Annotated in this window: 36 protein-coding genes and 2 pseudogenes (1 of these 38 cut by a window edge); 20 read left to right on the top strand and 18 right to left on the bottom strand. The window is 73.0% G+C overall.

The features are described from left to right. The 4 genes and pseudogenes from ACFYOV_RS31580 to ACFYOV_RS31565 all read right to left on the bottom strand — a co-directional run. Positions 1-311, bottom strand: a pseudogene (locus tag ACFYOV_RS31580) (glucose-6-phosphate isomerase); the annotation flags it as partial. Then, positions 304-1,239 (bottom strand): glucose-6-phosphate dehydrogenase assembly protein OpcA, encoded by a 936-nt coding sequence (gene opcA / locus ACFYOV_RS31575; protein WP_389093651.1) that lies wholly within the window; start codon positions 1,237-1,239, stop codon positions 304-306. The pseudogene ACFYOV_RS31580 and the gene opcA, both read right to left, overlap by 8 nt. Next, positions 1,236-2,915: a glucose-6-phosphate dehydrogenase gene (zwf, locus tag ACFYOV_RS31570; RefSeq protein ID WP_389093648.1), complete on the bottom strand. Its 1,680-nt coding sequence runs from the start codon at positions 2,913-2,915 to the stop codon at positions 1,236-1,238. The genes opcA and zwf overlap by 4 nt, the downstream gene beginning before the upstream one ends. Positions 2,916-3,744: 829 nt before the next feature. Continuing rightward, positions 3,745-5,160, bottom strand: a complete 1,416-nt coding sequence (locus ACFYOV_RS31565) for a glycoside hydrolase family 16 protein (protein WP_389093645.1) — start codon at positions 5,158-5,160, stop codon at positions 3,745-3,747. A gap of 818 nt (positions 5,161-5,978) precedes the next feature. Between ACFYOV_RS31565 and ACFYOV_RS31560 the strand changes: the two are divergent. Both ACFYOV_RS31560 and ACFYOV_RS31555 read left to right on the top strand, forming a co-directional pair. Continuing rightward, positions 5,979-6,113 (top strand): annotated as a pseudogene (locus ACFYOV_RS31560) (ABC transporter ATP-binding protein); the annotation flags it as partial. A gap of 346 nt (positions 6,114-6,459) precedes the next feature. Beyond that, on the top strand, positions 6,460-7,797 hold the full coding sequence (locus tag ACFYOV_RS31555; RefSeq protein ID WP_389093643.1) for a 6-phospho-beta-glucosidase: 1,338 nt from the start codon (positions 6,460-6,462) through the stop codon (positions 7,795-7,797). 430 nt (positions 7,798-8,227) lie between these two features. Here the strand turns inward: ACFYOV_RS31555 and ACFYOV_RS31550 are convergent, their stop codons facing one another. From ACFYOV_RS31550 to ACFYOV_RS31540, 3 genes are all read right to left on the bottom strand, one after another. Next, positions 8,228-8,353, bottom strand: a complete 126-nt coding sequence (locus ACFYOV_RS31550; RefSeq protein WP_389093640.1) for a hypothetical protein — start codon at positions 8,351-8,353, stop codon at positions 8,228-8,230. 232 nt (positions 8,354-8,585) lie between these two features. Then, complete coding sequence (locus tag ACFYOV_RS31545) at positions 8,586-9,104, bottom strand: hypothetical protein (RefSeq protein WP_389093638.1); 519 nt, start codon at positions 9,102-9,104, stop codon at positions 8,586-8,588. A 183-nt stretch (positions 9,105-9,287) separates the two neighbouring features. Further along, entirely contained in the window at positions 9,288-10,529 is a 1,242-nt protein-coding gene (locus ACFYOV_RS31540) for an ATP-grasp domain-containing protein (protein ID WP_389093636.1), read from the bottom strand. Positions 10,530-10,808: 279 nt separating this feature from the next. Between ACFYOV_RS31540 and ACFYOV_RS31535 the strand changes: the two genes are divergently transcribed. Both ACFYOV_RS31535 and ACFYOV_RS31530 read left to right on the top strand, forming a co-directional pair. Next, positions 10,809-11,672 (top strand): metallophosphoesterase family protein, encoded by an 864-nt coding sequence (locus ACFYOV_RS31535; protein ID WP_389093633.1) that lies wholly within the window; start codon positions 10,809-10,811, stop codon positions 11,670-11,672. Beyond that, entirely contained in the window at positions 11,669-12,346 is a 678-nt protein-coding gene (locus ACFYOV_RS31530; RefSeq protein WP_389093631.1) for a 4'-phosphopantetheinyl transferase, read from the top strand. Before ACFYOV_RS31535 ends, ACFYOV_RS31530 begins: the two co-directional genes overlap by 4 nt. 190 nt (positions 12,347-12,536) lie before the next feature. Here ACFYOV_RS31530 and ACFYOV_RS31525 read toward each other — a convergent pair whose 3' ends face one another. From ACFYOV_RS31525 to ACFYOV_RS31515, 3 genes are all read right to left on the bottom strand, one after another. Beyond that, positions 12,537-12,773 carry a hypothetical protein gene (locus ACFYOV_RS31525; RefSeq protein WP_389093629.1) on the bottom strand — a complete coding sequence of 79 codons (237 nt, stop codon included), beginning with the start codon at positions 12,771-12,773 and terminating at the stop codon, positions 12,537-12,539. Between the two features lie 207 nt (positions 12,774-12,980). Further along, positions 12,981-13,520 (bottom strand): toxin-antitoxin system, toxin component, encoded by a 540-nt coding sequence (locus tag ACFYOV_RS31520; RefSeq protein ID WP_389093668.1) that lies wholly within the window; start codon positions 13,518-13,520, stop codon positions 12,981-12,983. A 31-nt stretch (positions 13,521-13,551) separates the two neighbouring features. After that, a complete protein-coding gene (locus tag ACFYOV_RS31515) occupies positions 13,552-14,208 on the bottom strand; it encodes a helix-turn-helix domain-containing protein (protein WP_389093626.1) in 657 nt (218 codons plus the stop codon). A gap of 222 nt (positions 14,209-14,430) precedes the next feature. Between ACFYOV_RS31515 and ACFYOV_RS31510 the strand changes: the two genes are divergently transcribed. The 9 genes from ACFYOV_RS31510 to ACFYOV_RS31470 all read left to right on the top strand — a co-directional run bounded on the left by ACFYOV_RS31510 (position 14,431) and on the right by ACFYOV_RS31470 (position 23,379). After that, complete coding sequence (locus ACFYOV_RS31510; protein ID WP_389093624.1) at positions 14,431-15,090, top strand: hypothetical protein; 660 nt, start codon at positions 14,431-14,433, stop codon at positions 15,088-15,090. 73 nt (positions 15,091-15,163) lie between these two features. Next, entirely contained in the window at positions 15,164-16,318 is a 1,155-nt protein-coding gene (locus ACFYOV_RS31505; RefSeq protein ID WP_389093621.1) for an NAD(P)/FAD-dependent oxidoreductase, read from the top strand. Between the two features lie 26 nt (positions 16,319-16,344). Further along, the gene (locus ACFYOV_RS31500) at positions 16,345-16,644 is read left to right on the top strand and encodes a (2Fe-2S)-binding protein (protein ID WP_389093619.1); all 300 of its coding nucleotides are present in this window, start codon (positions 16,345-16,347) and stop codon (positions 16,642-16,644) included. Next, on the top strand, positions 16,634-18,163 hold the full coding sequence (locus ACFYOV_RS31495) for an FAD-dependent oxidoreductase (protein WP_389093616.1): 1,530 nt from the start codon (positions 16,634-16,636) through the stop codon (positions 18,161-18,163). The genes ACFYOV_RS31500 and ACFYOV_RS31495 overlap by 11 nt, the downstream gene beginning before the upstream one ends. Then, the gene (locus ACFYOV_RS31490; RefSeq protein WP_389093614.1) at positions 18,160-19,050 is read left to right on the top strand and encodes a dihydrodipicolinate synthase family protein; all 891 of its coding nucleotides are present in this window, start codon (positions 18,160-18,162) and stop codon (positions 19,048-19,050) included. Before ACFYOV_RS31495 ends, ACFYOV_RS31490 begins: the two co-directional genes overlap by 4 nt. Positions 19,051-19,060: 10 nt before the next feature. Further along, positions 19,061-20,062 (top strand): proline racemase family protein, encoded by a 1,002-nt coding sequence (locus ACFYOV_RS31485; protein ID WP_389093611.1) that lies wholly within the window; start codon positions 19,061-19,063, stop codon positions 20,060-20,062. A 46-nt stretch (positions 20,063-20,108) separates the two neighbouring features. Then, positions 20,109-20,780, top strand: a complete 672-nt coding sequence (locus tag ACFYOV_RS31480) for a GntR family transcriptional regulator (RefSeq protein ID WP_389093666.1) — start codon at positions 20,109-20,111, stop codon at positions 20,778-20,780. 193 nt (positions 20,781-20,973) lie between these two features. Beyond that, entirely contained in the window at positions 20,974-23,043 is a 2,070-nt protein-coding gene (locus ACFYOV_RS31475) for a phosphocholine-specific phospholipase C (protein ID WP_389093609.1), read from the top strand. Between the two features lie 192 nt (positions 23,044-23,235). Next, entirely contained in the window at positions 23,236-23,379 is a 144-nt protein-coding gene (locus ACFYOV_RS31470; protein ID WP_389093606.1) for a hypothetical protein, read from the top strand. A gap of 200 nt (positions 23,380-23,579) precedes the next feature. On the opposite strand, the gene ACFYOV_RS31465 is transcribed toward ACFYOV_RS31470, so the two are convergent. Beyond that, positions 23,580-24,647, bottom strand: a complete 1,068-nt coding sequence (locus tag ACFYOV_RS31465) for a DUF2510 domain-containing protein (protein ID WP_389093603.1) — start codon at positions 24,645-24,647, stop codon at positions 23,580-23,582. Between the two features lie 388 nt (positions 24,648-25,035). On the opposite strand from ACFYOV_RS31465, the gene ACFYOV_RS31460 reads away from it, so the two are divergent. After that, on the top strand, positions 25,036-27,720 hold the full coding sequence (locus ACFYOV_RS31460) for an ATP-binding protein (RefSeq protein ID WP_389093601.1): 2,685 nt from the start codon (positions 25,036-25,038) through the stop codon (positions 27,718-27,720). Positions 27,721-27,731: 11 nt separating this feature from the next. Here the strand turns inward: ACFYOV_RS31460 and ACFYOV_RS31455 are convergent, their stop codons facing one another. Continuing rightward, complete coding sequence (locus tag ACFYOV_RS31455; protein ID WP_389093599.1) at positions 27,732-28,703, bottom strand: DUF3048 domain-containing protein; 972 nt, start codon at positions 28,701-28,703, stop codon at positions 27,732-27,734. A 213-nt stretch (positions 28,704-28,916) separates the two neighbouring features. Here ACFYOV_RS31455 and ACFYOV_RS31450 point away from each other — a divergent pair, with 213 nt between their 5' ends. Beyond that, on the top strand, positions 28,917-30,107 hold the full coding sequence (locus ACFYOV_RS31450; RefSeq protein ID WP_389093596.1) for a zinc-dependent alcohol dehydrogenase: 1,191 nt from the start codon (positions 28,917-28,919) through the stop codon (positions 30,105-30,107). 38 nt (positions 30,108-30,145) lie between these two features. On the opposite strand, the gene ACFYOV_RS31445 is transcribed toward ACFYOV_RS31450, so the two are convergent. Continuing rightward, complete coding sequence (locus tag ACFYOV_RS31445) at positions 30,146-31,213, bottom strand: ATP-dependent DNA ligase (protein ID WP_389093594.1); 1,068 nt, start codon at positions 31,211-31,213, stop codon at positions 30,146-30,148. Positions 31,214-31,287: 74 nt separating this feature from the next. On the opposite strand from ACFYOV_RS31445, the gene ligD reads away from it, so the two are divergent. Next, the gene (gene ligD, locus ACFYOV_RS31440; RefSeq protein ID WP_389093591.1) at positions 31,288-32,310 is read left to right on the top strand and encodes a non-homologous end-joining DNA ligase; all 1,023 of its coding nucleotides are present in this window, start codon (positions 31,288-31,290) and stop codon (positions 32,308-32,310) included. A 93-nt stretch (positions 32,311-32,403) separates the two neighbouring features. Here ligD and ACFYOV_RS31435 read toward each other — a convergent pair whose 3' ends face one another. Both ACFYOV_RS31435 and ACFYOV_RS31430 read right to left on the bottom strand, forming a co-directional pair. Beyond that, the gene (locus tag ACFYOV_RS31435) at positions 32,404-34,554 is read right to left on the bottom strand and encodes an OmpL47-type beta-barrel domain-containing protein (protein WP_389093663.1); all 2,151 of its coding nucleotides are present in this window, start codon (positions 34,552-34,554) and stop codon (positions 32,404-32,406) included. Positions 34,555-34,610: 56 nt separating this feature from the next. Then, positions 34,611-37,154 (bottom strand): ThuA domain-containing protein, encoded by a 2,544-nt coding sequence (locus ACFYOV_RS31430; RefSeq protein WP_389093661.1) that lies wholly within the window; start codon positions 37,152-37,154, stop codon positions 34,611-34,613. 237 nt (positions 37,155-37,391) lie between these two features. Between ACFYOV_RS31430 and ACFYOV_RS31425 the strand changes: the two genes are divergently transcribed. The 4 genes from ACFYOV_RS31425 (at position 37,392) to ACFYOV_RS31410 (ending at position 40,940) form a co-directional block, all read left to right on the top strand. Further along, the gene (locus ACFYOV_RS31425; protein WP_389093588.1) at positions 37,392-38,384 is read left to right on the top strand and encodes a multicopper oxidase domain-containing protein; all 993 of its coding nucleotides are present in this window, start codon (positions 37,392-37,394) and stop codon (positions 38,382-38,384) included. Positions 38,385-38,539: 155 nt separating this feature from the next. Beyond that, entirely contained in the window at positions 38,540-39,580 is a 1,041-nt protein-coding gene (locus tag ACFYOV_RS31420) for a LacI family DNA-binding transcriptional regulator (protein WP_389093586.1), read from the top strand. Between the two features lie 141 nt (positions 39,581-39,721). Continuing rightward, on the top strand, positions 39,722-40,516 hold the full coding sequence (locus ACFYOV_RS31415) for a VOC family protein (RefSeq protein ID WP_389093583.1): 795 nt from the start codon (positions 39,722-39,724) through the stop codon (positions 40,514-40,516). A gap of 178 nt (positions 40,517-40,694) precedes the next feature. After that, complete coding sequence (locus tag ACFYOV_RS31410) at positions 40,695-40,940, top strand: WhiB family transcriptional regulator (protein ID WP_389093581.1); 246 nt, start codon at positions 40,695-40,697, stop codon at positions 40,938-40,940. Positions 40,941-41,075: 135 nt separating this feature from the next. On the opposite strand, the gene ACFYOV_RS31405 is transcribed toward ACFYOV_RS31410, so the two are convergent. The 3 genes from ACFYOV_RS31405 to ACFYOV_RS31395 form a co-directional block, all read right to left on the bottom strand. Continuing rightward, positions 41,076-42,050, bottom strand: a complete 975-nt coding sequence (locus tag ACFYOV_RS31405) for an acyl-ACP desaturase (RefSeq protein ID WP_389093579.1) — start codon at positions 42,048-42,050, stop codon at positions 41,076-41,078. 229 nt (positions 42,051-42,279) lie between these two features. Beyond that, entirely contained in the window at positions 42,280-43,056 is a 777-nt protein-coding gene (gene ddaH, locus ACFYOV_RS31400; RefSeq protein WP_389093658.1) for a dimethylargininase, read from the bottom strand. 475 nt (positions 43,057-43,531) lie between these two features. Next, a protein-coding gene (locus tag ACFYOV_RS31395) for an ATP-binding cassette domain-containing protein (RefSeq protein ID WP_389093577.1) crosses the window boundary here: on the bottom strand, positions 43,532-45,531 show its 3' portion. The gene runs 298 nt beyond the window's last position; 2,000 of the gene's 2,298 nt are visible here — the last part of the coding sequence; the start codon falls outside the window, past its right edge; the stop codon is at positions 43,532-43,534.

Genomic DNA, 45,531 nt, shown 5'->3' with positions numbered 1-45,531 from the left:
GCCCTGAGCGCGGTGTGCAGCACCGCACGGTTCTCGGTGGTGTTGATCCGCTCGCCGCGGAACATGGCGTCGCGCAGCCCGAACACGTCGGTCGCTGCGGCCAGTTCCCGCAGCAGGGCCAGCGTCTCGTCGGTGACCAGGTGCTTGGAGTAGTCGATGCGCAGGTCACCCACCCGCACTACGTACCGTTCCGCGCGGGAGGGGTCCTCGGCGAACAGCTCCCGCAGGTCCGGCCGGGCCAGTGTGTCCGTGCGGTGGTTCTCCAGTTCCGCCCACTCGGGGCGGCGGGTCGGCTCGGGAGTGTCAGGCATGAGCGGGTACCTCCTCGGCGGCCTCGCCCCGCAGGGCGATCTCGTACATCTCGTCGGCGTCGAGGCGCCTGAGCTCCTCGGCGATCAGTTCCGACGTGGGCCGGACCTTCAGCGCCAGCCGGCGCGAGGGCTGGCCCGGCAGGTGCAGCGTGGCCAGCGGCCCCTCGGGACGGTCGATGACGATCTCACCGTCAGCGGTGCCCAGCCGTACGCCCGTGACGACCGGCCCGGCGGTCTCCACCCGCTCGACCTGCACCCTCAGCCGCGCTTCCAGCCAGCGCGCCAGCAGCTCGGCGCTGGGATTGTCGGCCTCGCTCTCCACCGCCGCCGAGGTCACCGTCAGCCGCGCCTGGTCCAGGGCCGCCGCCAGCATCGAGCGCCACGGGGTCAGCCGGGTCCAGGCCAGGTCGGTGTCGCCGGGGGCGTAGGAACGCATCCGGGTCTCGAGGACCTCCAGCGGGTTCTCCACCGCGTACAGGTCGGTGATCCGGCGCTGGGCCAGCGCCCCGAGCGGGTCCTTCGACGGGTTGCCGGGCGCGTCCGCGGGCCACCACACCACCACAGGCGCGTCCGGCAGCAGCAGCGGCAGCACCACCGAGTCGGCGTGCTCGGAGACCTCGCCGTAGGTGCGCAGCACGACCGTCTCGCCGGTGCCGGCCTCCGAGCCGACGCGCACCTCCGCGTCCAACCGGGGATGGGTGCGCTCGCGCGGGGTACGGGCGTGCCGCTTGATGACGACGAGGGTGCGCGAGGGATGCTCGTGCGACGCCTCCTCGGCCGCCTTGATGGAGTCGTAGGCGTTCTCCTCGTCCGTGACGATCACCATCGTCAGGACCATGCCCACGGCCGGGGTGCCGATGGCGCGGCGTCCCTGCACCAGCGCCTTGTTGACCTTGCTTGCCGTGGTGTCGGTCAGGTCGATCTTCATGGCCTGCGCCAGCTCCGTCCGTCTCGTGCGAGCATCTCGTCGGCTTCCGCGGGTCCCCAGCTGCCCGAGGCGTACTGGGCGGGCCTGCCGTGCGAGGCCCAGTACTCCTCGATCGGGTCGAGGATCTTCCACGACTCTTCCACTTCCTGGTGACGGGGGAACAGGTTGGCGTCCCCCAGCAGGACGTCCAGAATGAGCCGTTCGTAGGCCTCCGGACTGGACTCGGTGAACGACTCGCCGTACGCAAAGTCCATCGTCACGTCCCGGATCTCCATCGAGGTCCCCGGCACCTTGGAGCCGAAGCGGACCGTCATGCCCTCGTCCGGCTGGACCCGGATGACGACCGCGTTCTGGCCGAGTTCCTCGGTGGCCGTCGTGTCGAAGGGGGAGTGCGGCGCCCGCTGGAAGACCACCGCGATCTCGGTGACCCGGCGGCCGAGCCGCTTGCCGGTGCGCAGGTAGAAGGGGACGCCCGCCCAGCGGCGGTTGTCGATGCCCAGCTTGATCGCAGCGTAGGTGTCGGTGGTGGAGGACGGGTCGATGCCGTCCTCCTCCAGGTAACCGCACACCTTCGCGCCGCCCTGCCAGGCCGCCGCGTACTGCCCGCGCACGGTGTGCCGCCCCAGGTCCTCGGGCAGCCGCACCGCGCGCAGCACCTTGAGCTTCTCGGTGAGCAGCGAGGTGGCGTCGAAGGAGGCGGGCTCCTCCATCGCGGTGAGCGCCAGCAGCTGGAGCAGGTGGTTCTGGATGACGTCCCGGGCTGCGCCGATCCCGTCGTAGTAACCCGCGCGGCCGCCGATGCCGATGTCCTCGGCCATCGTGATCTGCACGTGGTCCACGAAGGACCGGTTCCAGATCGGCTCGAACATCTGGTTCGCGAAGCGCAGCGCCAGGATGTTCTGGACCGTCTCCTTGCCCAGGTAGTGGTCGATGCGGAAGACCTGCTCCGGGTCGAACACCTCGTGCACGATCGCGTTCAGTTCTTCGGCCGACGTCAGATCGTGCCCGAACGGCTTCTCGATCACCGCGCGCCGCCAGGATCCCCCGGGGGAGTCGGCCAGTCCGTGCTTCTTCAGCTGCTGGACGACCTTCGGGAAGAACTTCGGCGGTACGGAGAGATAGAAGGCGTAGTTGCAGCTGGTGCCCCGAGCGGTGTCCAACTCGTCGACAGCCGAGCGTAGTTGCTTGAACGCCGAATCGTCGTCGAAGTCGCCCGGCACGAACCGCATGCCCTCGGTGAGCTGCTGCCAGACCTCCTCGCGGAAGGGGGTGCGGGCGTGCTCCTTGACGGCGTCGTGCACCACCTGGGCGAAGTCCTGGTCCTCCCAGTCCCGCCGGGCGAAGCCCACCAGCGAGAAGCCCGGCGGCAGCAGACCCCGGTTGGCGAGGTCGTACACGGCCGGCATCAGCTTCCTGCGGGACAGGTCGCCGGTCACCCCGAAGATGACGAGCCCGGACGGCCCGGCGATCCGGGGCAGCCGGCGGTCCCGGGGGTCGCGCAGGGGGTTGGCCCAGCCGGCGGTCGCAACGGGACGGGCCGGGAGGGCTCCCGTGCGGCCCTCGGGCGCGGTCGGGGTGCGCGCGGGATCCTCTCGCGCGCTCTCCGTCGTGTCCGCGTGCTGCTCCTGCCCGGTCACCGGTGTCTCCTCCCGCGGTTCGGTCGTCTCCTCGGTCATTCAGGGTCAACTCCCTCGCTGTTCGGGGACGTCGTCACCGCGTCGAGCAGGTGGGCCGGTCCGTGTGCGGCGCCGTCCTACGGGACCGCGGGTCTCGAGTCGGCGTCGGCGTTCCACGGGACCGCCGGAATTCGTCCCGGGGGCGGCGCGCGCGACCGGGACGGCCCCGTACGGGGTGTCCCCGGACGCCGGGCCTCTCGGCCCTCCCGCCGGTACGGCTTCGGTCACTTTGATCAACCTTTTTCCGGCGGTCGCCACAACCACGCGCGGCGACCGGGGATTCCCGGGCCGGAGTGGCGGCGCCCCCCGGGACGGGCGGGCGAGGCGATGGGTCCTGCGTCACTTCTGAACCCGTACCACGCCGGGGCCTGTCCGCCCTCGATCGCAACGCGGGCGGCCACGGACGGCGGTACGACCCGCCTCCGGTGGACGCGCGGTCGTCGGCGTCGGCGTGCTGGTCTTCACGGACACCTCGATCCCGGTGAAGGACTGCGGTCATGCGTTCAACGGTAAAAGTATGACTTATCTGTGCTGTAGTCCGCGGCGTGGCAGCCCCGTCCGGGCGGGATGTGGCACCCCGCGGTGACACCGTCCCACCCCCTTCTTGCGGACGGCGAGTACCGCGGAACCGTCCCGGCCATGCAGACGAGCGAGCCATGCAGACGAGCGAGCCATGCAGACGAGCGAGGCGGCCGTGCCAACCGCAGAACCGGGGCCGACTGGGGCCTGGGGCCGGCGCGGGCATGCGAAAAGGGGCTCCACGCGCGCGTGGAGCCCCTCTCCCGGCCGGGGAGGACGGGATGTGTGTGTGGGGGAAGGACCGTGCCGGTCAGTGACCGAAGGTGAACCAGTTGACGTTCACGAAGTCGGCGGGCTGGCTGCTGGTGAAGGTCAGGTAGACGTCGTGGGTGCCCGTCACGGCGCTGATGTTCGCCGGGATCGTCCGCCACGACTGCCAGCCGCCCGTGTTGCCGACCGCGAAGCTGCCGACCGGGGCGTTGCTCCGGCTGTCCAGCCGCACCTCGACCAGTCCGCTCACCCCGGAGCCCGCGCCGCTCGCCACCCGCGCGGAGAACTGCCGGGCCGGGTCGGAGCCGAAGTCGACGCCCCTGTAGTGCAGCCAGTCGCCGTTGGCCAGCGCTCCCAGGTTCCGGCCTCCGCCCGTGTCCGAGGTCGGCTCCGTGATCGTGCCGGACTGGGTGTCGTACGACTCGGCCTGGATCGTTCGGTAGGCGTCACGACTGCCGGACGGCGGGGGAGTGGTGCCGCCCCCACCGGAGGTCAGCACCTGGACGTAGTCGACGAGCATCGAGTGGCCGGGCTGGGTGCCGGCGTCCGGGCCGCCGCCGAAGGCGTCCGGGAAGCCGCCGCCCATCGCCACGTTGAGGATGATGAAGTAGCCGTGGTTGGTGGCGTTCGTCCAGGTCGTCGCGTCGACCTGGTTGGCGCGCACGGTGTGGTGGTTGACGCCGTCGAGGTAGAAGCGGATCTCCTCCACGCTGGTCGAGCGGTCCCACTCCATCCGGTACGTATGGAAGCCCGCCTGGCAGGTCGTCCCCTGACAGGTCGTCGAACCGCCGATGCCGCTGGTCTCGTTGCAGGGACCGCCCGGTGAGGTGCCGCAGTGCATGGTGGCGAACACCGTGTTCATACCCTGGGTGTTCTCCATGATGTCCAGCTCGCCGACCGACGGCCAGTTCCAGTAGTTGCCCCGGTAGGGGGAGCCGAGCATCCAGAAGGCCGGCCAGTAGCCCCTGGCCGCGGCGCCGGTCACGTTGGGCACCTGGATGCGGGACTCGACGCGCAGCGTGCCGCCGGCCGGGGGCTGGAAATCGGTGCGGTTGGTCTCGATCCGGCCGGAGGTCCAGTTGCCGGCGGCGTCACGGCGCGGGGTGATGCGGAGGTTGCCGTTGCCGTCGAGCGAGACGTTGTCCGTGCTGGACGTCATGGTCTCGATCTCGCCGGTGCCCCAGTTGGCGGGGCCGCCGGGGTAGCCCTTGCCGGTCGCGTACCGCCAGTCAAACGTGTTGACGCCGCTGCCCGCGGGGCCCTGGAAGTCGTCGAGGAAGACCTGGGTCCAGCCCGACGGGGGAGGCGGCGCGGACGCGCTGGCGGACGGGGTCGCGACGGTGGCCGCGGTCACGGCGAGGCCGAGCGTGGCGGCCACGGCGAGCAGCGCCCGCCGCAGCGGCCGGGTTCTGCGGGAGGCATGGGCGGTACGGGGTATGCCGGAGGTGTCGCTCATGTGGGGAGCCTCTCGGGTACGGATGGGGGATGCGCGGGGCGTGATCGAGAGCTCTTCAATCCCTTGAGAGCGCTCTCACAGTGACGTCAATGTGCTCCACCGCCGGTCGGCCGTCAAGAGGTGTAACCGTGAAAGACCTTGCGTGCCGCGCGAGTTCATCTCATGAAAGGCGTGAATGGGCGCAAGCGTGCCCGTCCTTGACGCCCGGACCCGGCGTCCGGTCGGGATCCGGGCGCCGCGCCCTGTCCCGCCACTCGGCCGCACCGGCACGCCCTCCCGGGAAGTGGTCCGGCCCGCCAACGGAGACGCCGGCCACACGTCCGATGGGGCGCACGCGGTGCCGTCGGCGGACGCATGAGCGACTTCCCCGTGCGGCGGCGGACCGGAACGGCATGACGGCACCCGCCGTCTCGGACGTCCAGACCTTCGCAGGTCCCCTCGGTGGTGCCGCCTCCGCCCCCTCCTCGTGCGGACCGAACCGGTCGTGCGCGCGACGCCGGGACGCCGGTTCCACCCGGCGTGGCGTCCGGCATGGACGGCGTGGCGGGGAGGAGGAGCATGCGGACCACGGTCGCGTCGATCAGTACGGCCAGGGTGCGCCCGAGGCCGATGGGGAGAACGAGGGGGAATCCGCCCGTCATGAAGGCGCGGAAGACGACGGCGAGCAGTGGCGGGGCACGGAGTGCACCGGCCGCGCGGGGATCGGGACCGACACGGTCGAGGCCGTCGCGAACGCCGCCCGGGGCCGTTCGCAGCAGCGGTACGGCCGCGGCGGTGGCGCGCAGCCGTCCCCCGCTTGCTCAGCCGGCCGTCGCCCCCCGCGGCACGTCCCGGAGGTCGCCGCGCTGCGGGACCGGGACGTCGAGTCGGGCCGCTGCCGGCCGCTGGGCCTGATGCCCGGGGAGGCCCGCACGGTGGTTGCCACCGTCATCGGCGGCGCCGCCTCCGCCGCCCGGAAGACTTCACGCCCGTCACGTGGAAAGGCCCGCTGGAGGAGCCCGTGAACAGTGCGGGAGCGGCCAGGGCGGTGTCCACGGCGTGGGGAACGCCGCGTGCCGGTGGGGGACAGGACTGGGCGAGGGCCACATCGCAGGGACACGGCCGATCCCGGGCACTCGCGGATGGCGGGCTCACGGAGGGCGGGTACCTCGCGGACCGTGGGGACATGAGCGGCTCCTCGGAGCGGGGGCCGTTCCAGTTCGCGCGTGGCAGGGAGCCGGTCCTCACCGGCGCCAGGGATATCGGGGATGATCCGGAGGCGAAGTAGGTGAGCGACGGGGCGGCGGAAGGGGCGCGGACGTGAGGCTGACGATTCTGGGCGGCGGAGGATTCCGCGTGCCGCTGGTGTACGGGGCGCTCCTCGGGGACCGTGCCGAGGGCCGGGTGACCCGGGTCGTCCTGCACGACCTGGACGAGCGGCGACTGCGTGCGATCGCCCGGGTCCTGGCCGAACAGGCCGCCGCGGTGCCCGACGCGCCCACGGTGACCGCCACCACGGATCTGGACGAGGCGCTGCGCGGCGCGGACTTCGTCTTCTCCGCGATCCGGGTCGGTGGCCTCGAGGGCCGGGCGCAGGACGAGCGCGTCGCCCTCGCCGAAGGCGTCCTCGGTCAGGAGACGGTCGGCGCGGGCGGCATCGCCTACGGTCTGCGCACTGTCCCCGTCGCCGTCGGCATCGCCCGGCGCGTGGCCCGCCTCGCCCCCGACGCGTGGGTCATCAACTTCACCAACCCCGCGGGACTGGTCACCGAGGCCATGTCCCGCCACCTCGGCGACCGGGTGATCGGCATCTGCGACTCACCGGTCGGCCTCGGCCGGCGCATCGCCCGGGTGCTCGGCGCGGACCCGAAGCAGGCGTGGATCGACTACGTCGGTCTCAACCACCTCGGCTGGGTGCGCGGCCTGCGCGTCACCGGCCGCGACCGGCTGCCGGACCTGCTCGCCGACCCCGACCTGCTCGGCTCCTTCGAGGAGGGAAGGCTCTTCGGCGCGGACTGGCTGCGCTCCCTGGGCGCGGTCCCCAATGAGTACCTGCACTACTACTACTTCAACCGCGAGACCGTGACGGCCTACCGGCAGGCCGAGCGGACCCGAGGGGCCTTCCTGCTCGACCAGCAGTCCCGGTTCTACGCCGGGACGGGTGACCCGGACACCTCCGCCCTGGAGTCGTGGGAACGGACCCGGGCGGAGCGTGAGGCCACCTACATGGCCGAGAACCGCGAAACGGCCGGCGCCGGCGACCGCGAGGAGGACGACCTGTCCGGCGGCTACGAGAAGGTGGCCCTCGCCCTGATGCGGGGCATCGCCCGGGACGAGCGGACCACGCTGATCCTCAACGTCCGCAACCGGCACACGCTCGGGGCGCTGGACGCGGAGGCGGTGATCGAAGTGCCCTGCCTGGTGGACGCGAGCGGGGCGCATCCCGTCTCCGTGGATCCGCTGCCGGACCACGCCACCGGACTGGTCTGCGCGGTCAAGGCCGTCGAACGCGAGGTGCTGTCCGCCGCGGAATCGGGATCCCGTGCGACCGCGGTCAAGGCGTTCGCGCTGCATCCGCTGGTCGACTCGGTGAACGTCGCCCGCCGGCTGGTGGACGGCTACACCGCCGTGCACCCCGGTTTGGCGTATCTGCTGTAGCAGCGCCTGCGGAGCCGACCTGCTTCGGGTCGGCCGGTCGCCCCCCGTGACAGCGGCCGACCGACCCGAGCCCCCCGTTCTCTCCCCCGTGCTTCCCCCGTTCCCCCCGCTCCCGCCGTGCTTCCCGTGGCGGGTCCCCCGTTACCTACACCCCTTAAGAGCGCCTGACCCGCTCCCTGATACACCTCTGGCAGAAATACTTTTCCCGCAGCACAGAACGGGTTCCGGTGGGAACGCCTTCCGCGGAGCCGGTCGAGCACGCCGGCCCTGCCGCTCCGGTGTCCTGACGGGGCGCTGCCCCCTGCCGGCGTCTGCGGTTGCTCAGTCGAAGACGTCCCAGAGGTCCAGCCGGGGCCTGCCTCGTCGCCGGGGCGGGACCGAACGGCACCCACAGCGCGATCCCGATCACCGGCCAGGCGACAGCGTCGCCCTACGACCGGATCAGCCCGCCGTCCACCAGGTACAGGGCACCGAAGACCACCACCCACTTCGCTGTCATCCGCCGGAATCCGCTGCCCTGCCGGTACAGGACCTGTCGCTTCCCCGTCATCGCCATGCCCGCACGCTGTCCGCCGCCCGGCCGCGCACCGTGGGCGCCTTCGCCGACGCGGGGCGGACGGAGCCACCGGCGCCACGGTGGGCTTTCTGCGCCTCGCCGCCGAGACCCCGCTTCGGGAGGGCGTCAGCGGTGACGCGGAAACGGTCGTCGGGGTGCTCGGCCACCGGCCTCACGCGCCGGGCCGGCAGGCGGTGGACGGGATGAGCCCGTGTCGAGGACGTGGTGGAGCTCATCCCCGTCCCCGTCCCACCGTCCGGTGCCGCTTCGCGTACGACCAGGTCACCGCGGTCATCAGAGCCGGGACGGCGAACAGCGGGGCGAAGGCGAACGCCCAGACGGTCTGTGCCGTACCGCTCGACATGTACGTCCGGCTCTCGACGCTGAGGGCGACCACGAGTTGCCACACCGCCACCAGAACCAGGACGCCCGAGGCGGTCCAGGCCAGCGGGGCGAGAACCGTGGGGCGCAGTGGCCTCCACCGGTCGCTGACGAGCAGCAGCGGAAACAGAGCGGCCAACTCGGTGAGGACGGACAGACCGACGACGTACGCGATGCCCCAGCCCGGGATGTCGAAGACATCGCGCAGTACCCGGTCGCTGTAGCCCACGGGCACACCGGATGCCATGGCGATGCGCCAGAAAACGGACGGGACGGCGCACAGCGCGACGGCGTGGGCGGCGCGGCGGGCCCACACAGGCGCCGGCGCGATGGCGGGCAGAGGGGTGGTCGCTGTCGTCATGATGGTCATGCTGGTCCTGGACGCGGCGGCCACGCCTCGTCCGCCGCGGCGGACCGTATCCGCCGTGCGGATGAGGGCGTACCCCCTCAGGGAGGACCTGAGGAGGGCTCAGCCGCGTCGCGTGCCAAGTCGTCCGGCCGTCCGGCGAGCGAGGACGTCGCGACCGGTCCGCTGAACGTCGCGGTCACAGCATCAGGCGGGCGCCCCGGCCGCCGCGTCCGCGGCCTCGGCGCCGGCCGGCCGCGTACCGGGGGCCGTCATCGGTTCGGCAACCGCCACCGGTCCGGCGAGCGGCCGGGGTTCCGTGGCCGACAGCGGTTCACCGACCGGTCTCCGGGCGGGCGGTGCCGCCGCAGCCGGTACGGCGCCCAGTGCGGGGGCCGGCAGCCCCGGCCCCCGCTGCGGCAGCGACAGGGGGCGCAGCGGGCGTGGCCCGGACACCACCGTGTAGTCCTGCCCCAGGAACGGCGGAACCACCTCGCCCGGGTCCTCGCCCAATGCCAACTGCACAGCCAGCCAAGGTGCGTTGACTCCGCACAGCGACAGCTGGTGCAGCCCGCCGGCCGGGCGGGTGTTGACGTCCATCAGGACGGGCTGCTCGCCGAACATCCGGAACTGGATGTTGGAGAGATGGTGCAGGCCGAAGCCCTCCGCGATCCGTCGCGCCGGCTCCAGCCACCGCTCGTCCAGCGTGAAGCCCCGGCGGCGGCCGTTCTTGGTGCGGCCGATCGCCATCCGGACCCGGTCGTCGGTACCGGTCAGGCAGTCCACCGACACCTCCGGCTGCTCGAGGCGCGGCATCACCAGCCAGTCCACCGGCTCCCCGGTCTGCCGCAGCGCGTCCAGCACCAGATCGAGCGGCACGTAGGGGCTGGGGAAGCCGTCGAGCTGGGCCAGCGAGAACGGGGAGCGTGTGATCACACGGAAGCCCACCCCGCCCGCTCCCGACGCCGGCTTGAAGCAGGCCCGGTGCCCCCGGCTCTCCAACTCTTGGACAGCCGACACGAGTTCGTCCGGGGAGCGGACCCGCCACCATGGCGGCACCGGCACGCCGATCGTCTGCACGGCCTCGTAGGCGATCACCTTGTCCTGGAACACCGCCACCGCCTCGGGCGGCGGCGCCAGCAGTGCGGTGCCGGCCGCCTCGAACTCGGCCCGGTGGGCCACGACCGCCGCCTGGTGCAGCCGGGGCACGAACACGTCGATGCCCCGGCGCCTGCACTGGGCGAGCGCGTACTCGACGTACGCGGCCGGGGACAGGCCTTCCGGTTCGAGGTCGGCGGTGTCGGCGGCGGCCAGCACGGGCGAGTCGGGGTCGCCGTGGGTGGCGTGGATCTCGACGGCCCGGTCGCTGGGATTTCTCCGCAGCTGATCCATGAAGAACACGTTCTCCGCGTACGTGCGGTTGAGCCAGACGCGTACGCAAGAGACCATGCAGGCCGCCTTTCCACGGTTCGCGGGCAGGGCTCGGCGGCCCGTGCCCGGGCAGACGTATGGAGGGTCACCGAACCGCCCCGTGCGAGGGCCCCATGGCGGTGGTGTCGCGCAGATCATACGGCTTCGGACGGGACTTCCGTGCAACGCGCGTGTTACGGCTCCTTCCGGTCGTCACCGCCCCGGCGCCATCCGGCTCACCGGGGGAAAAGCCGTCCTTGTCCCGACGGCGCGGATGTGATCTCGTGGAGTCCCGTACGTGCTTCAGGGGGGCGACGAGTGACGTCTACGGCCGGTGGCGGCGGCGCGCAGCTGTGGGCCATCAGCGATCTGCACATCGGCTACGCCGAGAACCGCGCCCTGGTCGAACGGATGCACCCCGAGTCGGACGACGACTGGCTGCTCGTCGCCGGGGACGTCTCGGAGACCGTGGAGGACATCCGCTGGGCCCTGAAGACCCTCGCGGGCCGATTCGCCAAGGTCGTCTGGGCGCCCGGCAACCACGAACTGTGGACGCACCCGAAGGACACGGTCACGCTGCGCGGCGTCGCCCGCTACGAGCACCTGGTCGAACAGTGCCGTGAACTCGGCGTGCTCACACCGGAGGACCCCTACCCGGTCTGGGACGGCCCGGGCGGCCCGGTGGCCGTCGCCCCGCTGTTCCTGCTGTACGACTACTCGTTCCTGCCGGCCGGCTGCGCCACCAAGGACGAGGGGCTGGCCTACGGGTACGGCACCGGTGTGGTGTGCACCGACGAGCAGCTGCTGCACCCCGATCCGTACCCGAGCCGGGAGGCCTGGTGCCGGGCGCGGGTCGAGCACACCGAACGCCGGCTCGCCGCCCTGCCGGACGGGCTGCCCGTGGTCCTCGTCAACCACTATCCCCTGCACCGCCATCCGACGGACGTCCTGTGGTACCCGGAGTTCGCCATGTGGTGCGGCACGACACTGACCGCCGACTGGCACCGGCGGTACCCCGTCCACACGATGGTCTACGGGCACCTCCACATCCCGCGCACCACCCGACAGGACGGGGTCCTCTTCGAGGAGGTGTCCGTGGGCTACCCGAGGGAGTGGCGCAAGCGGGAGCGGCCGCCCGGACGGCTGCGCCGGATCGTGCCCGGGGAGGACGGAAACCGGTGATCGAGGAACTGCTGCCCGAGACGGTGGTCGCGGTGGAGGCGTACGGCACCGAGGGCGCCGACGCCCCGCTGTACCCCGAGGAGGAGGCGCTGATGGCCAAGGCCGTCGACAAGCGCCGCCGGGAGTTCGCCGCGGTACGCTCCTGCGCCCGGCGGGCGATGGAGAAGCTGGGTGTGCCGGCGCGGCCGGTGCTGCCCGGGGAGCGCGGGGCGCCGGGCTGGCCGGCCGGGCTCACCGGCAGCATGACCCACTGCGACGGCTACTGCGCCGCCGCGCTGGTCCGTGCCGTCGACCTGGCCTCCCTCGGGATCGACGCGGAGATCCACGGTCCACTGCCCGAGGGCGTGCTGTCCGCGATCGCGCTGCCTGCCGAGGCGCAGCGGCTCGCCCGACTGGCCGCGCTGCGGCCCGAGGTGCACTGGGACCGGCTGTTGTTCAGCGCCAAGGAGTCCGTCTACAAGGCGTGGTTCCCCCTCACCGGCCGGTGGCTGGACTTCACCGAGGCCGACATCGAACTCCTCCCCGGCCCCGGCGACCTGCCCCAGGGCACCTTCCGGGCCGCCCTCCTGGTCCCGGGCCCCCAGGTGGGCACGCGCCGCGTCGAGCACTTCGAGGGCCGCTGGACCGCGGCGCGGGGCCTGGTGACGACGGCGGTGGCGGTGCCGCACGGCTGAACCGCGGGGCGGGAGCGGGCCGGTCGGCGCCGGCCGGCGCGCCGAGCCGGTGAGTGCGGCCCCCGGGCACCGCTCGGGCGGCGGTCGCCGAGGGGGCGGCGTCGGCACGCACGGCGGCCGTGCGCCCCGCGATCGCCGCGCGGTGGCTGCTCCTTCGCCGGCCGTGGCCGGTGCGGCCCGCCCGGCTCGGTCACGGCTCCGGGCACCACGCGCGCAGCATGCCGAAGAACTCCGCCTCGTTGCCGCTCAGTCCCGCCCGTTCCAGTGCCGCCTCCGCCTCCGCGAGCACCGCGGGCGGCACCAGCGGGGGGCGGGGCCGGTCCGGGGAACCGGTCTCCGTGTCGAAGGCGGCGCGGACCGTGTGCAGCAGGCGCAGATAGGCCTGGACGGCGGTGCGCTCGCGGTCGGTCAGTACGGCGGTATGCATCGCTCGGCTCTCCCCGTGATCCGTGGTCGACGGCCTCACGTCCCGCGCTGGACGGGACGCACCTCCAGCTTGCCGTCCGCCACTGACAATCGGGCGGCGCCGCACGGCGGTTCGCCCACCCGGGGCAGAGGTCCCCGAGACGGGCACGCACCGACGGATACGCACCTCACGGCTCGCACGCCGGGGAGCGGGGCGTGGCCGTGCCCCTCAGCCCTGGGGCCCCAGGTACCCGAGCGACGCCTCGATCCGGCCCGCCAGGTGGTCGCGCTGCACCGGTCCCCGCAGCGACGAGCCCGCCAGCCAGGTGCGGCACTTGCTGGCGAGCAGCAGGCCGAAGGCCTCCGCCTCCTTCTCGTCCGCGAGATCGAAGCGGGTGCGGGCGGCGACCTTCAGCACCGTCGCCCGCAGGGCCTCCTCGTCGGTGTCCCCGCCGAGCAGTCGGGTCGCCACCTCGGCGCCCTGGACGTGGTGGCCACAGTGTCCGGCCTTCATGTGCCACAGTTCGTGCCCCAGGATCACCAACTGGTGGTCCGGGGCGGTGCGTTCCTCGACCACCACGAGGTCCCGGTCGGCCATGTCGAGCCACAGGCCGCTGGCGGTACCGGGTGGGAAGGCCGCTGTGCGGAAGAGCACCGGTCGCCCGCGCCGTCTGCTCATCCCGTCGCACAGGGCCGCGTACAGATCGGCGGGCCGTGCCGGGACGGGAAGTGTCAGCTCCGCGACCAACTCGCCGCACAAGCGGCGCATTTCCCTACCGATGCCCACGCTTCTCCCCAGGTCAGGACTCGGGCCGCTTGACGCTCTCCAGGAGCATGTCCAGCCATTCCGCGACCTTGTCGCGGTGCTGGTCGGTGGGCAGTTGCGCGGCCCGCCAGGCGATGCCGCGCACGCCGTGGTCCTGGAGCAGCCGTTCCAGCGGGTCGTCGGCCGCCGCAGCGGCGGCCCGCTCGCGGTCCGCGAGCCGCTGGAGCAGTTCCTGCTCGGTGTGCTGGAGGGCGCTCGCCAGTGCCTCGGGGTCCTCGGCCGTGAGGAAACCGGCGTGCACCCGGAAGAACCGCTGGATGGCGTCGCAGTGCTCCATGGTGGGTCGCCGGTCGCCGTTGATCAGCGCCCCGGCCTGCTGCCGGGACATGCCCGCGCCGTCGGCGATCTCCTGCTGGGTGTACTTGCGGCCGTTCGGCTTGAGTCGGGTGCGGCGCAGCAGGTCGAGCCGCTGCACGAACCGCGCCTGCACATCGGGCTCGCCCGCGGGCCGACCGCTCAGCAGCACCCGGACCACGGGTTCCGGGACGCCGGAGGCCACGGACAGCCGGCCGACGTCGAAGACCTCCGCCTGCGGTACGCCGAGCCGGTCGGCGAGTGCGGTGACGCGGGCGACGACGGCCGGCAGCGCGGTCGTCGGCGCGGTGCCCGGACCCTCGAAGCCACCCGTCACCGACAGATCTCCTACGTCTCTCACAGGCCTCTCACAGCGGGTCGCCGTGAACTTCACGGAGACTAGCCGCTGCCGTGAACCCGCATCCAGGTCTCGCCACAACTGTGGCCAATTTCAGCCGTCAACAGACGAGGAATGCCACGATAGTTGACACGCGTTGCGCAGGGCAGCAGGATCGGGGCGCCGCGTCAGGGCCGCACAGGCAAGAGGGGTGACCTCCCGATGGCACATCAGGCAGGAGGGCAGCGGCCGGCACCGCGGCCCGCCCCCGCATCTCCCGAGGCCCAGGCCTATCTGGAGGACTACACCGCGTTCCTCGAGTCCGTTCCCTTCCCCTCCCTGGTGATCGACCACCGCTGGGACGTGCTGCTGACCAACAGTGCTTTCCGGACACTTTTCCGGGAGGCCGGCCCGCACCCGACGGCCATGCCCGCCGACAACTTCCTGCGCTTCGTGCTCTTCCACCCGGACGCCGCCACGGTGCTCGGCGACCACGAGGCGAGCTGGTGCCTGCCGATGCTGGCCCACTTCGCCAAGACCGTCGAGCGGTACGGCCACGACCACGGGCTCCAGGCCATCCGCCGCGACATCGCACAGGACCCCATCATGGAGGCCGCTTACCGGCACGGCCTGCCGCACTGGCTTCGGGTCGTCGGCGAGGAGGCCGCCGAACACGACGGCGCGGTACGCCCGTTGCTGCATCCCGACCCGCGCTGGGGCGCCACCGACTGCCGCATCGTCGTGGAGGCACCCCGGACCCTCGAGGACATGGGCTGCACCCGGGTGACGCTGGTCCTGCGCGAGACGCAGCGCGCCCCGTCCGGGGCCCGCAGGTCACGCCGCACCGCCTCCCACCTCAGGGTCGTCCCGGTCGCCGACTGACCGGCCCCGCCCCGCGCCGACCGGCCTTGTCCGCCGTCTTCCCCGCGTGAGTGCCGTGTGACATAGTACTGGCGTGAGCGAGCCGCTGACCTGCGATGTCGTCGTGGTGGGCGCCGGGATGGTGGGCGCCGCGTGCGCCCTGTACGCGGCCCGGTCGGGCCTGGACGTGATCGTGGTGGACCGTGGCCCGGTGGCTGGCGGCACGACCGGCGCGGGCGAGGGCAACCTCCTCGTCTCCGACAAGGCACCCGGCCCCGAACTCGAACTGGCGCTGCTGTCCCTGCACCTGTGGAGCGAGCTCGCCGACGAGCACGGCACGGCGGCCGAGTACGAACCCAAGGGCGGTCTCGTCGTCGCCGGGACACCCCGGGCGCTCGACGCGCTGGAGCAGTTCGCCGCAGGGCAGCGGGTCGCCGGGGTGGAGGCCGCGCCCGTCCCCGCCGACGGGCTCCGTGACCTGGAACCGCACCTGGCACCCGGACTCGCGGGCGGCGTCCACTACCCGCAGGACGCACAGGTGATGCCCGCCCTGGCCGCCGCCCACCTCCTGCGTGCCTCCGGTGCCCGGCTGTTCACCGGCCGGGAGGTGACCCGGGTCCTGTGCACCGCCGACGGCACGGTGCGCGGGGTGCGCACCGACCGGGGTGACCTGCACGCCCCGGCGGTCGTGAACGCCGCAGGCGCCTGGGGCGCCGAACTCGCCGCCCGGGCGGGGGTGTTCCTGCCCGTCCTGCCCAGACGCGGCTTCGTCCTGGTCACCGAGCCCCTGCCGCCCCGCATCCGTCACAAGGTGTACGCCGCCGGCTACGTGGCCGACGTCGCCGGCGACTCGGCGGCGCTCCGGACGTCCCCGGTGGTGGAGGGCACGGCCGCGGGGCCGGTGCTGATCGGCGCCAGCCGCGAGCGGGTCGGCTTCGACCGGTCCCTCTCGCTGGCGGCGGTGGGGGCCCTGGCTGCCGGAGCGACCCGACTGTTCCCTTTCCTGACCGGCGTGCGGGCGCTGCGGACGTACGCGGGATTCCGGCCGTACCTGCCCGACCACCTGCCCGCGGTCGGCCCCGACCCCCGCGCGCCCGGGCTGTTCCACGCCTGCGGGCACGAGGGCGCGGGCATCGGGCTGGCCACCGGCACCGGGCACCTGATCGCCCAGGCGCTGACCGGGCAGCCACCGGACCTCGACCTCGCACCCTTCCGGCCCGACCGCTTCTCCGAGGAGGCCGAGCAGTGAATCCACTTCTCCGAGGAGGCCGAGCAGTGAATCCACCGCAGTCCACGGGGACGGGCGGCGACGGCGCCTTCACGGTCACGTTCGACGGGCGGCCCGTGGCGGCGCTGCCCGGCCGGACGGTCGCCGCGGTGCTGTGGTCCGCGGGCATCACCTCCTGGCGCTCCACCCGGGGCGAGGAACGCCCGCGCGGTGTCTTCTGCGGGATCGGCGTGTGCTTCGACTGCCTGGTCACCGTCAACGACCGCCCCAACCTGCGCGCCTGTCTGATCACCGTCCGGCCGGGCGACGCGATCCGCTCCCAGGAAGGGACGGGACATGCGCACTGATCTCGCGGTGATCGGCGCGGGACCGGCGGGACTCGCCACGTCGCTTGCGGCGGCCGCCCGCGGCGTACGGGTCGCGCTGATCGACGCGGCGCCGGCGGCCGGCGGGCAGATCCACCGGCAGCCCCCGGCCGGGGCAGGGGTGCGGCGCCCCGGCGATCGCGCCTGGCGGCGGCTCCGGGACGGACTGGCGAGCAGTTCGGTGCGCATGCTGACGGATCATCAGGTCTGGTGCGTGGAGCGGACACCGGACGGCTTCACCGTCCACGCGCTGTGCGGCGCGGAGCGGGAGGACCCCGCCGAGGTGCATGCCACGGCCGTGCTCCTCGCCACCGGTGGTCACGAGACCGTACTGCCCTTTCCCGGCTGGACCCTCCCCGGCGTCGTCACGGCAGGTGGCGCGCAGGCCATGCTCAAGGGCTCGCTCGTGGTGCCGGGGCGCACGGCCGTGGTCGCCGGAACCGGGCCGCTGCTGCTGTCGGTGGCGACGGGGTTCGCCGGGGCGGGCGTGCGGGTCATCGCGCTCGTCGAGTCCGCGGACCCCAAACGTCTCGTGCGCTACGGCGGTCCGCTCGCCGTGAAGCTGCCCGAGGGCGCCGGCCACGCCGCCCGGCTGCTGCGCCACCGCGTCCCCTTCCTCGCCCGGCACACCATCGTCCGCGCCCACGGCGCCGACCGCCTCACCGGCGTCACCGTCGCCGCGCTCGACCCGCACGGCCGGGTCCGGGCCGGCACCGAGCGCCACCTGCACTGCGACACCCTGGCCGTCGGCCACGGCATGCTGCCGCACACCGACCTCGCCGAGGGCCTCGGCTGCCGCCTCGACGGGCTCACCGTGGCCGTCGACGCGGAACAGCGCACCGACGTGCCAGGGGTCTGGGCGGCCGGCGAGACCACGGGCATCGGCGGCGCGTCCCTCGCCCTCGCCGAGGGACACATCGCCGGCCGCTCGATCGCCGCCCGGCTGCGGGGCACCGCACCCGACCCGCGGGAGTGGGCGCCGGCCGCCGGGGTCCGGGCGAGGATGCGGAGGTTCGCCGCGGCCCTGGACGCCGTGCACGCCCCGCCCGCCCGCTGGGCCGACCGGGTCACCGACGACACCGTGGTCTGCCGCTGCGAGGAGGTCCACGCCGGTGCCGTGCGCGCAGCGGTGGCGGAACTCGGCGCGGGCGACCTGCGCACGGTGAAGCTGCTGACCCGGGCCGGCATGGGCTGGTGCCAGGGCCGGATGTGCGCACCGGCGGTCGCGGGTGTCGCCGGGTGCGAACTCACCCCGTCCCGACGTCCGTTCGCCTGCCCCGTACCGCTGGGCGTGCTCGCCCGCCGGCACCGCGACCCTGCCGGACCGCACAGCCCCGAGAGCGCTCCCGCAGGCCCGGCCGCGACGGAAAGCCGCTGTCCGGGCCGGGACCCGGCCGGGGGCGGACATTCGGCCGCCGACTCGGCGGGCGTTCCCCCGGGACCCGGCCCGGCCGAGAGAGACCCGGCATGCTCCCGACGTACCGAGGAAGGACCCTCATGACCGAGCACCGCCCTTGGCGCGGCGTACTCGTCGCCACCGCGCTGCCGCTGGACGACGACCTCGGCGTCGACTACGACCGCTACGCCGAGCACTGCGCCTGGCTGGTGGACAACGGTTGCGACGGCGTCGTCCCCAACGGTTCCCTGGGCGAGTACCAGGCGCTCACCCCGGAGGAGCGCGCCGGAGTCGTCGAGACGGCCGTCGCCGCGGTCGGCGGGGAGCGCGTCATGCCCGGTGTCGCCGCCTACGGCAGCGCCGAGGCCCGCCGCTGGACCGAACAGGCGGCCGAGGCCGGATGCCGGGCGGTGATGCTGCTGCCGCCCAACGCCTACCGCGCCGACGAGCGCTCCATCCTCGCCCACTACGCCGAGGCCGCCCGCGCAGGGCTCCCCGTCGTCGCCTACAACAACCCGATCGACACCAAGGTCGATCTCGTGCCCGAACTGCTCGTCCGGCTCCACGGCGAGGGACACATCCACGCCGTGAAGGAGTTCTCCGGGGACGTCCGCCGGGCGTACCGCATCGCCGAACTCGCTCCCGAGCTGGACCTGTTGATCGGCGCGGACGACGTCGCGCTGGAACTCGCCGTCGCCGGGGCCAGGGGCTGGGTGGCCGGTTGCGCGAACGCCCTGCCCCAGGTCTGCGTGGAGCTGTACCGCGCGGCCGCCGCCGGTGACCTCGGCGCCGCCCTGCCGCTGTACCGGCGGCTGCATCCGCTGCTGCGCTGGGACTCGCGGGTGGAGTTCGTCCAGGCGATCAAGCTCTCGATGGACCTCGCCGGCCGGTACGGCGGCCCCTGCCGCCCACCCCGGACGCCCCTGGAGCCCGGACAGGAAGAGGCCGTCCGCACGGCCACCGAGAAGGCCCTGGCGGCCGGATCCGCGTAGGGAGGCGATCATGCGCAGCAAGCTCGTCCTGCACGCCGTCGACTCGCACACCGAGGGCATGCCGACCCGCGTGATCACCGGCGGCATCGGCACCCTCCCCGGTGCGACCATGAACGAGCGGCGGCTGTACTTCCGCGAACAGCGCGACGACATCAGGAAGTTGCTGATGAACGAGCCACGCGGGCACGCCGCGATGAGCGGGGCGGTCCTGCAGCCGCCGACCCGGCCCGACTGCGACTGGGGCGTCGTCTACATCGAGGTCTCCGGCTGTCTGCCGATGTGCGGTCACGGCACGATCGGCGTGGCGACGGTCCTGGTGGAGACTGGCATGGTGGAGGTCACCGAGCCTGTCACGACCATCCGGCTGGACACCCCCGCCGGGGTCGTCGTCGCGGAGGTGGCGGTGCGGGACGGTGCCGCGAAGGCCGTGACCCTGCGCAACGTCCCGTCGTTCGCCGTCGCCCTCGACCGTGAGGCCACCCTGGCCGACGGGCGGACCGTGACGTACGACCTTGCCTTCGGCGGCAACTTCTACGCGATCCTGCCGCTGGGCCGGCTCGGCCTGCCCTTCGACCGGTCGCGCAAGGGCGAGATCCTGGCGGCGGCGCTGTCGCTGATGCACGCCGTCAACTCCGCACAGGAACCCGTGCATCCGGAGGATCCGACGATCCGCGGCTGCCACCACGTCTACCTGGCCGGCCCCGGGTCCACCGCCCGTCACTCGCGGCACGCCATGGCCATCCACCCCGGCTGGTTCGACCGCTCGCCCTGCGGCACCGGGACCAGCGCCCGCATGGCCCAGCTCCACGCGCGTGGTGAGCTGCCCCTGGACACGGAGTTCGTGAACGAGTCCTTCATCGGCACCCGGTTCACCGGGAGACTGCTCGGTACGACCGTGGTCGCCGGCCGGCCGGCCGTGGAGCCCGCGGTCACGGGCCGGGCGTGGATCACCGGGACGGCGCAGTACCTGCTGGACCCGGAGGACCCGTTCCCGGCCGGGTTCGTGCTGTGAACGCCGTGGACAATGGTTCGTGGACGAGAGGAAGACGACGATCACCATGACCCCGCAGCCCGGTCCCGCCCTGCCCGACCTCGGCGGTCGCGCCCCCAGTTACCGTGAGCGGGTCGCGGACGCGCTCCGGGCCGCGCTGATCGCCGGGGAACTGCGCCCGGGGCAGGTGTACTCGGCCCCCGCGCTCGCCGCCCGCTTCGGCGTCTCCGCCACCCCGGTGCGCGAGGCCATGCTCGACCTCGCCAAGGAGGGATTGGTCGACACCGTGCCCAACAAGGGGTTCCGCGTCACCGCCGTCTCCGACCGGCAGCTCGACGAGTACACCCACGTCCGTGCCTTGATCGAGATCCCGACGACCACGGAACTGGCCGCCACCGCGGACCCGGTGGCCCTTGAGGCGCTGCGCCCGGTCGCCGAGGAGATCGTCGCCTCCGCCCGCGGCGGTGACCTCATCGCGTACGTCGGGGCCGACCTGCGCTTCCACCTCGGGCTGCTGGCGCTCGCCGGCAACGGCCACCTCGTGGAGGTCGTCCGGGACCTGCGGCGGCGCTCCCGGCTGTACGGGCTGACCGCACTGGTGGCGCAGGGACGGCTGGAGGCGTCGGCCGAGGAGCACCTGGAGATCCTGGACGCGCTGCTCGCGCGGGACACGGACGCCGTGCGGGCCGCGATGACGCGCCACCTGGGCCATGTCCGGGGTCTGTGGGCCGCCCCCTGACGGCGGCCCCTCGCCATCGTCCGCGCCCACCGCAGGCCCGGTGCGCGAGGGCCGGCAGGTCACCTCCCGTACCGACGGCCTTCACACGGTCGCCATCGCACCCTTCCCCCGTGTCCGGTCACCCTGGAACACTCCTTGAGCGCGCGCACCGTCCCCGGCCGGCAGCACCCTCACGGCGAGAGGTCCCTCACCCATGCCCCAAGCTCCGGACGTCAACCGGCGGCGTTTCCTCCAGATCGCGGGTGCCACCGCGGCGTTCAGCGCCCTGTCGGCCGGCATCGAGCGTGCCGCCGCGCTGCCCGCCCACACCCGCACGGGATCGATCGAGGACGTGGAGCACATCGTCGTCCTGATGCAGGAGAACCGTTCGTTCGACCACTACTTCGGCCGGCTCCGAGGGGTCCGCGGCTTCGGCGACCCGCACCCGGTGAGCCTGGGCAACGGCAGGTCGGTGTGGCACCAGGCGGACGGCACCAGGGAGGTGCTGCCCTTCCGCCCGGACGCCGACGACCTCGGCATGCGGTTCCTCGAGGGGTTGCCGCACGGCTGGTCCGACGGACAGGCCGCGTACCACGACGGCAGGTACGACCGGTGGCTGCCCGCCAAGGGCACCACGACCATGGCCTATCTGACCCGCGAGGACATCCCCTTCCACTACGCGCTTACCGACGCGTTCACCGTCTGCGACGCCTACCACTGCTCGTTCATCGGTTCCACCGACCCCAATCGCTACTACATGTGGTCGGGCCACACCGGCAACGACGGCAAGGGCGGTGGCCCCGTCCTCGGCAACGACGAGCTCGGTTACGACTGGACGACGTACCCCGAGCGACTGGAGCGGGCCGGGATCTCGTGGAAGGTCTACCAGGACATCGGCGACGGCCTGGACGCGGCCGGGCACTGGGGCTGGATCGAGGACCCCTACCGGGGGAACTACGGCGACAACTCCCTGCTCTACTTCAACCGTTACCGCGACGCCCGGCCCGGCGACCCGCTGTACGACAAGGCCCGCACCGGTACCGACGTCAAGAACGGCGACGGATATTTCGACGAGCTCCGGGCGGACGTGCGGGCCGGCCGGCTGCCGCAGATCTCCTGGATCACCGCGCCCGAGGCCTTCTCCGAGCACTCCAACTGGCCCTCGAACTACGGCGCCTGGTACATCGCGCAGGTCCTCGACGCGCTCACCTCGAACCCCGAGGTGTGGGCGAGGACCGCCCTGTTCATCACCTACGACGAGAACGACGGCTTCTTCGACCACGTCGTGCCGCCACTGCCGCCCCGGTCGCCCGAGCGGGGGCGGTCCACGGCCGACGTGTCCCTCGACGTGTTCGAAGGCAGCGGCACCCACGTCGCCGGGTACTACGGGCTCGGGCCCCGGGTGCCCATGCTGGTCGTCTCGCCCTGGAGCAAGGGCGGATACGTGTGCTCGGAGACCTTCGACCACACCTCGATCCTGCGGTTCATGGAGCGGCGCTTCGGCGTGCGGGAGCCACACATCTCACCGTGGCGCCGGGCCGTCTGCGGCGATCTGACCTCGGCGTTCGACTTCTCCCGCAAGGACAGCGGCCCGGTCGCGCTGCCGGACACCGACGCCTACGAGCCCCCGGACCGCGAACGCCACCCCGACTACCGGCCGACGCCCCCGGCCGACCCCCGCCTGCCCCGGCAGGAACGAGGTGCCCGCCCCGCCCGCCCGTTGAAGTACGCCCCGGCCGTGGACGGCGCGGTGGATCCCGCCGACGGGCGGTGCACGCTCACCTTCGCCTCCGGCGCGAAGGCCGGTGCCGCCTTCCTCGTCACCTCCGGCCACCGTTCCGACGGCCCCTGGACCTACACGACCGAAGCCGGCAGAACGATCTCCGACACGTGGACCCCTTCGGGCTCCGACGGCTCGTACGATCTGACCGTGCACGGCCCCAACGGGTTCCTGCGCGTCTTCAAGGGGACGAGCCGGACGGCCGCCTGCGAGGTCACCGCCCGTCACACCGGTGACGACATCCGGCTCACCTTCACGAACGCGGGCCCCGCCACGGCACGGCTGCGGCTCGCCGACGGCCACGGCCGGCGTACGGTGACCGTCCTCGTACGCCCCGGTGTCACCCTGCACCGCACCGTCGACCTGCGGGCGAGCCGACGCTGGTACGACCTGACGGTCACCTCCCCGGCCGACCCGGCCTTCCTGCGCCGCTTCGTCGGCCACGTCGAGAACGGCCGCCCCGGGGTGAGCGACCCGGCGATCGTCACCGACCAGGTGTACTGACCCGGAGCGTTGTTCACGCGGCCGATGGGTGGGTGGCCGCGGGCGGTGCGGCGGCGGTGGTACGCGCCCTCACCCGGAAGGGTCGGCGCCCGCTCCGGGTCCGGCGCCTGTGGCCGTTGCGGTACGCCTCTCCGTCCCGCCTGTCGCCGGCCGCCGTATCTGGGAAGAGCCCCGGCTGATCGGTGTGAGCGCGTGCCCGTACTGTTCGATACGCCGACGTACCGATACTTCGGCGTGCTGCGGGTCCTGCCGATCATCGAGGGCGAGGACGCCGACCCGGACTACCTGCTCCGGTTCGTGGAGGCGGCCGTGCTGCCGACACTCGGCCTCGCCTGAGACGCAGGCCGCCGTCCCCGGACGACCGGACGGCGGCCTGACCGCGCCGCACCGTGGGACGGGGGCGGCGCGCACCCCGGCCGGGTGGGGTCGGGTCCCCCGTCGAGCGGAGGGGAGCCCGCCCGGCCGCCGAACGCCGCCCCCCGGCCGCCCGGTCGCCGCACGCCGGGCCGGAGCCGCCCGGCCGTGGTGGCCCGCGGTCAGACGTCCTGGCCCGTGCCGCCGACCGTCGACACCTTGATGCCCTTGGTGATCTCGTCGAGGATGTCCTGCTTCTGGTCGGTGTCGACGCCGAAGCGGACCACGACCATCATCTGCGGGCGCGCGGGGGAGGGGAAGACGAGCGACTGCACGTAACCGTCGGCGCCCTTGCTGGTGACCGCCTTCCACCGCACGAGGTAGCCCTTCTGCCCGGCCACCGTCACCGCCTCGGACGCGAGGACCTCGTGCGAGGTGATCCTCCCGTACGACGTGCCGCCGTAGGACTGCTCGGCGTTCGCGGCGATGTCCGCCTTGGCGATCTCCTCGGCCGTGGAGCCACGCGTGCCGAGCTGCCGGGCCGGCGCCGAGTAGGCCCCGCCCTTGGTGCAGGTCTTGGAGGTGTCGCCGGGGCACTTGTACGCGTCCTCGGACGTCACCTGGGCGCCCACGCCCAGCTCCTGGCCGTACCAGCCGTCCGGGACGGGCAGGCTGATCCCGCTCGTGGCGTCGGTCACCGAACCGCTCTCGACCCGCGGCGGCTCGGCCCCCTCGGGACCCGTGCCGTCGCCGTCCGCCTCGCCGTCCGAACCGCCCGAGTCGCCGCCCGGCCCGTCCTGGCCGCCCGGCCCGCCGTCCCGGTCGCCCGGCCCCCGCGAGGTCGCGGAGCCCTCCTTGCGGCCGTCGTCGGTGAGCGCGTACACGCCGACACCGATGCCGGCCAGCACCGCGACGGCCGCAGCCACGGCTATGGCGATGCGCACCCCGCGGCCCCGCCCGGACGACGGGGGCACAGGGTACGCCGGATAACCCGGATGGGCCGGGTAACCCGGATGGGCCGGGTAACCCGGATAGGCCGGGTAACCCGGATAGGCCGGATGGGCCGAGTGCCCCGGACGGGTGGGCCCGACCGCGCTGCCGGCCGCCGGAGGACCCCAACCGGTGGCCGTCCCCGCCGCCGGGCGGACCTGCCCCGTCCAGGCCGTGCCGTCCCACCAGCGCTCGGTGGCCGGTCCGTCATTCGTCTGCCCGGGGTCGGGGTACCACCCGGGAGGAGTCGCCTGCGTCATGCCCCCACCGTATGAGGCGTCGGTGAAAGCCGGATGAGAGAGCCCCCCTCACCCACCCCACCGCCCGCCGCCACGCACCCCTCGGCCCGCCGCAGCGATCACCACCGCCCGCCCGGAGCCACCGGACGCCGTCCGCCGCGCCCCATCACGCGCCGGACGCGCCCGCACCGCACCGACCGACCCACGCCCCCCACCGGGCGATCCCCATCTCCCCGGCCCTTGACAGCCGTTGACCATCGGACCCCCAGGTCGGGCACGGTTCGCGTCGACCCGTTGCGCCCGTGTCATCCCTCACGGCAAGAGCTGCCCGGACCATGCTCCGCCGGGGCGGCCGGGCGGCTACGCTCGAGGTCTGTACGTCGTTCGGGCGACTTGGGGAGGTAGCGGGATGACGCAGGTACGGCCCCCGGCCGCCGCCTCGGCTTCCCTCTGGGAGCGCGACGCGGAAGTCGCCGCCATCGAGCAGGCGGTCGACACCCTGTGCGCGGACCGCTCCTCGCCCGGCAGCCTGCTGGTGCTCCGCGGCGAGGCGGGCCTCGGCAAGACCACGCTGCTGGCCGAGGCCCGGCGCATCGCCGAACAGCGCGGCTGCACCGTGTGGTCGGCCCGCGGCGGCGAGACCCTGCGCTCCGTCCCCTTCAACGTCGTGCGCCAACTCCTCCAGCCCGCCCTGGTGCCGATGCTGCCGGAGGAGGCGCGGGAGTACCTCGGTGACTGGTACGACATCGCGGGACCCGCCCTCGGCATAGCGGAACCCGGCGAACGGCAGGCCGACCCACAGGGCGTGTGCGAGGGCCTCATCGCCGCCGTGCGCCGACTGGCCCGCCGGGACTGGCCGCTGGTGCTGCTGCTGGACGACGCCCACTGGGCCGACCAGGAGACCCTGCACTGGCTCGCCGCCTTCGCCGAACGCCTCCAGGACGTGTCCGTCCTGCTGGTGGTCGCCCGCCGCCCCGGCGAGATCTCAGGGGTGAGCGCCCGACACCTGGACGCGGTCGCCGCCGCGGCCGACCGCCCCGTCGCCACCCTCAGCGCCCTCACCCCGGCCGCTACCGCCGGACTCACCCGCGCCACGCTGGGGGAGGGATCCGACGCCGCGTTCTGCCGCGAGGTGTGGGCCGTCACCGGCGGCAACCCCTACGAGACCGTCGAACTCCTCGCCAAGGTCCAGGACAGCGAACTCGAACCGGTCGAGGCGCACGCCGGTGAACTGCGCGCCCTGAACCGCTCCGCCCGCGGCGGCGGGCTCGTCGCCCGGCTGGAACAACTCGGCATAGACGCCACCCGGTTCGCCTGGGCCGCCGCCATCCTCGGCACCGACATCACGGTCGACCTGGTGGCCCAGCTCGCCACCCTGGACCCCGACTCCGCCGCCCGTTGCGCCGAACTCCTGCGCAGCGCCCGCATCCTGACGACACCCGACCCCGCCACCGGCCGCACCGGCCCCCAGGACCTGGAGTTCGTCCACCCACTGATCGCCACCGCCGTCTACAACTCCATACCCGACGCCCTGCGCCGCGCCATGCACGGCATCGCCGCCCGGATCGTCACCGACTCCGGACGCGGCGCGGCGGCCGCCGCCCGGCACCTCCTCGAGGTCCACCCGGACGACGACGAGGAGCTGGTCGAGCAGTTGCGGGAGGCCGCCCGGGAGCACCTCGCCGTCGGCGCCCCGGACGCCGCCCGCCGCTGCCTGGAGCGGGCCCTGGAGGAACCGCCGCGTCCCGAGGTCCACGCCCGCGTGCTCTACGAACTGGGCCGCGCCGCCTTCCTGACCGCGCCCGCCCGCACGATCGGACACCTGCGGACCGCGCTCGGCATGCCCGGCCTCCTCGGCGAGGAGCGGGTGGACGCGGTGGTCCGGCTGTCCCAGGCACTGCTTCACAACGACCAGATGGAGGAGGCCGTCCGCACCGTCGAGGCGGAGGCCGCCCGCCTCGAACCAGGGCCCGCCCGTATGCGGCTGCAGGCCGTGCAGTTCATGTGGGAGGGCCTGCACGCCGGCGAGACCACCTCGCCGGGCCGCTCGGAGCGACTCGCCGAGCTCGCCGCCACCTGCACCGGCCGCGACAACTCGGAACGGGCACTCCTCATCCTGCGCGGCTTCGACGCCATGATGCGCGGGGAGAACGCGGAGGAGATCGTCGAGCTGTGCGACCGCGCCCTCGTCAACGGCCGCCTCGCGCCGGGACTCGGCTGGACCGACGCCGAGTGGGGCGTCGAACTGCTGCTGATGCTGGCCAGTGTCTATGCCTACACCGACCGCCTCGACCGGGCCGACAGCCTCTACAACGAGGCCCTGCGCGCCTACGAGTCGGCCGGCTGGAGCGGTGGCCACCTCGTCCTGGCGCACGCCTACGTCGGACTCGGGCACCGCAGGCGCGGACGCCTGGAGGTGGCCGAGACCTCGCTGCGCGAGTCCCTGGCGCTCGCCGAACGCATCGGCCGTGGACTGCCCCTGTACTGGACCGCGACCTGCAACCTGGTGGACACCCTGCTCGCCCGCGGCCACGTCGACGAGGCGTGGGCGGTCGCCGAACGGCACGGCTTCGCACCGCCCTACCCGTCCACCATCGTGCTGCCCGACCCGCGCTCCGTGCGCGGCCGGCTGCTGCTCGCGGTCGGCCGCACCAAGGACGGCGTCAACGAACTGGAGGCCGCCGAGAAGGCGGCGGCCTCCCGTGGCCACCACAACCCCGTGCACCTCTTCTGGGCCGCCGACCTCGCCCGCGCCCTCGCCACCGAGGACCCGGCCCGCGCCGCCCGGCTCGCCGTCGACGTCCGCCGGCGCGCCGAACGCTTCGGTACCGACACCGCCATAGGAGAGGCCCTGCGCTGCGCCGCCGCCCTGGAGACCGGCCAGCGCGCGGTGCGGCTCGCCGCCCAGGCGGTCACGTACCTCGAATCCTCCCCCTGCCAGTACGAACACGCTGCCGCCCGCGTCGAGTACGGCATCCTCGCCCGTTCCGAGGCCGACGTCCGGCGCGGCCTGGACCTGGCCCGCTCCTGCGGCGCGGACGGACTGGTCCACCGGGCCCGGACGGAACTGGAGACGGGCGTGCGCCGGCGGTAGGGCCGGGCGGGTCAGGGCGCCGTCGCGTACACCACCCACACCTGGCCCGGCGCGAAGGACACGGGTGCGCCGCCGGCGGTCCTGAACGAGGTGCCCTCGGTCGCGTCCGGCCGGTTCCAGCGCGCGTCGTGGGCCCGTCCGCCGCGCAGCACCGTGGCCTTGCCCGAGCCGACCGTCTCGGTGTACGGCGTGGTGTTGCCGAGGAAGTCCCGGAAGTCGGAAGGACGTACGGTCACGTGCTGCACCACGACGGTCGCGGGTGACAGCTGCTCGCCCGCCGTGGTGACCGCGGGGGAGCCGTCCATCGCGACCAGCCAGCGGTCCCGGTCGGGCGACCAGGTGAACGTGAAGCGGGCCGCCGGGTAGCGCACCGTGTGCCGGATCTCCGCCCTGCCGCCCTCGGGCGCGGGGCCGTACCGGAAGCCGGTGGTCAGCGCGGAGCGGCCGGGCGGCCCGTCCATCAGCTGCCCGGGCCGCAGATACAGGTTGTGCGGGGCGGGCCGGTCGGTGCCCCGGACGTACCCGCGGGGCGACGACTCGGGCGTGACCGCCTCCAGCGGTGCCCGGTCGATGAACGGCAGCAGCCGGCCCTGCGCCCCGGAGAAGGCCAGCACCGGCCGGCGGAACTGGCGCAGCAGCTCCAGATCCGACTCACGGGCACTGCGCACCGGTCCGACGGACTCGGGCAACCGGGAGGCGTACACCGCCATCAGCCGGCTCAGCCCGCCCTCGACCTGCTCCACGTAGACCACGTCCGCGGCTTCGAGGCCGGTGTGCGGACGGGCCGTGCGGGCGTTGTCGACCTTCACCGCGAGCACGGAGGAGCCGTCCGCCGCGTCCCGCGACGGCCGGCTCGACGAGCCGCGCCCGTCGTCGGACGGTCCCCCCGACGTGCAGCCCGCCGCCAGGCACGCGGCCACCACGGCTGCCAGCAGGGCCGCGGCCCTGCCGCGCCGTGTGCGTGCCCCTGGTGCTGTGTCCACCGCCGCCTCACACCCGACATGGTTTGACTTGATTGTGCGCCTGCCTGATCGACAGTGGCCATACCCGACCGATCACGATCCGCGGCGGTGGTCCGGCCGGCCCGGGGCGGCACCCGGCCGGCTCCGTGGTGTGCGGTTCGCCACCCGGCGCCCGGGTACCCGGGCGCCACCGCAGGACCGACGGACCGCACACGACGGAGGGAGCGGGCGGCGATGAGGGCAGTGACCTGGCAGGGAAAGCGGGACGTGCGGGTGGAGAACGTGCCCGATCCCCGGATCGAGGAGCCGACCGACGCGATCATCCGCGTCACCTCCAGCGGCCTGTGCGGATCCGATCTGCATCTGTACGAGGTGCTCACCCCCTTCATGACCCCCGGCGACATCCTCGGCCACGAGCCGATGGGCATCGTCGAGGAGGTCGGGGCCGCGGTGCCGGACCTCCAGGTGGGCGACCGGGTCGTGGTGCCGTTCCAGATCGCCTGCGGCAACTGCTGGATGTGCCTGACCGGACTGCCCACGCAGTGCGAGACCACTCAGGTCAGCTCCGAGGGCATGGGCGCGGCCCTGTTCGGCTACACCCGGCTGTACGGCGCGGTGCCGGGCGCCCAGGCCGAGTACCTGCGCGTCCCGCAGGCCCAGTACGGTCCGATCAAGGTGCCGGAGGGCCCGCCCGACGACCGGTTCGTCTACCTCTCCGACGTGCTGCCCACCGCCTGGCAGGCGGTGGAGTACGCCGGAGTCCCGCAGGGCGGCAGCGTCGCCGTGCTCGGCCTCGGGCCGATCGGTGACATGGCCTGCCGGGTGGCCCAGGTGAAGGGTGCCGGGCGGGTCTTTGGTGTGGACCTGGTCCCGGAGCGGCTGCGCCGGGCGCGCGAGCGGGGCGTGGAAACCTTCGACCTGCGCTCCTTCGACGACGAGAAGGAACTCGTCACCGCGATCCGCGACCAGACCGACGGCCGCGGACCCGACGCGGTGATCGACGCCGTGGGCACCGAGGCGCACGGCAGCGCGGTCGCCCGCATGGTGCAGAACGCCTCGGCGATGCTGCCACGCAAGCTGAGCGGGCCGATGGCCGAGCGCTTCAGCGTCGACCGGCTCGCCGCCCTCTACACGGCGATCGAGCTGGTGCGGCGCGGCGGGACCATCTCCCTGTCCGGCGTCTACGGCGGGATGGCCGACCCGCTGCCCATGCTCACCCTCTTCGACAAGCAGATCCAGATGCGCATGGGCCAGGCCAACGTGCGCCGCTGGAGCGACGAGATCATCCCGTACCTGACCGACGAGGACCCGCTCGGCGTCGAGGACTTCGCCACCCACCGCGTCCCGCTCGACGAGGCCCCGCAGGCGTACGAGATGTTCCAGCAGAAGCGGGACGGCGCGGTGAAGGTCCTGATGAAGCCGTGACCCGGACCGCCTGATGAAGCCGTGACCCGGACCGGGGCCTAACCGCCGCCCAGGATCTCCGCCAGGTCGTACCGGACCGGCTCCTCCAGTTGCGCGTAGGTGCAGCTCTCCGGGGTCCGGTCCGGGCGCCAGCGGCGGAAGCGGGCGGTGTGCCGGAAGCGCTGGCCGTTCTCCATGTGGTCGTAGGCCACCTCGGCCACCCGCTCCGGCCGCAGCGGCACCCACGACAAATCCTTGCGGCCCGACCAGCGGCTCGGCGCACCCGGCAGCCGGGCGGTCTCGTGCGCCGCCTCGTCCCCCCACGCCGCCCACGGATGGCCCGACACGTGGTCCATGCGCAGCGGCTCCAGCTCCTCGACCAGTTCGGCGCGCCGCTTCATGGGGAAGGCCGCCGACACACCCACGTGCTGGAGGGCGCCCCCTTCGTCGTACAGCCCGAGCAGCAGCGAGCCCACCACGGGGCCGCTCTTGTGCAGGCGGTACCCGGCGACGACCACGTCCGCCGTGCGCTCGTGCTTGATCTTGAACATGGCGCGCTCGTCCTGGAGGTAGCGCAGGGTGAGCGGCTTGGCGATCACTCCGTCCAGGCCCGCCCCCTCGTACTGCTCGAACCACCCCTCGGCCACGTCGATGTCCGTGGTCGCCGGCGCGACGTGGACCGGCGGGGAGACGTCCTCCAGCGCCCTGGTCAGCAACGCCCGCCGGTCGGTCAGCGGTACGTCGAGCAGCGACTCGTCCCCCAGCGCCAGCAGGTCGAAGGCGACGAACGACGCGGGCGTCCGTTCGGCCAGCGTCCGCACCCGCGAGTCCGCCGGGTGGATGCGCTCGGTGAGCGCGTCGAAGTCCAGCCGCCCCTCCCGGGCGATGACGATCTCCCCGTCCATCACGCAGCGCTGCGGCAACCGCTCCCGCAGCGCCGTCACCAGCTCGGGGAAGTACCTGGTCAGCGGCTTGCCGGTACGGCTGCCCAGCTCCACCTCGGCCTCGTCGCGGAACACGATCGCCCGGAACCCGTCCCACTTGGCCTCGTACTGCATGCCGGGCGGGATCTTCGCCACCGACTTGGCGAGCATCGGCTTCACGGGCGGCATCACCGGCAGATCCATGCTCCGATTCTGCGCGCAGATGCCCCGTAGTGCCCGGTATGCGAGGCATGTGCGTTGCGCCTACCGTGGCTCGCATGGGTGACGCGGTGGAACTTCAGGCGGGCGGCCGGACCGTACGGCTGTCCAGCCCGGACAAGGTCTTCTTCCCGGAGCGCGGCTTCACCAAGCTGGACCTCGCCCGCTACTACGTGGCCGTCGGCCCCGGCATCCTGCGCGCCCTGCGCAACCGGCCCACCACCCTGGAGCGCTACCCCGAAGGGGTGGCCGGCGAGTCCTTCTTCCAGAAGCGCGCGCCGAAGAACATGCCCGACTGGATCCCCACCGCGCACATCACCTTCCCCAGCGGACGCAGCGCCGACGAGATGTGCCCCACCGAGGAGGCCGCCGTGGTGTGGGCCGCCCAGTACGGCACGCTGGTCTTCCACCCCTGGCCGGTGCGCCGCGACGACGTCGACCACCCCGACGAACTGCGCATCGACCTCGACCCGCAGCCCGGCACCGACTACGACGACGCCGCCCGCGCCGCACACGAACTGCGCGCCGTGCTCGACGCGTACGGGCTGCGCGGCTGGCCCAAGACCTCCGGCGGACGGGGTCTGCACGTGTTCGTCCCCATCGAGCCGCGCTGGACCTTCACCCAGGTCCGCCGCGCCGCCATCGCGGTGGGCCGCGAGATGGAGCGCCGGATGCCGGAGCAGGTCACCATCAAGTGGTGGAAGGAGGAACGGGGCAGCCGCATCTTCCTGGACTACAACCAGACCGCCCGCGACCGCACCATCGCCTCGGCCTACTCCGTACGGCCCCGCCCGCACGCCCCCGTGTCGGCGCCGCTGCGCTGGGAGGAGGTGGGAGTCGCCCATCCGCAGGACTTCGATCTCGCGACCATGCCCGTGCGCTTCGCCGAACTGGGCGATGTGCACGCGGACATGGACGAGCACGCGTTCTCCCTCGAGCCGCTGCTGGAGCTGGCCCGCCGCGACGAGCACGACCACGGCCTGGGCGATCTGCCGTACCCGCCCGAGTATCCGAAGATGCCGGGAGAGCCCAGACGGGTACAGCCGAGCCGGGCCAGGAAGCCCAGGCCGACGGCCACCTGACCGCCGCCCCTCAGGACGGTCCGCGACCGGCGACCGCCGCCCCTCGGACCGGTCCGCGACCGGCGACCGCCGCCCCTCGGACCGACCGCCGGGTCAGGGCAGTTCCCTGATCCTGACGTTCCGGTACGACACCACGTCCGTGGTGCCGTGCACCTGGAGCCCGATGTGGCCGGAGGCGAACCGCCGCCCGTCGGTGCCCGGGTCGTCCGGGCGCGGCGGGTGGAAGTCCTGGCCGCCGGTGTTGTCGAACTCGTTGATCAGCACGCCGTTGCGGTGGACCGAGTAGTGCTGGTCCACGACGCGGATCTCGTAGTCGTTCCAGGTGCCCTTCTGCGTCACGCCCGCGCCGGCCAGCCCCACGCGGTCGAAGCCGTAGACCGAACCGGTCTTGTACAGGTCGCCGTCCGGCCGGTCGAGCACCTGCACCTCGTGCCCGTACTTGATGGCGACCCACTCCGGTCGCGACTCCTCGGGCTGGTCGTGGACGTGCGGGAACCGCACGAAGACACCCGAGTTGGCGTTGCCGGTGCCCGGGGCGTCGTCGCGCCACTGGAGCCGGAGCGAGAAGTTCCCGTACTTGCGCACGGGGAACCACAGCATGCCGAGCCTCGGCCTGGAGGTGCCCGAGGTGATCGACCCGTCGGGGTTGAGCGCGAACGAGCCGCCGCCCACCTGCTCCCACCGGGCGAACGACTCGGGGCTGCCGTCGAGGATCGTCCGGTAGCCCTCCGTCCGTCCCGGACCGCCGATGCCGGACTCGCGGGCCGCGGCGCCGACGGCGCGGTGCTCCCGCCGGTCGACGACGCCGTCCTTCAGCAGCACGTCCAGCACGCTCTTCACGTGCTTGAGGAACAGCGCCCGGGACGTCCACTCCTTCTCGTCCTCGACGAGTTCGCCGATCCGGCAGCGGTTGCCGGTGACCCGGTTGGGCACACCCGAGTCGACCGTGCCGACGAACACCGTCGCCCGCTCGTCGTACTCCGGGCAGTCGGGCGCGGGCACCCCGCCGTCGGCCACGACCGTGAAGGTCACCGTCAGCGGCTGGGAGGTGTTCCCCGCCCTGTCGCTCGCCCGGTACGCCACGGTGTGCCGGCCGGCCCGGTCGACGACCACCGGTGCCGTGTACGCCAGGTAGGGACCGCCGTCGAGCGAGTACTCGATGCCGGCGACACCGGAACCGCCGTGGTCCGTGGCGCCGACGGTCACCGTGGCCCTCCCCACGTACGCCCCGTCCGAGTTCCTGACGCCCCCCACGGTCACGCCGGTCACCGGCGGCGTCGTGTCCCGCGGGGGAGCGGCGACGACCGCGAACTCCACGCGCTTCTCGGCCGCCGCGTTGCCCGCTCGGTCCGTGGCGCGGTAGCGCACCGTGTGGTAACCGGTCTGATGGACCATCACCGGGGCCGTGTAGGCCCGCCATGCACCCGAGCCGATCGCGTACTCGATCGTGTTGACGCCGGATCCGGTGTCGGACGCCGTGACGGTGACCGTCGCCATGCCGATGTAGGCGCCCTCGGCGTCGCGCTCGCCGTCCACCGTCGCCGATGTCTCCGGCGGGGTGGTGTCGTCCGAGGGCGGGGCGACGACCGTGAACTCCAGGCGTTTCTCGGCCGAGACGTTGCCCGCCCGGTCCAGGGCGCGGTAGCGCACCGTGTGCGTGCCGACCCGGTCGAACACGAGCGGCGCGGTGTACGGCTGCCAGGCGCCGTCGGCGCCGATCGCGTACTCGATCCGCTCGACGCCCGAGCCCGTGTCGCTCGCCCGGAGGGTGACGCCCGCCGAACCGACGTACGCGCCCTCGGCGTTCCGCGTGCCGGTCACCTCCGCCGTTGCCTCGGGCGCCGTGGTGTCCTCGCCGCCGCCCTCGGTGACGACCAGAATGCCCTGCATCCGGCCGTGCCCGGGAATTGTGCAGTGGTAGAAGTAGCGGCCCGGGGTGAGCGTGACCTCGGCGGTGTGCCGGCCGCCCTGGGCGTCGTTCGGATTGGCCAGGATGTTCAGCTGGACGTCGCTGTTGAACTCGGGGTCCGACGTGACGAACGTCAGCGTGTGCGGCATGCCGGTGGTGTTGCCGGTGGCCGCGCTGTTCTCGAAGACGATCGTCGCCGGACCGGCCACCGCTGTCGCGGGCGCCGAGAGGTACGTGTCGATGTCGTTCCCGGCCGTCCAGGTGAGCACCTGTCCGGCCGCCGGGGCGGTGCCGTCCCGCTCGCCGGCCGCGAACGTCGTGTGTGGGCCGAGCATGATGAGCAGGGCGGCCAACAGAGCTCCCCATGCTCGCCCTCGCCGTGTCGTGCGCCTCACTCGGTCCCCCTCGCCAGCCGGTCGGCGGCCGGGGTCGGCCCGCCACCCGTGTAGGTGACCCGCCACAGCGCGGACTTCGTGTCGGAGGTGAAGAAGCCGCGCCCGTAGTCGAGTACATACAGGGCACCGTCCGGACCGAACTTCCAGTCCATCAGGTTCCTTATGCCGTCGTTGCCGACCGGGACGATCCTCTTCAGCGACTCCGCGTGCACCGGGAGTCCGCCGTCCGCGACCGTCCTGGGGTCCAGGAGCACGGCGTGGCGCGGCTGGTCTGCGTCGTAGAAGTCGCCGACGAACCACTTGCCGTCCCAGTACTCCGGCCACTTGGTGCCGCTGGTGCCGGTCTCGTCGTAGCGGTAGACCGGACCGTTCATCGCGGCCTGGCCCCCGCCCCTGAGCCAGGGCAGCCGGTAGGTCGCCTCCTCGGACCTGTAGGAGGGGACGCCGTTCGCGTCGCGCGGGAAGTCCGGGGCGCCGCCCTGCGGGGAGTACCAGATGGTGTTGGCCGTTACCGGCGGCAGGTTCACCAGGCCGTCGTTGTGCGGCGACTCGTTCCTCGGGCGGTCGCAGTCGTACCAGCCCAGCGGCTTGGACGGGTCGGGCAGATTGCGGTCGCGGTAGGGCTGCTTGTTGCCCATGCAGTACGGCCAGCCGTGGTTGCCCGCCCTGGTGATCGCGGCGAACGTGTCGTACTTCGCAGGCCCCCAGGTCGTCGACGGCTGCCCGGCGTCCGGGCCGACCCAGCCGGCGTGGAGGATGCCGGTCTCCTTGTCGACGAAGATGCGCGCCGGGTTGCGCACCCCCATCACATAGATCTCGCCGCGCGTCTTGCCGCCGCCCTCGGCGGTCTCCCTCCCGGTGAACAGATTGCCCTCGGGGAGGGTGTACGTGCCGTCCGGCTCCGGGTGGATGCGCAGGATCTTGCCGTTGAGGTCGTTGGTGTTGCCGGCGGTGCGGCGCGCGTCCGCGAAGGAGAGGCCCTTGAAGTTCGGCTGGGGGTTGTTGCCCGAGTAACCACCGCTGAAGCCACTGGAGTTGTTGTCACCGGTGGCGATGTACAGGTTGCCCTCGGCGTCCCATGCCATGCCGCCGCCCGCGTGACAGCAGCTGTGGATCTGCACCGGCCACCTCAGCAGCACCTTCTCGCTGCCGAGGTCCAGCGTCCCGGCTGCGTGGTCGTAGGTGAACCGGGAGACACGCCGCTCGGCCGTGCGCCTGTCGCGGTCGATCTCCGAGTGGGGTGTGTAGTGCAGGTACACCCACCCGTTCCGCTCGAACCGCGGGTCCAGCTCGATGCCGAGCAGCCCCTCCTCGACCTTGGTGAGCTCGCCGCCGCCGCCCTTGTTGCCGAACACGGTGAGTGCGCCGGCCAGGGTGACCTTCCCCGTCCTCGGGTCGTAGACGTGGATCTCGCCGCTTCCCCGGCCGATGTCCGGGTCGTCCCAGTCGGTGACGACCGGCCGGGAGGAGTCGCCGCCGCCGCGTCCGATGAAGAAGACACGGCCGTCGGGGGCGGTGACCAGGCCGTGCGGCTCGCCGATCTGGTCGTTCTCACCGGGCCGGTTGGGCCGGGTGAGGCGCTCGGCCCGGTAGTTTCCGGTGATCGTCGCCGTGCAGTCGGCCCGCACCAGCCGTGCCGTCCACAGCAGGGCGCCGCGCAGGTGCTCACGGAAGTCGGTCTCGTCGTAGGACGACACCGTGCCGCCCATGCCGGTGTAGAAGGACCGTCCGCCGTCGTAGTCGCGGCACCAGCTCACCGGGTGGTCCCAGCCGTTCGCGCCCGTTCCCGGGCGGTACGTCGACTCGCGCACCCGGGCCACGGTGTGCACCTCGCCGGACGGATTCTTCTCCCAGTTCAGCCACGTGTCCGGCCGCTTCCACTGCAGCGGCAGGCCCTTCGTCGCCGGATGCCGCCGGTCGCCGACCTCGACGGTCGCCCGCTGCACCGAGGCCGGGCCCGACGCGGCGGGGCGGGCGCCGACGAGCCCGGTGAACCAGTCCGAGTACGGCTCCGCGCGGGCCGCGTCGTGGATGCCGACGAAGCCGCCACCGGCCTCCATGTACGCCTCCAGGCCCGCCTCCTGCTCCGCGTCGAGGACGTCACCGCCGCCGGTGAGGAACACGACGGTGTTGAATCGGCTCAGCTTCCTGCCGTCGGTGAACACCGAGGCGTCGTCCGTCGCCGTGACCCCGAACCGCTGGTCCGCCGGACCGGACAGCCCGATCCGCTCGATCGCCTCGATGCCGGCGTTCACGAGCGGCGACTCGTCACCGGCCGCGGCGGACCCGTGAAACAGCAGCACCCGCACGTTCGCGCCGCCTGGGGGCGAGACGATCGACATCGTTGTCGGCGGCGCATCCGGCGTGGTACTCGCGCCGGCGTGTCCCGGCAGCAGCCCGGCGCCGAGGATTCCGGCGGTCACGGCGGCGACCCGTGTCCGCCGTGCGGTTCGCGCCGTTCTCGGCGTTCTCGTGGTCTTCGGGCTCGCGGTGCTCGATCCTCGTAAGCGCACGGGCTGTCGGTGCGCGGGGAACCCCATGTGCGGGGGGAACCGCATGTGCCACCCACCTCTCCTCGGTCGCGGCAACGGCGACATGGAAGCTAGACCCCTTTGCGTCTCGCGCCAATACCTATGACCGGGATGAGCCGAACTTTGTCCTGGGCGTGGAGGAACAGCGGAACGGCGGCTACGGTTCAACGGATTCAACCGGCGCACGACAGTCAGGACTTGCGCGGGCAGTCCAGGCATGTTCCGTACGGCAGGGGGGAGTTGGGCATGGACAGGCGCGGCTTCAACCGGAGTGTGCTGCTGGGCGGCGCGACGGTGGCGACATCGTTGTCGCCGACGGCCGAGGCCCGGAGCGCCACCGGACCGGCGCGGACCGCGCCCGCCGGAGGCGAGGTGAGACGCGTGAGGATGTATGCCGAGAGACTCGCCGGCGGACAGATGGGCTACGGATTCGAGAAGGGCAAGGCGTCCGTACCCGGGCCCCCGATCGAGCTCAACGAGGGCGACACCCTGCACATCGAGTTCGAGAACACCATGGACGTCGCCGTGAGCCTGCACGTGCACGGACTGGACTACGAGATCTCCAGCGACGGCACCCGGCAGAACCGCAGCCACGTCGAGCCGGGCGGCACCCGCACCTACACCTGGCGCACCCACACCCCCGGCCGGCGCAAGGACGGCACGTGGCGGGCGGGCAGTGCCGGCTACTGGCACTACCACGACCACGTCGTCGGCACCGATCACGGCACCGGCGGCATCCGCAACGGCCTGTACGGCCCGGTGATCGTGCGCCGCAAGGGGGACGTACTGCCCGACCGGACGCACACCGTCGTGTTCAACGACATGACGATCAACAACCGGCCCGCGCACACCGGGCCCGACTTCGAGGCCACCGTGGGCGACCGCGTCGAGTTCGTCGTGATCACGCACGGCGAGTTCTACCACACGTTCCACCTGCACGGTCACCGCTGGGCCGACAACCGCACCGGCACGCTCACCGGCCCCGACGACCCCGGTCGGGTGATCGACAACAAGATCGTGGGCCCCGCGGACTCCTTCGGCTTCCAGGTGATCGCGGGAGAGGGCGTCGGCGCGGGTGCCTGGATGTACCACTGCCACGTCCAGAGCCACTCCGACATGGGGATGGTCGGCCTGTTCCTGGTGAGGAAGCCGGACGGCACCGTCCCCGGCCACGACCCGCACGAGCACACCGGCCCTGCGGACTCCGGGGGCCCGCGGGAGGAGGAGCACCGGCACTGAGGAACCCTGCGAGGCCCGCGACCCGGGAACGCGGGACGAAGGGATCCAGGACTCGGCGAACGGTCCGGCCCACCCGTCCTGGCGACCCGAGAGCGCTCTCGTGCGCCGTGGCCGCGGGGCTATCCTGTCCCGGAGCCGCAGGTGAGGAGCCCCCAGTGACCGAGACAGCGCCGCGCCCCACCCTGGAGGCCGTGGCCGCGCGGGCCGGGGTCTCGCGGGCCACCGTCTCCCGCGTGGTCAACGGCGCCGAAGGAGTCACGGACGCCCTGGTCGAGCGGGTGCGGCGGGCCGTGGACGAGCTGGGGTACGTGCCGAACCAGGCCGCTCGCACCCTGGTGACCAGGCGGCACGACGCCATCGCCGTGATCGTCGCCGAACCGGAGACCCGCGTCTTCGCCGACCCCTTCTTCGCCCGGCAGCTGCGCGGCATCAGCAAGGAGCTCACGGCCCACGACAACCAGCTCGTGCTGCTGCTCACCGAGGGCCGCGACGACCACGCACGCGTCGCCCGCTACCTGGCCGGCGGCCACGTCGACGGCGCGCTGGTCTTCTCGCTGCACCTCGACGACCCGCTGCCCGGACTCATCCGGCAGGCGGGCGTGCCGACGGTGTTCGGTGGCCGGCCCGACTGGAGCGACGGCCGGGACGGCGCCGTGTACGTCGACAGCGACAACCGGGGCGGTGCCCGCGACGCCGTACGGCATCTGCTCGCCCTCGGCCGCACCCGGGTCGCGCACATCACCGGCGCCCTCGACCAGACCTCCGCGGTGGACCGGCTCGACGGCTTCCGGGACGTCATGGTGGACGCCGACCCGCGACTCGTCGTGGAGGGCGATTTCACCGCGGGCGGCGGCGAGCGGGCGATGCGCGAACTCCTCGACCGCTGCCCCGACCTGGACGCGGTGTTCGCCGCCAACGATCTCACGGCCGCCGGTGCCCTGCGGGTGCTGCGCGAGCACGGGCGGCGGGTGCCGGACGACGTGGCCGTCGTCGGCTTCGACGACATGGTGCCGCTCGCCGAGCAGACCGACCCCCCGCTCACCACCGTCCGCCAGGACATCGAGGGGATGGGCCGCCTAATGGCCCGCCTCCTCCTGCGCGGCCTCGACCGCGGCGGCGCGTCCCAGGACGACGTGGGGGGCGCCCCGTCCAGCGTGATCCTGCCGACGACCCTGGTCCGGCGCGCCTCCGCCTGACCGGCTGCCCCTGGGTGCACGGCGCCGCGCGCCCGGGACCCGGGCGCCGGTAGGGCCGTCCGGGTGCTCGCCCGGCGATCGTCGGGGGCCGGTGGAAGACTCGGCAGGAGCAGGGGACGGGACCTCTGCGAAGGAGGCACCATGCTCACCACCCACTTCGTCGACGGCGCGCCCGACTGGATCGACGTCGCCACCCCCGACATCGAGGGTGCCACGTCCTTCTACGGCAGCCTGTTCGGCTGGGAATTCCGGTCGGCCGGGCCCGAGGCCGGCGGTTACGGCTTCTTCCAGCGGTCCGGCCGGACCGTCGCCGGAGGGATGCGCAACCCGCCCGAGCAGGGCCCGCCCGCGTGGACGGTCTACTTCCGGACTCCCGATGCCGAGGCCACCGCGGAGGCCGCCCGGAAGGCGGGGGGCAACGTGCCCGTGCCGCCGATGGACGTGATGGGCGAGGGCAGGATGGCCGTCCTCACCGACCAGGCGGGCGTCCCCTTCGGCGTGTGGGAGCCCGCGCTTCTCGAGGGCTTCGACGCGGCCGGCGACGTCGGCTCCCTGTGCTGGGTCGAGCTGTACACCGCGGACATCGCCCGCGCCGCCGCCTTCTACCACTCCGTCCTGGGCTGGCAGACCTCGGCGGTGACCTTCCCCGGCGGGGTCTACACGGCCGTCAACCCCGCCGGCACGGACGAGGACGGCATGTTCGGCGGACTGGTCGCCCTGTCCGACGACCCCACGGAGGCCGAGTCCGGGCGGCCGTACTGGCTGCCCTACTTCGGCGTCGACGACACCGACGCCACCGTCGCCAGGGCCGTCGAGCTGGGCGGCAGGGTCCGCCTGCCCGCCACGTCCGTCGCCGGCGTCGGACGCCTGGCCCGCCTGGAGGACCCCTACGGGGCGCGCTTCGCGGTCCTCAAGGGGGACCCGCGGCAGACCTGACGCCGAGGGGGCGGCGGCCCCGCGGGTGTCTCCCCGCGCGCCGCCGTGCGCTCCCGGCACCGGCCGGTCCATCATCGTCCGGCCGCCCGCGCCCTGCCGCCCCCTCCGCAGCGCCCGGCCGTACGGCGTTGATACGACGTTGATCGAACGTTTGTGGCCGCCCGGCACGCTTCCGGCCATGCACATCGACACGTTTCCGGCGCCCGACCTCGCCTGGCAGGACGAGGCGCTGTGCGCGCAGACCGGAGGGGACTTCTTCTTCCCCGAACCCGGCAGCTCGGTCCGCGACGCCAAGCGCATCTGCGGCCTGTGTCCCATCCGCGCCGACTGCCTCGACTACGCCCTGGCCAACGACATGCGCTTCGGCGTCTGGGGCGGCCTGTCGGAGAAGGAACGAATGGAACTGCGGCGCGCGGGCCGGTAGCCGCGGGGCGCGGGTGCACAGCGACGTGCTCCCGGCCGGGGGCGGACAGCGGTGCAGAACCGTTACGGCACCGGCGAGCACTCCGGCCGTTCGAATCCGGCCGCTCCGCCCGCCGGTGCCTCCCGGGGACGGTGCCTAGCCCGCCGCCCGAGCCGCCATCCGGGCCTTGCGGGCCGCGAGCTTCTCGTCGAACTTGCGGGCCTCCGCGTCCAGGCCGCCCATGAAGAGCCCGAGTTCCTCCTGGGCCTTGAGGCCCTCCGGGCCCAGCCCGTCGATCTCCATGATCTTCAGGAAGCGCAGCACCGGCTGGAGCACGTCGTCGTGGTGGATGCGCAGGTTGTAGACCTCGCCGATCGCCATCTGCGCGGCGGCCCGCTCGAAGCCGGGAATGCCGTGGCCGGGCATGCGGAAGTTGACGACGACGTCCCGCACCGCCTGCATCGTCAGGTCGGGGGCGAGTTCGAACGCCGCCTTGAGCAGGTTCCGGTAGAAGACCATGTGCAGGTTCTCGTCGGTCGCGATGCGGGCCAGCATGCGATCGCAGACCGGGTCGCCCGACTGGTGACCGGTGTTGCGGTGCGAGATGCGGGTGGCCAGCTCCTGGAAGGCGACGTAGGCGATCGAGTGCAGCATCGAGTGGCGGTTGTCCGACTCGAAGCCCTCACTCATGTGGGACATGCGGAACTCTTCCAGCTTGTCCGGGTCCACCGCGCGCGAGGTGAGCAGGTAGTCCCGCATCACGATGCCGTGCCTGCCCTCCTCGGCGGTCCAACGGTGCACCCAGGTGCCCCACGCGCCGTCGCGGCCGAACAGGGTGGCGATCTCGTGGTGGTAGCTGGGGAGGTTGTCCTCGGTCAGCAGGTTCACCACCAGGGCGATCCGGCCGACCTCGGTGACCTTGGACTGCTCCTTGTCCCAGGCCTCGCCGTCCTCGAAGAGCCCGGGGAAGTTGCGGCCGTCGCTCCACGGTACGTACTCGTGCGGCATCCAGTCCTTGGCGATCGTCAGGTGCCGGTTGAGCTCCTTCTCGACCACTTCCTCCAAGGCGTACAACAGCCGGGCGTCGGTCCAGACGGAGGGGCTGCCGAGGTGAGGGGAAGCGATCGTCACGAGAACTCCAGGGGGACGGGACACGAGGGGAGGGACCGGCCTGCGGCGCGGACACCGCGGCGCCGGAAACCTACGGAATCGTAGGCTACGAAGCCGTAGGTTACGAAGCCGGGTTAAGGGCGCCGTAAAGTCCGCTGATCAGCCCCCGGGTTCCCGGCCGAGCGGAGTCGATGCGCACGGCCCCGGGATGCGCAGGTCCCTGGGCCGCCCGGGGGGAGCGGGGCGCCCGTCAGGCGTACAGCTCGCGCAGTCGCACCGAGAGACATGTCACACAGCCCTCGAGCTTCTCGAACTCGCCGATGTCCACGACGACCGGCTCGTAGCCGAGGTTCGCGAACAGTTCCGCGGTCCTCGGTGCGCTCGCCGCCATCAGCAGTGCGTCGCCGCCCAGCAGCACCACGTGCGCCCCGGACTCCTCCGGCACCGGCAGGAAACGCGGGAACAGCGACGGCATGTCCATGTGCGGGATGTGGCCGACGACCGTTCCGTCCGGCAGCGCCGTGACCGCCGACTTCAGATGCAGCACCTTGTTCACGGGCACGGCGACCACCCGTGCTCCCAGCGGCTCGAACGCGGCCCGCACCTGCTGGACCCCGGCCGCGTTGGTGCGCCCGCCCCGGCCCACGTACACGGTGTCGCCGATCTTCAGCACGTCGCCGCCGTCCAGCGTGCCCGGGTCCCAGATCCAGTTCACCGAGCAGCCCAGCCCGGCCACGGCCTCCTCGACCCCGGCGGTCTCCCCGCGCCGCGACTCGGCACCCGGCCGGACGATCAGCGCCACGTTCCGGAACATCACCACCGTGTCCTCGACGAACACGGAGTCCGGGCAGTCGTCGGCCGGCTCCACCTCGACGGTCTCCCAGCCGTGGGCGCGCAGCGCCTCCACGTACGCCTCCCACTGCTCCACCGCCAGGTCGACGTCCACACCCTCCCGCTCGATGTGGGTGACCAGCCCTTCGGCCAGTCGGGGGCTGGGGCGGCGGACCAGGGCCTTCTTGCTGGGCACGAGCACGACTCCGATCGGACGGGTGGAACGGGACCGCGCCGAGGTCCTGTCCGGAGCACCGGTGTCCCTCGGCCGTCGGCGGACCATCATGCAAGGCGGGACCGGACGGCGACATCCCCGGACCCCCATGAGATATACCACCGGTAACCGAACCGCCCCCTGATCCACCCGCCCGCTACGGTCCACCACCCACCCGTCGGGGGGCGACCCGCCCCTGTGCGGCCCGATCGTCCCCCGGCCGAGCCGAGGGCTCAGCCCCGCCACCGCGGCACGGTGCGGTCACCCGCCGGTCGGCCGCGGGCCGCGCCGACCGCCCCGCGGGCCGACCCCGTGCCGCCGGGTCGCCCTGCCGTCCGTGCCGGCCGACCCCGTGCCGTGGGGTCGCCCGGCCGCCCGACCCAGGCCCGCCCGCCTCCTGCGGTCGCCCCCCTCGGCCGGCCACGCGCGGCGGTGCCCCCGCCCGGTCCCGTCACCCCTACGCCGACCGTGGGTCGCGGCCCCGGCCCAGGGCCGCGTTCCCCCGTACCGTCAGCCGCAGGTGCTCCGCGGTGAAGGATCCCTCGGCCTCCAGGAGGTCCGCCGGTGGCCCCTCGAAGACCACCCGGCCGCCGTCGCGGCCGCCGTCCGGGCCGAGGTCGATCACCCAGTCGGCACGGGCGACGACATCGAGGTCGTGCTCGACGACGATCACGGTGTTCCCCGCGTCCACGAGCCGGTCCAGCAGTGCGACCAGGTCGTCCACGTCCGCCATGTGCAGCCCGGTCGTCGGCTCGTCGAGGATGTACACCACTCCGGTGCGGTGCAGCCGGGTGGCCAGCTTGATGCGCTGCCGCTCGCCGCCCGAGAGCGTGGACAGCGGCCGGCCGAGGGTGAGGTAGGTGAGCCCGACGTCCCGCAGCGCGTGCAACCGGCGGCGCACGCCCGGGTCGTCGAAGAAGGACAGCGCCTCGTCGGCCGTCATCCCCAGCACGTCGGCGATGGAGCGCCCGCCGACCGCCAGGCGCAGCACCTCGTCGTCGAAGCGCCGGCCACCGCAGGTGTGGCAGGTCGTGGTCACCGGGTCCATGAAGGCCAGGTCGGTGTGGATGATGCCGCGCCCCTCGCAGGTCGCGCAGGCACCGGCGGAGTTGAAGCTGAACAGGCCCGGGTCCCGCCCCGTCTCCCGCGCGAAGATCCTGCGCACGGTGTCCATGATTCCGAGATACGTCGCCGGTGTGGACCGCGCCGAGATCCCGATGGAGGACTGGTCGACCACCACGGCGTCCCCGTGGGCGGCGGTGAACGCGGCGACCAGGGTGCTCTTGCCGGAACCGGCGACCCCGGTCACCGCGGTCAGCACCCCGGCGGGGAACCGCACCGTCACGTCCCGCAGGTTGTGCCGGTCGGCGCCCTTCACCCACAGCTCCCCGCGCGCCTGCCGCACCGGGTCCTTGACCTCCGTGCGCCGGCCCAGGCACCGTCCGGTCGGCGTGTCCGAGGCGGCCAGCTCCCGCGGCGTTCCCTCGAACACCACCCGGCCGCCCCGGGTGCCGGCCCCCGGGCCCATGTCGACGACATGGTCGGCCAGCGCGATGACATCCGGGTCGTGCTCGACGACCAGCACCGTGTTGCCCTTGTCGCGCAGCCGCAGCAGCAGCTCGCCGAGGCGGTGCACGTCCCTGGGGTGCAGTCCGACGCTGGGCTCGTCGAAGATGTACGTCATGCCGGTCAGGCTGGACCCGAGGTGCCGCACCGTCTTCAGCCGCTGGCCCTCCCCGCCGGACAGCGTGGACGTCTCCCGGTCGAGGCTGAGATAGCCGAGGCCGATCCGCTCGATCCGCTCCAGCGCGGCGACGGCGGCCCCCGCGATCGGCCGGGCGACCGGGTCGTCGATCTCCTTCAGCACGGTGATCAGGTCGGTGACCTGCATCCGCGCGCAGTCGGCGACGGACAGGCCGTTGATCCGGGTGGCCAGCGCCGCCTCGTTCAGCCGGGCGCCCCGGCAGGCCGGGCAGGTGCCCTCGGCCAGGAACTCCCGCACCAGGTCGCGGGTCTTCTGGCTCATCGCCGACAGGTCCCGCTTGAGGTACAGCCGCTCGAAGCGGTCCGCGAGTCCCTCGTACTCGGTGGTCCAGGTGCCGCCCGTGCCGTTCACGGTGACCTTGCTGCCGGGGCGCCCCCGCATCAGGAACTCGCGCTCGGCGGCGGTGAGTCGCCCGACCGGTTTGTGCGGGTCGAGATCGGGGCTGTTGGTGTACGCCTGCCCCTGCCAGGTCCCCGCTGCGAACGGCGGGAACCGGACCGCCCCGTCGGCCAGGGAGCGGTCCGGATCCAGGATGCGGTCCCAGTCGGGACGCACCGTCCGCCCCAGGCCGTCGCACTCGGGGCACATGCCCGACGGATCGTTGAACGAGTACGCCGTCGCCGGACCGGCGCTCGGGGTGCCGTGCCGGGAGAACAGCACCCGGATCACCGACCAGACGTCCGTCATGGTGC

Source organism: Streptomyces sp. NPDC005931 (genome assembly GCF_042871235.1).
In the GTDB taxonomy this organism is placed as follows: domain Bacteria; phylum Actinomycetota; class Actinomycetes; order Streptomycetales; family Streptomycetaceae; genus Streptomyces.
Note: the sequence above shows the minus strand (reverse complement) of the source record. Positions and strands in the feature narration are given on the sequence as shown.

Coding starts and splice junctions, on each gene's coding strand:
- ACFYOV_RS31415 (WP_389093583.1), top strand. CDS start 39,722: ATGCTCACCACCCACTTCGTCGACGGCGCGCCCGACTGGATCGACGTC.
- ACFYOV_RS31510 (WP_389093624.1), top strand. CDS start 14,431: ATGGCACATCAGGCAGGAGGGCAGCGGCCGGCACCGCGGCCCGCCCCC.
- ACFYOV_RS31445 (WP_389093594.1), bottom strand. CDS start 31,213: ATGGATCTGCCGGTGATGCCGCCCGTGAAGCCGATGCTCGCCAAGTCG.
- ACFYOV_RS31520 (WP_389093668.1), bottom strand. CDS start 13,520: ATGCGCCGCTTGTGCGGCGAGTTGGTCGCGGAGCTGACACTTCCCGTC.
- ACFYOV_RS31550 (WP_389093640.1), bottom strand. CDS start 8,353: ATGGCGATGACGGGGAAGCGACAGGTCCTGTACCGGCAGGGCAGCGGA.
- ACFYOV_RS31540 (WP_389093636.1), bottom strand. CDS start 10,529: ATGGTCTCTTGCGTACGCGTCTGGCTCAACCGCACGTACGCGGAGAAC.
- ACFYOV_RS31475 (WP_389093609.1), top strand. CDS start 20,974: ATGCCCCAAGCTCCGGACGTCAACCGGCGGCGTTTCCTCCAGATCGCG.
- ACFYOV_RS31465 (WP_389093603.1), bottom strand. CDS start 24,647: ATGACGCAGGCGACTCCTCCCGGGTGGTACCCCGACCCCGGGCAGACG.
- ACFYOV_RS31430 (WP_389093661.1), bottom strand. CDS start 37,154: ATGGGGTTCCCCGCGCACCGACAGCCCGTGCGCTTACGAGGATCGAGC.
- ACFYOV_RS31450 (WP_389093596.1), top strand. CDS start 28,917: ATGAGGGCAGTGACCTGGCAGGGAAAGCGGGACGTGCGGGTGGAGAAC.
- zwf (WP_389093648.1), bottom strand. CDS start 2,915: ATGACCGAGGAGACGACCGAACCGCGGGAGGAGACACCGGTGACCGGG.
- ACFYOV_RS31410 (WP_389093581.1), top strand. CDS start 40,695: ATGCACATCGACACGTTTCCGGCGCCCGACCTCGCCTGGCAGGACGAG.
- ACFYOV_RS31490 (WP_389093614.1), top strand. CDS start 18,160: ATGACCGAGCACCGCCCTTGGCGCGGCGTACTCGTCGCCACCGCGCTG.
- ACFYOV_RS31435 (WP_389093663.1), bottom strand. CDS start 34,554: ATGCTCGGCCCACACACGACGTTCGCGGCCGGCGAGCGGGACGGCACC.
- ACFYOV_RS31525 (WP_389093629.1), bottom strand. CDS start 12,773: ATGCATACCGCCGTACTGACCGACCGCGAGCGCACCGCCGTCCAGGCC.
- ligD (WP_389093591.1), top strand. CDS start 31,288: ATGGGTGACGCGGTGGAACTTCAGGCGGGCGGCCGGACCGTACGGCTG.
- opcA (WP_389093651.1), bottom strand. CDS start 1,239: ATGAAGATCGACCTGACCGACACCACGGCAAGCAAGGTCAACAAGGCG.
- ACFYOV_RS31495 (WP_389093616.1), top strand. CDS start 16,634: ATGCGCACTGATCTCGCGGTGATCGGCGCGGGACCGGCGGGACTCGCC.
- ACFYOV_RS31485 (WP_389093611.1), top strand. CDS start 19,061: ATGCGCAGCAAGCTCGTCCTGCACGCCGTCGACTCGCACACCGAGGGC.
- ACFYOV_RS31545 (WP_389093638.1), bottom strand. CDS start 9,104: ATGACCATCATGACGACAGCGACCACCCCTCTGCCCGCCATCGCGCCG.
- ACFYOV_RS31425 (WP_389093588.1), top strand. CDS start 37,392: ATGGACAGGCGCGGCTTCAACCGGAGTGTGCTGCTGGGCGGCGCGACG.
- ACFYOV_RS31480 (WP_389093666.1), top strand. CDS start 20,109: ATGACCCCGCAGCCCGGTCCCGCCCTGCCCGACCTCGGCGGTCGCGCC.
- ACFYOV_RS31460 (WP_389093601.1), top strand. CDS start 25,036: ATGACGCAGGTACGGCCCCCGGCCGCCGCCTCGGCTTCCCTCTGGGAG.
- ACFYOV_RS31565 (WP_389093645.1), bottom strand. CDS start 5,160: ATGAGCGACACCTCCGGCATACCCCGTACCGCCCATGCCTCCCGCAGA.